The 57,671-nt window shown below is 51.8% G+C and carries 44 protein-coding genes and 1 tRNA gene (1 of these 45 running past the window's edge); 21 read left to right on the top strand and 24 right to left on the bottom strand.

Features of this window, described 5'->3' with window-relative positions:
* Positions 1–313: 313 nt before the first annotated feature.
* The 3 genes from BZG25_RS05295 to BZG25_RS05305 all read right to left on the bottom strand — a co-directional run bounded on the left by BZG25_RS05295 (position 314) and on the right by BZG25_RS05305 (position 2,301).
* A complete protein-coding gene (locus BZG25_RS05295) occupies positions 314–526 on the bottom strand; it encodes a hypothetical protein (protein ID WP_046074225.1) in 213 nt (70 codons plus the stop codon).
* Between the two features lie 72 nt (positions 527–598).
* Positions 599–2,056, bottom strand: coding sequence for a PLP-dependent aminotransferase family protein (locus BZG25_RS05300; protein ID WP_227486529.1), 1,458 nt, complete (start codon positions 2,054–2,056; stop codon positions 599–601).
* Positions 2,057–2,214: 158 nt separating this feature from the next.
* Positions 2,215–2,301: transfer RNA gene (locus BZG25_RS05305), tRNA-Leu, on the bottom strand.
* Between the two features lie 217 nt (positions 2,302–2,518).
* On the opposite strand from BZG25_RS05305, the gene BZG25_RS05310 reads away from it, so the two are divergent.
* From BZG25_RS05310 to BZG25_RS05345, 7 genes are all read left to right on the top strand, one after another.
* On the top strand, positions 2,519–3,010 hold the full coding sequence (locus BZG25_RS05310) for an RDD family protein (RefSeq protein WP_077578849.1): 492 nt from the start codon (positions 2,519–2,521) through the stop codon (positions 3,008–3,010).
* A 510-nt stretch (positions 3,011–3,520) separates the two neighbouring features.
* Positions 3,521–4,963 (top strand): YfcC family protein, encoded by a 1,443-nt coding sequence (locus BZG25_RS05315; RefSeq protein WP_046074226.1) that lies wholly within the window; start codon positions 3,521–3,523, stop codon positions 4,961–4,963.
* Between the two features lie 539 nt (positions 4,964–5,502).
* A complete protein-coding gene (gene arcA / locus BZG25_RS05325) occupies positions 5,503–6,723 on the top strand; it encodes an arginine deiminase (RefSeq protein ID WP_046074228.1) in 1,221 nt (406 codons plus the stop codon).
* 56 nt (positions 6,724–6,779) lie between these two features.
* Positions 6,780–7,742 (top strand): carbamate kinase, encoded by a 963-nt coding sequence (gene arcC, locus BZG25_RS05330; RefSeq protein ID WP_077606366.1) that lies wholly within the window; start codon positions 6,780–6,782, stop codon positions 7,740–7,742.
* 27 nt (positions 7,743–7,769) lie between these two features.
* Positions 7,770–8,774: an ornithine carbamoyltransferase gene (argF, locus tag BZG25_RS05335; protein WP_046074230.1), complete on the top strand. Its 1,005-nt coding sequence runs from the start codon at positions 7,770–7,772 to the stop codon at positions 8,772–8,774.
* Positions 8,775–8,949: 175 nt separating this feature from the next.
* Complete coding sequence (locus BZG25_RS05340) at positions 8,950–9,438, top strand: arginine repressor (RefSeq protein ID WP_077578772.1); 489 nt, start codon at positions 8,950–8,952, stop codon at positions 9,436–9,438.
* A gap of 68 nt (positions 9,439–9,506) precedes the next feature.
* Entirely contained in the window at positions 9,507–9,899 is a 393-nt protein-coding gene (locus tag BZG25_RS05345; RefSeq protein WP_069361728.1) for a RidA family protein, read from the top strand.
* A gap of 138 nt (positions 9,900–10,037) precedes the next feature.
* On the opposite strand, the gene idi is transcribed toward BZG25_RS05345, so the two are convergent.
* From idi to nudF, 8 genes are all read right to left on the bottom strand, one after another.
* The gene (idi, locus tag BZG25_RS05350) at positions 10,038–10,586 is read right to left on the bottom strand and encodes an isopentenyl-diphosphate Delta-isomerase (RefSeq protein ID WP_077638639.1); all 549 of its coding nucleotides are present in this window, start codon (positions 10,584–10,586) and stop codon (positions 10,038–10,040) included.
* A gap of 14 nt (positions 10,587–10,600) precedes the next feature.
* Positions 10,601–11,335 carry a 1-acylglycerol-3-phosphate O-acyltransferase gene (locus BZG25_RS05355; RefSeq protein ID WP_077638640.1) on the bottom strand — a complete coding sequence of 245 codons (735 nt, stop codon included), beginning with the start codon at positions 11,333–11,335 and terminating at the stop codon, positions 10,601–10,603.
* A gap of 97 nt (positions 11,336–11,432) precedes the next feature.
* The gene (gene parC, locus BZG25_RS05360; protein WP_077606367.1) at positions 11,433–13,682 is read right to left on the bottom strand and encodes a DNA topoisomerase IV subunit A; all 2,250 of its coding nucleotides are present in this window, start codon (positions 13,680–13,682) and stop codon (positions 11,433–11,435) included.
* Positions 13,683–13,707: 25 nt separating this feature from the next.
* A complete protein-coding gene (parE, locus tag BZG25_RS05365; RefSeq protein ID WP_077578850.1) occupies positions 13,708–15,600 on the bottom strand; it encodes a DNA topoisomerase IV subunit B in 1,893 nt (630 codons plus the stop codon).
* A 180-nt stretch (positions 15,601–15,780) separates the two neighbouring features.
* Entirely contained in the window at positions 15,781–16,359 is a 579-nt protein-coding gene (yqiA, locus tag BZG25_RS05370) for an esterase YqiA (RefSeq protein ID WP_077638641.1), read from the bottom strand.
* A gap of 2 nt (positions 16,360–16,361) precedes the next feature.
* Positions 16,362–17,186, bottom strand: a complete 825-nt coding sequence (cpdA, locus tag BZG25_RS05375) for a 3',5'-cyclic-AMP phosphodiesterase (RefSeq protein ID WP_077578776.1) — start codon at positions 17,184–17,186, stop codon at positions 16,362–16,364.
* A gap of 22 nt (positions 17,187–17,208) precedes the next feature.
* A complete protein-coding gene (locus BZG25_RS05380; protein ID WP_077459426.1) occupies positions 17,209–17,655 on the bottom strand; it encodes a DUF1249 family protein in 447 nt (148 codons plus the stop codon).
* A gap of 13 nt (positions 17,656–17,668) precedes the next feature.
* The gene (gene nudF / locus BZG25_RS05385; protein ID WP_046074238.1) at positions 17,669–18,307 is read right to left on the bottom strand and encodes an ADP-ribose diphosphatase; all 639 of its coding nucleotides are present in this window, start codon (positions 18,305–18,307) and stop codon (positions 17,669–17,671) included.
* A 273-nt stretch (positions 18,308–18,580) separates the two neighbouring features.
* Here nudF and tolC point away from each other — a divergent pair, with 273 nt between their 5' ends.
* Positions 18,581–19,894: an outer membrane channel protein TolC gene (gene tolC / locus BZG25_RS05390; RefSeq protein WP_077638642.1), complete on the top strand. Its 1,314-nt coding sequence runs from the start codon at positions 18,581–18,583 to the stop codon at positions 19,892–19,894.
* A 78-nt stretch (positions 19,895–19,972) separates the two neighbouring features.
* On the opposite strand, the gene hldE is transcribed toward tolC, so the two are convergent.
* The gene (hldE, locus tag BZG25_RS05395) at positions 19,973–21,400 is read right to left on the bottom strand and encodes a bifunctional D-glycero-beta-D-manno-heptose-7-phosphate kinase/D-glycero-beta-D-manno-heptose 1-phosphate adenylyltransferase HldE (RefSeq protein ID WP_077638643.1); all 1,428 of its coding nucleotides are present in this window, start codon (positions 21,398–21,400) and stop codon (positions 19,973–19,975) included.
* A gap of 195 nt (positions 21,401–21,595) precedes the next feature.
* On the opposite strand from hldE, the gene lpxL reads away from it, so the two are divergent.
* Complete coding sequence (lpxL, locus tag BZG25_RS05400) at positions 21,596–22,525, top strand: LpxL/LpxP family Kdo(2)-lipid IV(A) lauroyl/palmitoleoyl acyltransferase (RefSeq protein WP_077638644.1); 930 nt, start codon at positions 21,596–21,598, stop codon at positions 22,523–22,525.
* Positions 22,526–22,554: 29 nt separating this feature from the next.
* Here the strand turns inward: lpxL and glnE are convergent, their stop codons facing one another.
* The 3 genes from glnE to BZG25_RS05415 form a co-directional block, all read right to left on the bottom strand.
* The gene (gene glnE, locus BZG25_RS05405) at positions 22,555–25,428 is read right to left on the bottom strand and encodes a bifunctional [glutamate--ammonia ligase]-adenylyl-L-tyrosine phosphorylase/[glutamate--ammonia-ligase] adenylyltransferase (RefSeq protein WP_077638645.1); all 2,874 of its coding nucleotides are present in this window, start codon (positions 25,426–25,428) and stop codon (positions 22,555–22,557) included.
* Positions 25,429–25,525: 97 nt separating this feature from the next.
* Positions 25,526–27,127 (bottom strand): methyl-accepting chemotaxis protein, encoded by a 1,602-nt coding sequence (locus tag BZG25_RS05410; protein ID WP_077638646.1) that lies wholly within the window; start codon positions 27,125–27,127, stop codon positions 25,526–25,528.
* A gap of 341 nt (positions 27,128–27,468) precedes the next feature.
* Complete coding sequence (locus tag BZG25_RS05415; RefSeq protein WP_046074244.1) at positions 27,469–28,992, bottom strand: inorganic triphosphatase; 1,524 nt, start codon at positions 28,990–28,992, stop codon at positions 27,469–27,471.
* A 223-nt stretch (positions 28,993–29,215) separates the two neighbouring features.
* Between BZG25_RS05415 and BZG25_RS05420 the strand changes: the two genes are divergently transcribed.
* The 4 genes from BZG25_RS05420 (at position 29,216) to BZG25_RS05435 (ending at position 33,332) form a co-directional block, all read left to right on the top strand.
* On the top strand, positions 29,216–29,896 hold the full coding sequence (locus BZG25_RS05420; protein ID WP_046074245.1) for a TIGR00153 family protein: 681 nt from the start codon (positions 29,216–29,218) through the stop codon (positions 29,894–29,896).
* A gap of 28 nt (positions 29,897–29,924) precedes the next feature.
* Positions 29,925–31,181 carry an inorganic phosphate transporter gene (locus tag BZG25_RS05425; RefSeq protein ID WP_046074246.1) on the top strand — a complete coding sequence of 419 codons (1,257 nt, stop codon included), beginning with the start codon at positions 29,925–29,927 and terminating at the stop codon, positions 31,179–31,181.
* A gap of 110 nt (positions 31,182–31,291) precedes the next feature.
* Positions 31,292–31,924: a TIGR04211 family SH3 domain-containing protein gene (locus tag BZG25_RS05430; protein ID WP_152796022.1), complete on the top strand. Its 633-nt coding sequence runs from the start codon at positions 31,292–31,294 to the stop codon at positions 31,922–31,924.
* A 157-nt stretch (positions 31,925–32,081) separates the two neighbouring features.
* Positions 32,082–33,332, top strand: a complete 1,251-nt coding sequence (locus BZG25_RS05435; RefSeq protein ID WP_077638647.1) for a multifunctional CCA addition/repair protein — start codon at positions 32,082–32,084, stop codon at positions 33,330–33,332.
* Here the strand turns inward: BZG25_RS05435 and BZG25_RS05440 are convergent.
* The 4 genes from BZG25_RS05440 to BZG25_RS05455 all read right to left on the bottom strand — a co-directional run bounded on the left by BZG25_RS05440 (position 33,329) and on the right by BZG25_RS05455 (position 40,122).
* A complete protein-coding gene (locus BZG25_RS05440) occupies positions 33,329–36,394 on the bottom strand; it encodes an error-prone DNA polymerase (RefSeq protein ID WP_077638648.1) in 3,066 nt (1,021 codons plus the stop codon). The genes BZG25_RS05435 and BZG25_RS05440 overlap by 4 nt on opposite strands.
* A gap of 11 nt (positions 36,395–36,405) precedes the next feature.
* Positions 36,406–37,809 (bottom strand): DNA polymerase Y family protein, encoded by a 1,404-nt coding sequence (locus tag BZG25_RS05445; RefSeq protein WP_077638649.1) that lies wholly within the window; start codon positions 37,807–37,809, stop codon positions 36,406–36,408.
* The gene (gene imuA / locus BZG25_RS05450) at positions 37,809–38,501 is read right to left on the bottom strand and encodes a translesion DNA synthesis-associated protein ImuA (RefSeq protein ID WP_077638650.1); all 693 of its coding nucleotides are present in this window, start codon (positions 38,499–38,501) and stop codon (positions 37,809–37,811) included. Before imuA ends, BZG25_RS05445 begins: the two co-directional genes overlap by 1 nt.
* Before the next feature lie 229 nt (positions 38,502–38,730).
* On the bottom strand, positions 38,731–40,122 hold the full coding sequence (locus BZG25_RS05455; protein ID WP_198535206.1) for a diguanylate cyclase: 1,392 nt from the start codon (positions 40,120–40,122) through the stop codon (positions 38,731–38,733).
* A gap of 631 nt (positions 40,123–40,753) precedes the next feature.
* Between BZG25_RS05455 and pykF the strand changes: the two genes are divergently transcribed.
* The 5 genes from pykF to treC all read left to right on the top strand — a co-directional run bounded on the left by pykF (position 40,754) and on the right by treC (position 47,495).
* On the top strand, positions 40,754–42,166 hold the full coding sequence (gene pykF, locus BZG25_RS05460) for a pyruvate kinase PykF (protein WP_077638652.1): 1,413 nt from the start codon (positions 40,754–40,756) through the stop codon (positions 42,164–42,166).
* Positions 42,167–42,284: 118 nt separating this feature from the next.
* Positions 42,285–42,962 carry a hypothetical protein gene (locus BZG25_RS05465; RefSeq protein WP_077638653.1) on the top strand — a complete coding sequence of 226 codons (678 nt, stop codon included), beginning with the start codon at positions 42,285–42,287 and terminating at the stop codon, positions 42,960–42,962.
* A 283-nt stretch (positions 42,963–43,245) separates the two neighbouring features.
* The gene (gene treR, locus BZG25_RS05470) at positions 43,246–44,202 is read left to right on the top strand and encodes a trehalose operon repressor TreR (RefSeq protein ID WP_077638654.1); all 957 of its coding nucleotides are present in this window, start codon (positions 43,246–43,248) and stop codon (positions 44,200–44,202) included.
* A 151-nt stretch (positions 44,203–44,353) separates the two neighbouring features.
* On the top strand, positions 44,354–45,772 hold the full coding sequence (gene treB, locus BZG25_RS05475; protein WP_046074254.1) for a PTS trehalose transporter subunit IIBC: 1,419 nt from the start codon (positions 44,354–44,356) through the stop codon (positions 45,770–45,772).
* A 58-nt stretch (positions 45,773–45,830) separates the two neighbouring features.
* Positions 45,831–47,495, top strand: coding sequence for an alpha,alpha-phosphotrehalase (gene treC / locus BZG25_RS05480; protein ID WP_077638655.1), 1,665 nt, complete (start codon positions 45,831–45,833; stop codon positions 47,493–47,495).
* 60 nt (positions 47,496–47,555) lie between these two features.
* Here the strand turns inward: treC and ilvN are convergent, their stop codons facing one another.
* From ilvN to BZG25_RS05505, 5 genes are all read right to left on the bottom strand, one after another.
* The gene (gene ilvN / locus BZG25_RS05485; RefSeq protein ID WP_046074256.1) at positions 47,556–48,053 is read right to left on the bottom strand and encodes an acetolactate synthase small subunit; all 498 of its coding nucleotides are present in this window, start codon (positions 48,051–48,053) and stop codon (positions 47,556–47,558) included.
* On the bottom strand, positions 48,053–49,771 hold the full coding sequence (locus tag BZG25_RS05490) for an acetolactate synthase 3 large subunit (protein WP_077606375.1): 1,719 nt from the start codon (positions 49,769–49,771) through the stop codon (positions 48,053–48,055). Before BZG25_RS05490 ends, ilvN begins: the two co-directional genes overlap by 1 nt.
* 418 nt (positions 49,772–50,189) lie before the next feature.
* Positions 50,190–51,977, bottom strand: a complete 1,788-nt coding sequence (locus tag BZG25_RS05495; RefSeq protein WP_046074258.1) for a long-chain fatty acid--CoA ligase — start codon at positions 51,975–51,977, stop codon at positions 50,190–50,192.
* A 171-nt stretch (positions 51,978–52,148) separates the two neighbouring features.
* On the bottom strand, positions 52,149–53,276 hold the full coding sequence (locus BZG25_RS05500) for an MJ1255/VC2487 family glycosyltransferase (protein ID WP_077638657.1): 1,128 nt from the start codon (positions 53,274–53,276) through the stop codon (positions 52,149–52,151).
* Positions 53,276–53,812 carry a phosphatase PAP2 family protein gene (locus BZG25_RS05505; RefSeq protein WP_077638658.1) on the bottom strand — a complete coding sequence of 179 codons (537 nt, stop codon included), beginning with the start codon at positions 53,810–53,812 and terminating at the stop codon, positions 53,276–53,278. Before BZG25_RS05505 ends, BZG25_RS05500 begins: the two co-directional genes overlap by 1 nt.
* A gap of 524 nt (positions 53,813–54,336) precedes the next feature.
* On the opposite strand from BZG25_RS05505, the gene leuA reads away from it, so the two are divergent.
* The 3 genes in view from leuA to leuC are tightly spaced (at most 21 nt apart) and all read left to right on the top strand, a layout consistent with a single transcriptional unit that may run on beyond the window.
* Positions 54,337–55,899, top strand: coding sequence for a 2-isopropylmalate synthase (gene leuA / locus BZG25_RS05510; protein WP_077638659.1), 1,563 nt, complete (start codon positions 54,337–54,339; stop codon positions 55,897–55,899).
* Between the two features lie 2 nt (positions 55,900–55,901).
* Positions 55,902–56,996 carry a 3-isopropylmalate dehydrogenase gene (gene leuB / locus BZG25_RS05515; RefSeq protein WP_077638660.1) on the top strand — a complete coding sequence of 365 codons (1,095 nt, stop codon included), beginning with the start codon at positions 55,902–55,904 and terminating at the stop codon, positions 56,994–56,996.
* A gap of 21 nt (positions 56,997–57,017) precedes the next feature.
* Positions 57,018–57,671, top strand: partial view of a 3-isopropylmalate dehydratase large subunit gene (gene leuC, locus BZG25_RS05520; RefSeq protein WP_077638661.1) — the 5' portion only. The gene runs 768 nt beyond the window's last position; 654 of the gene's 1,422 nt are visible here — the first part of the coding sequence; the start codon lies at positions 57,018–57,020; its stop codon lies beyond the right edge, outside the window.

The following is a 57,671-nucleotide window of genomic DNA, read 5'->3' on the forward strand; positions in this document are numbered from 1 at the left end:
TCGTTTGGTCACTCAGTTCATCGAATAAATCTTTTTGTCTATTCTCAACGAGTGCCCACACAGATTGCATAGGTCAAATTGTTAAAGAGCGTGTTGACTGAGTGGTTGGCATTTCGTGACTTGCGTCTCGTTGCCCCGTCAACAGGAAGCGCAGTATAGAGATCTCAGTTTTTCCCGCAACCCCTAAACATAAAAAAAATGCGCCTTGCTACTCGTTTGTTCACAAAACAAACAAAAGTAGACAAAAGGCGCTTTTTTAGTCAGCAAGAACGGAAAGTGGCTGGTCTTCACCCGTTCTTATTTTCAATCACTCTTAGTGCGAATGCTGTTTTTCTTCCGCGCGTTCTTTAGCTCGGCAGTAACGTACAGAGCCCCACGCCATCAGCAGGAGTACAAAAGGTATCGCACCGGCTGTCCATTGTGCCCACGTATAATAGGCAAGTGTCTCTATGATGATGACATGGCCAAGGATCAATAAAGCCGCGCAGATTATCGCGACGACCATCATACTCAATTCTGATTTCATCCTTTTCCCCCTCAATGTTGTGTACGTGTTGAGTTTATCGAGGGAGACGCACGGTAGATTAGTACAGATAGTTCAGTATTCGGCTGTGACAGTTGAGTGCACAGATAAAGCTGAGATCGAGCTCGCAATCTGTGTGAGCCCCTCCAAGCTCTGACTATCATTGACCCCTTCGGCATTTTGCCTTCCCACAATCGAGACGTTCAGTCGAAAGCAGTGATTAAAGCGTCCGTCACTGGCAAATAGTGCACCCGGTGCGATTGTCACGCCATAAGGCCTGAGTGCTTGAAAGAGGTCGCGCGTATCGATGCCCTTATCGAGCATGATCCACAAAAAATAGCCGCCTGTAGGCTGACTCATCACCGTAGAGGGAGGTAAAAGTGCTTTTAGCCTTGTACGTATCACCTCATGGCGGGAAGACAATGTTTCGCGTAATCGCCGTAGGTGCGAGTCATACCCACCTTGCTTTAAATAATCGGCAATCGCCAATTGGTTAGGTGCGCCGACTGCCAAACTCGATACAGACTGGCGCTTCTCTATTTGCATCGCATAACAGCCTGCCGCTATCCAGCCAACCCGAAAACCCGGTGCGAGTTGTTTCGAAAACGAGCCACAGTGCAGCACACTACCCTGCGTATCGTAGGCTTTAAGCGGCATCGGCCTTGCCTCTGAGAAAAACAGCTCGCCATAGACATCATCCTCTATCAATGGCACTTGATACGCAGCGAGTATGCTGACCACATCTGGCCTGCGATGCGCTGGTATCGACGCGCCCGTGGGGTTATGGAAGTTGCTCATCAACCAACACGCACTGATCGAGTGGGACGCTAAGGCATGTTCCAGTGCATGGATATCGACCCCTGTTTCAGGATCAACCGCGACGGGAACGGCTTTAAGCTGTAAACGTTCGAGTGTCTGCAGCACCCCGTAGAACGCGGGGGCTTCAATAATCACCTTATCTCCTGGCTTCGTCACTGCCGCTAAAGACAGACTCAATGCCTCTATTGCCCCATTAGTAATAATGATTTCATCAATACTGACTTTAATTCCTTGGCGGAGATAACGCTGTGCAATCTGTCGACGTAGGCCGATATCGCCCGGCGGTAAAATCGTGAAGTGATCGGGATGAGAGGATTGACGCAGCACTCGCGCCATCGCGCGGCCAAGCGCTTGCATGGGAAATAACTGAGGATCAGGAAAAGCTGAACCAAATGGGTAGTACGCGCCTTTATGGCTAGCACTGATCACATCAAGCACATCCTGGTGGGTGTCGAGCCACTGAGATTGCGCTTGTGGTCGTGCCAATGCATCCACCGCGAGCTTGTTATAATGAGGCCGCACAAAAAAGCCAGAGCGCGGACGCGCCTCAACCCAACCATCGGCTTCTAATTGCTCATAAGCTCTCATTACCGTCATTGGGCTAACGTGTTGAAGCCGACTCATCTCCCTCACCGAAGGGATCCGATCACCGACTTGCCAAACACGCTGCTGAATTTGTGTTTCGATCCAGCTGGCAATGTCTCGATAACGCATTTGCACACTGCTACTCCCTGTTATTGCCCAGACGGCGATCATACCTTGGCAAGTAACAATTGGTGGGATGGAATGTAGCGGAGTGTGACCTGATCAGCGCTAATCCTTACCCACAACGAAAAAAGCCCCAGTCTTTTGACTGGGGCTTTTTTGGGATTTGGTGCCGAGAGAGGGACTTGAACCCTCACACCCGTTAAGGCGGCGGATTTTGAATCCGCTGCGTCTACCAATTCCGCCATCTCGGCAAGTGGGGGCAATTATACGTACCGACCTTTGGAGTGCAAGTAATAAAAATAAAAATCCGTTCGTTCGCACTATTTTTAACCAATTCAAGCCATTCAGCCACATTGGTGCTGAATTTGTCCCCAAAAGACATCGCAAAACCGAGGTATAAGCTTACTCACTGTCTGCCGGTCTATGCTAGGCTAGCACCGAATTGAGTACTGGGGTGTGAACAATCAAATGCAAACTTCTTCTATCGCTTGCCCAACCGCAGGCTTTTTCCGGCGTTTAGCCGCTTGGCTTTATGATCTCCTCGTCGTGGCGGCTTTGCTCATGCTCGCCGGAGGGGGAATGATGGCAATACTCGCCCTAGCACAAGTGCTAGGCATGTCGATTGCCCCTTACCAAGACATCAGTGATTTCTTAACCCATCACCCGATAGTCAATCCACTTTATACTGCGTATCTGGCCTGTGTCATCGGTGGTTTTTATGGCTACTTTTGGTGTAAAGCCGGACAAACGCTGGGCATGCGCGCGTGGCGGCTTAGGTTACAAAATACCGATGGCAGCAACATTCGTCCCACTCAAGCCATTATTCGTTTGGCCACTGCCTGCTTTGGCCTCGGGAATCTGGTTGTTCTTTTCGACATTAATAACCGTGCATTTCAAGACCACTTCGCCGAATGCGACATGATTGTGCTTCCCAAGCCCACTAAGAACAAAAAAGACTAATCACCTCTCTCGACTGGGCACCTGCTGCGTGCCCTCTCCTACCTATCGACTCACCGTTATAAATTGATATAAGACAATAAATGGGTTGATTTCTACCTATTCATCAATCCGTTATTTTTTAGGTTTTATTCATCACACGTAAAGCGACTGATTGACTAAATAATCAAAGCTCGCACATAAACTCATCATTAACTCAGCTTTCAGCACCGTAGAGGAAGCGAGCCCAACATCATTTAATCAATAAAAACCCAAGCCACACAAAAAGAGAAAGTAATAACTACGCATAAATAACAACACCACATTCAGTTTTATGGAGTTCACCTTTTTGGTGCTCCATTAACCACCTCTTCTTTTGTGAGATATCACTAAGAAGTGAAAAGGGAACCACTTTTACAATGAATGCAAAGCCATGTACCACGGCATAAAAATAATAAATAACGTGAAATTAACGGAATTACCTCAATACGTGTAGCGCACTATAGATGCTAATAAGAGGTATGAGGAGAAAGTATGAGTACTCACAGTGTTCCCGAAAAAAAAGGCTGGTTCTCGAACTTAAAGTTCCCGTCCGCCTATACCATTCTATTCATTCTTATCGCCGTCGTCGCCGCCCTGAGCTGGGTGGTGCCCGCCGGTCAGTATGAACGAGAGTATAATGAAGAGCTCGGTCGAGACGTTCCTATCTCAGGGACTTACGAACAGGTTGACAGTAACCCTCAAGGCATTGTCGATGTCCTGCTGGCTCCCATTGACGGTTTTTATAACCACCAAACGTATGAAGCGGCCGCCATTGATGTCTCGCTGTTCATTCTGATCATTGGTGGCTTTTTAGGGTTGGTCACCAAAACAGGTGCCATTGATGCGGGGATTGAACGCGTCACCAAGCGTCTAGAGGGACGCGAAGAGTGGATGATCCCCATTTTGATGGGCTTATTTGCCGCCGGGGGCACCATTTATGGCATGGCGGAAGAGTCCTTGCCTTTTTATACGCTACTTGTGCCTGTGATGATGGCTGCACGCTTTGACCCTGTAGTCGCAGCGGCGACGGTACTGCTTGGGGCAGGGATAGGTACGTTAGGCTCAACCATCAACCCGTTCGCCACTGTGATTGCAGCCAATGCCGCAGGGATCCCTTTCACTGATGGTATCCTCCTGCGTCTTGCGATCTTAGTCATTGGCTGGCTTATTTGTGTTGTCTATGTCATGCGCTATGCGCGCAAAGTACAAGCCGATCAGAGCCAATCGATCGTTTATGACCAGTATGAAAGTAATAAAAAACACTTCCTGGGCGAGCACGACGACAACCAAAGCCTTGATTTTACGGCCACACGCAAAGTGATACTGACTATCTTTGCCGGTGCCTTTGCCGTGATGATATATGGTGTTTCATCTCTTGATTGGTGGATGGCAGAGATCTCAGCCGTCTTCCTGGGGGCTGCCATCATCATTGGCCTGATTGCACGCATGAGCGAAGAGGAAATCACCACCAGCTTCATTGATGGGGCGAGAGACCTACTCGGTGTGGCGCTAATCATCGGCATTGCCCGCGGGATCGTGGTGATTATGGATAAAGGCATGATTACCGACACCATCCTCAATAGTGCCGAGAGTTTAGTCAGTGGTTTGTCGTCTTTCGTCTTTATTAACGTGATGTATTGGCTGGAAGTGTTACTGTCATTCTTGGTGCCTTCTTCATCTGGCTTGGCAGTGCTCACCATGCCAATTATGGCGCCATTGGCCGACTTTGCGAACGTTGGGCGAGAATTGGTAGTAACGGCCTATCAATCGGCTTCGGGGCTCGTCAATCTCGTTACACCTACCTCCGGCGTGGTGATGGGTGGCTTGGCCATTGCCCGCGTGCCTTATGCGAAATGGATAAAATGGGTCGCGCCGTTGCTTGGCATTCTTACCATTATGATCATGGCCATGCTTAGCCTTGGCGTCATGTTATAACATCAGACATCAACTAAGCGTAGAGCGCATTGCTATCAAGCAGTGCGCTTTTTTATTTCTCTCACGTCCCCTGCTATAACAGCACACTTCCCTACCCCGTTCACACCTCTATTACATTATTAACACAAAGCGATTTAATACCGATCGTCATCACAAATAGAAACAAAAATCGCTCGGCATTTGTTAAATATAAATACCACTAAAGATAATCATTCATTTAATGCGCATAAGGTGAAATAAAAATAAAACATAAAAGGCATAAAAAATACACATACCCTGCTAAAAACCTAGCATCATAAAAATAATATCGTTAAGCACGCAATAAAAGTGACTAAGTATTAAAAACCATTTTTTAATGCCGCCATAAATACCATTAACACAGAGTAAAAACCACGAAATGGAGGCAATGGTTTCAATGTGATCTAACTTCAAGTTCAACCGGCTCACCGCGTTAGAATAAATTTGTACCCAATAAAAAACCTGCACTTTTTATTTCCCTTCCGATAAAAAGCCAAGCAGAGATATACGGAGAAAGAAAGATGAACAACTTCTATGTCGGCTCTGAAATTGGTCAATTACGCACCGTGATGTTGCACCGCCCCGAGCGTGCTTTAACCCACCTCACCCCCTCGAACTGTCATGACTTACTTTTCGACGATGTTCTGTCAGTTGAACGTGCGGGTGAAGAGCATGACAAATTCGCTCAAACACTACGCGATCAGGGCGTTGAGGTGCTATTGCTGCAAAATCTGCTTGCCGAGACGCTGGATGTACCCGAAGCCAAAGCCTGGCTAATGAACCTTAAGATCTCGGACTATACCTTTGGTCCGTCATTTGCGAACGATATTCGCTGCTATCTCAATGATCTCCCTCACCACGAGCTCGCATCAATGTTCTTAGGAGGGCTGGCGTACTCCGAGCTACCGATTACCACGACCTCCATGTTACAAGCGATGCATGCCCCATCGGACTTTATCATTGACCCCCTGCCTAACCACTTATTCACACGTGATACCTCGTGCTGGTTATATGGTGGTGTGTCGATTAACCCCATGGCCAAACCGGCGCGTAAGCGTGAAACAAACCACTTGCGTGCGATCTACAAATGGCATCCTCGCTTTGCGAACGGCGACTTTATTACCTACTTTGGTGCACAAAACATCGACTACGACAATGCCACCATTGAAGGCGGCGATGTCACTGTCCTAGGGAAAGGCGTGGTATTGATTGGCATGTCTGAACGCACCACGCCACAAGGGGTGGAAAACCTCGCGTCCAGCCTGTTCAAACATGGACAAGCCAAGCAAGTAATTGCCATGGAGCTGCCAAAACATCGCTCTTGCATGCACCTAGATACCGTGATGACCCATATGCGTGAAGATACTTTCTCGGTGTACCCCGAAGTGATTCGCAAAGACATCAAATGCTGGAGTCTGACCGGTGACCGTAGCGGCCATCTCAATGTACGCGAAGAAGATTACTTCCTCACCGCCATCGAAAAAGCCCTCGATGTCGGCCCACTGAACCTGATCACTACCGGCGGCGATAGCTTCGAAGCGGAACGTGAACAGTGGAATGACGCCAACAATGTCTTGACCGTGCGCCCAGGTGTCGTCGTCGGCTACGAGCGTAACACTTATACCAATGAGAAATACGACAAAGCTGGGATCACTGTTCTATCCATTCCGGGTGATGAGCTGGGTCGCGGCCGCGGTGGCGCACGCTGCATGAGCTGCCCGATTCATCGTGATGGCATTTAATCCCCGAGCGGGCTGGGCACCTGGCTCAGCCCCCACCGACTGTAGAGAGTAAGACTATGAAAAAACCCACTGTCGTCGTGGCACTCGGAGGCAACGCCCTGCTTCGTCGAGGCGAACCTTTAGAAGCCGACATTCAACGTGCCAATATCGCCAAAGCGGCCAAAACCATTGCGGCTATCGGCGAACAATACAACGTGGTGCTCGTCCACGGTAATGGCCCTCAAGTTGGTTTACTGGCCCTGCAGGGGCTCGAATACAAATCCGTGACACCTTATCCTTTGGACGTGCTAGGTTCAGAAACCCAAGGCATGATTGGCTATATGCTGATGCAAGAGTTGCATAACTTAGCGCCAGACCAACACGTGTCTTGCATGCTGACCCAGATGACGGTCGATCCTAACGATCCTGCGTTTGCGAATCCCACCAAGCCAATAGGCCCGGTATATGACCAACAAGAGGCCGCCCAATTGGCCGAAAAGTATGGCTGGGATATTAAACCGGATGGCCAATATTATCGCCGTGTTGTGCCCAGCCCACAACCTACTGGGATTGTCGAAGACGACGCTATCGCGAGCCTCATCGACCAAGGGCACTTAGTGATTTGTACGGGAGGGGGCGGTATCCCTGTGATCCAAGAAGGGACCCAGCTAAAAGGCATCGAGGCTGTCATTGACAAAGACATGTCTGCCGCCTTCCTCGCCCGTCAAATCAATGCCGATGCGCTGCTTATTTTGACCGATGCCGAAGCGGTTTACCTCGATTATGGTGAGCCAAGTCAACGCGCACTTGCCGACACAACGCCCGATGATCTCAGCCAATATACCTTCGATGCTGGCTCTATGGGGCCAAAAATCGATGCCTCCTGCGAGTTTATTCGCCAAGGCGGCAAGCTAGTAGGTATTGGCGCCCTCGAAGATGGCCTTGCTATCTTGGCAGGCCAAGCTGGCACACGTATTCGTCCACACTCAGTCAATAACAACAATATTTCCCACGGCCAGCCTACCCCTGCACAGGCCTGAGACCAATAACAAAGAGGATTGCCCACTATGGCTTTTAATCTACGCAACCGTAACTTCCTAAAATTACTGGATTTCACTCCTCGTGAGATCCAACACTTTATCGATATGGCCATTGAGCTGAAAAAAGCGAAATACAATGGCTACGAAACGCCCCGTCTAAAAGGCAAAAACATCGCCCTTATCTTTGAAAAAGCGTCAACACGCACCCGCTGTGCCTTTGAAACCGCTGTTTTTGATCAAGGCGGCCAAGTGAGCTACATCGGCCCAACGGGGTCACAAATTGGCCATAAGGAGTCGATGAAGGACACCGCACGCGTATTGGGTCGGATGTATGACGGCATTGAATACCGCGGCTTTGGCCAAGACATTGTGGAAGAGCTGGGTGAGTTCGCAGGGGTACCTGTCTGGAATGGATTAACCACAGAGTTCCACCCCACCCAAATTTTAGCGGACTTGATGACCATGCTCGAGCATGGACGCGGCAAGCAACTGCACGAAATGCGCTTTGCTTACTTAGGCGATGCCCGAAACAACATGGGGAACTCTCTGATGGTGGGTGCCGCTAAAATGGGGATGGACATCCGCTTAGTGGCTCCGAAAGCATTCTGGCCAGAAGAAGAGCTAGTCGCACAGTGTCGTGCTATCGCCGAAAAAACCGGCGCACGCATTACGCTGACCGAAGAGGTACAAGAAGGCGTGAAAGATTGTGACTTCTTGTATACCGACGTCTGGGTGTCGATGGGTGAGTCTAAAGAAGCGTGGGATGAACGCGTTGCGCTCATGAAGCCCTATCAAGTCAATATGGATGTCGTGAAAGCCACTGGCAACCCGCACGTGAAATTCATGCACTGTCTTCCTGCCTTCCACAATAACGAAACCACAGTGGGGGCAGAAATCGAAGAAAAGTATGGGTTAAAAGGCCTAGAAGTCACAGAAGATGTGTTTGAGTCAGACTGCTCAATTGTGTTTGATGAAGCAGAAAACCGTCTCCACACCATCAAAGCGGTGATGGTCGCCACCCTTGGCGATTAACGCCACCTGAGCGAGGGCGCCGAGTGGCGCCCTACTTCTCAATATTGACACCACCCAGTGACACCCATCAAAGTTTCATTTAAAAGCAACTGATAGCATATGAGATTGAATCACGCATTATTAGCTTTATGCGCTGATATTGACGTGAAATGCCGTTTATTATAAGGGGTTGCCCGTGGTTAATGATGCAATTCTATCGGTAAAAACGACCACTCCGGAGGACGATATCCTCTCTGCGTGTCGACACCTGCTGCAAACGCAAAGCTTTACCACCCAAGATGCCGTTCGCCAGCAATTGGTTCAACTCGGCTATCTTGATGTCAGCCAGTCGACCGTTTCACGCCTATTATCCAAGCTCGGGGTCGCCAAAGTACCCAATGCGCATGGACAAAAAGTCTACGCACTCAGCGGAGATATGGAGCCTGTCTACGCGGTGTCTTCTGTCGGCTCACAAATCGATGACATCACCTGTAGCCAAGCCATGGTGGTAGTGAAAACCCACCCAGGCGGCGCCCAGTTGATCGCTCGCTTACTCGACTTGCACCGACATCCTTTGATCTTAGGAACGGTAGGCGGGAACGATACTGTCCTGGTCGCACCACGCCAGCTCAATGAGCTTGCCGCCTGCGAGCAAGTGGTTCGAGACCGCCTTGCCCCTGAGTAAACGGCTTTACGTGGCAAGCTAACCGTTGCAGACTATAGGTGTCGCTTTTTATAACAAAGGAACAGACAATGACCCAAGTACTGCAAACCGAGCAGGCGCCAGAAGCTATCGGTCCGTATTCGCAAGGCGTTGACCTTGGCAACATGGTGCTGACCTCAGGCCAAATCCCCGTCAACCCAGTGACTGGCCAGATCTCTCCTGAAATCACCGCACAAACACGTCAGTCTCTCGACAACGTCAAAGCGGTGGTAGAAGCTGCTGGGCTTAAAGTGAATGATATTGTTAAGCTCACCGTGTTTGTCAAAAACATGGAAGACTTTGCGGATGTCAACAAAGTGTATGGTGCGTTCTTTGATGAACACGGTGTGGAAAGCTACCCTGCTCGTTCATGCGTTGAGGTCGCACGCCTGCCCAAAGACGTTGATATCGAAATTGAAGCGATTGCGGTGCGCCAAGCCTAATTGGTAAGCGACGGCAACGAAAAGCTATTTCAGCGAAAAGCTAATTCCAGCGAAGAGCTACTTCCTGCGAAAAGCTAATGCAAAAGCGGCGCCTCCAGGCGCCGCTTTTTTTTGTCGTGATGGCATAGCGCACGCTTATCAACCGCGCGCCATCACATCGATACGTGATAAAACGTCAGCAAACCAAGCGGTGAAGCGCTCGGGGGCGTCCATCATCGCCTGCTTGACTTCATCTTCAGACCACCAGCGACAGTCTGCTACCTCATCCGGGTTAGGGATCATGTCGACATGGTTGACTTCACAGGCGATGACTTGATCCAATTCATGCTCTATCAACCCGTTATCCAACTCGGCACGGTATTCAAACCAAGGTCCCATGGTAAAATCAAGCGGGCGCGCTATCCCTAACTCTTCATACAGGCGCCGTTTTGCCGCCGCCGCAACCGGCTCATCTTGTTTGGGGTGCGAGCAGCATGTATTGGTCCACAATCCACCACTATGATACTTATCGAACGCGCGACGCTGTAGCAAGTACTCACGCTCACCCTGCTCATTGCAACGAAACAACATCACTGAGAAGGCCATGTGCAGCCATCCTTGCTGATGGGCCTCCAACTTTTCAGCGATCCCTTGAGGTTCACCGCTCGGTGAGACCAAAACCACATGGTGGCGCTGGGTTGAAGTCATAAACCTATCCTCAATTAGCGAACGCCTTGATTGCGCTCCGCCACTTCTGCATCAAGTTGTTCGAGCTTGCTTTTCATCACCTGGTGGCAATGCTTCGCGAGGTCACGGACATTGTCTTTATCGTAGCCTGTTGACGAAATTGGCGCCATCACTTCAACAATCACATGGCCGTTGTTCCAGCGGTTCGCTTTTAGGTGGTGCGTGGAGCTACATACTATGGGAATCAAGGGGACGTTCGCACCGATCGCCGCATGAAATGCGCCGGTTTTAAAGGGCAATAATCCGCGCCCGCGTGAACGTGTTCCTTCGGGAAATAACCATACGCTCAACTGTTTGGCTCGGATTTTCTCTGTGACCTGCGCAATGGTTCCCATGGCTTTACTGCGATTGGCACGATCAATCAATACATTGCCCGTGAGCCAATAGAGCTGACCAAAAATGGGGATCCATAACAGGCTTTTCTTACCCACGGTGACCGCGCCAGGCATCAACGCATTCGATAAGGTTACCATATCCCAATTGCTTTGGTGGTTGGCGATACACACGCTAGCGCCAGGCTCACGAGGTGCCTCTTCTGCGAAGCGCAGTTCAAGGCTAATCCCGAACAAACCAGAGAGGCGTCCAAACCACTTACTGATATGGTAGCAATTACGAGGGTTGCGAGGGCTTAACAAGCAATACAAACCACCAAAAACAAACAGCAAAACAGCGACAATCAATAAAGCCAGCAGTCGCACGACAAAAATCATTTCTCTCTCCAAAGAGCAGGCGTGAAAGGCGAGTCAGTATACCGATTCAGCGCAAAAATGCACCCACACCGCCCCTAGGTTCAGGGGCGGTAGCAACTTAGTGCTCGGGCAGGATTTCGATTTGATCGACGCGCTGGAGACCACGCGGCAGCATACTGCCTCGTCGACCTCGCTCGCCACGATAATGAGTGAGATCATCCGGTTTTAAGGTCAGTTTGCGCTTCCCTGCGTGCAAGGTCACCCCGGCATTGGCCGGCACCACATACAGTTGGCTTAACACCTCTTCACGTGACTTGGCACGTGCGCCAGGAATATTAATGATCTTATTCCCTTTCCCTTTACTCAGTTGCGGAAGCTCATGGACCGGGAACACCAACATGCGGCCTTCATTGGAAATCGCGACAATCAAATCGCTTTCCAAATCACCCACCTGGCGCGGTGGCATCACTTCGGCTTGATCTGGAACCGTCAATAAGGCTTTACCGCTGCGGTTTTTGGAGAGCATATCCGCTTGCTTGCACACAAAACCATAACCGGCGTCCGAGGCCACCAAGGTGAGCTGCCCCTCATCCGCCATTAATACATGACGAATAGACGAGCCTGGGGTGATATTAATTCGCCCGGTAATCGGCTCACCTTGGCTGCGCGCGGATGGCAAGGTGTGCGACTCTATGGCATAGCTGCGACCATCAGACCCCAGGAAAACCGCGGGTTGGTTACTTTTGCCCGGTGCCGCGTCGAGGAACTTATCGCCTGCTTTGTAATTAAGGCCAGTGGCATCCACATCATGCCCTTTGGCATGGCGGATCCACCCTTTATCTGAGAGCACCACAGTGATGGGTTCGCTGGGGACCAAATCACGCTCAGTTAACGCTTTGGCCTCCGCTCGCTCAACCAGCGGTGAACGACGGTCGTCCCCGTATTTTTCCGCATCCGCGAGGATTTCTTTTTTGATTAAGGTGTTTAAGCGACGATCTGAGCCGAGCAGCTTCTCTAGCTTATCGCGCTCTTTGCTCAATTCATCTTGCTCACCACGGATCTTGATTTCCTCAAGCTTGGCTAACTGGCGTAATTTGATCTCAAGGATCGCTTCTGCCTGTTTCTCGCTCAAACCAAAACGTGCAATCAGCTCGGCTTTAGGCTCATCCTCACTGCGGATGATCTCAATCACCTCGTCAATGTTTAGGTAAGCGGCCAGTAAGCCTTCTAGAATATGCAGGCGGGCGAGGACTTTTTCTAACCGGTGCTCAAGGCGGCGTCTCACCGTCTGGCGGCGGAACGTTAACCACTCAGATAAGATGCCATGTAACCCCTTAACTTGTGGGCGTCCATCCAGGCCAATCATATTAAGGTTAACGCGGTAGTTCTTCTCTAGATCGGTCGAGGCGAACAAGTGATCCATCAGTTGATCACAATCGACACGGTTAGAGCGCGGCACAATCACAATCCGAGTGGGGTTTTCATGATCCGACTCATCACGCAGATCGTCTACCATCGGCAGCTTTTTCGCCCGCATTTGATTGGCGATTTGCTCTAGCAGCTTAGCGCCCGATACTTGATGAGGCAGCGCAGTAATCACAATTTCATTGCTTTCTTTATGCCAAAGCGCGCGCATTTTGATAGAGCCCCGTCCGCTAGCATAGAGCTTTTTCAAATCTGACTTCGGCGTGATCACTTCCGCTTCGGTAGGGTAGTCAGGTCCCTGTACATGCTCCAGTACACCGTCTAAGTCCAAGCTCGGCTTATCGATCATTGCGGCCAAGGCGTTGGCAAGCTCACGCGCATTGTGTGGCGGAATATCCGTTGCCATCCCTACCGCAATACCGGTGATCCCATTGAGGAGAATATGCGGTAAGCGTGCCGGCAGGGTTTTAGGCTCTTTCATGGTGCCATCAAAATTAGGCCCCCATTCAACCGTCCCTTGCCCGAGTTCTTGCAGCAACACTTCAGAGAAACGCGATAAGCGTGATTCCGTGTAACGCATCGCCGCAAACGATTTAGGATCGTCAGGCGCGCCCCAGTTACCCTGACCATCCACCAGCGGATAACGATAGGAAAACGGCTGAGCCATCAATACCATGGCCTCGTAACACGCCGAGTCGCCATGAGGATGGTATTTACCCAGTACATCCCCGACAGTACGCGCCGATTTTTTATATTTTGCCGTGGCGGATAGCCCCAGCTCTGACATCGCGTAAATGATCCGGCGCTGCACTGGCTTTAAGCCATCGCCGATAAACGGCAGTGCGCGATCCATGATGACGTACATCGAGTAATTGAGGTATGCGTCCTCAGTGAACTGGCGCAGAGCAAGTTGCTCTACCCCATCATAAGTCACCTCTGTCATGCGAATAAGATCCCGTTATAGTGATTTAGATATCGATAAGCTCGGCCATATCGCCTTTTTGCTGCAGCCAATGGCGGCGATCCTCTGCCCGTTTTTTACCCAGCAGCATATCCATCAGTTGCTGCGTCTGCTCATCATCATCAATAGTGAGCTGAACCAGGCGACGAGTATTGGGATCCATGGTGGTTTCACGCAGCTGTAACGGGTTCATTTCCCCCAAACCTTTAAAGCGTTGCACATTGATTTTGCCGCGTTTATTGCTCAAACGCTCAAGGATCCCTGCTTTTTCATCTTCATCCAAGGCATAAAAGACCTCCTTGCCACAATCGATGCGGTAAAGTGGCGGCATTGCCACATACACATGACCAGCCTGAACCAAGGCTCTAAAGTGTTGCATAAAGAGTGCACATAGCAAGGTCGCAATATGTAAGCCATCGGAGTCCGCATCGGCGAGGATGCAGATTTTATCGTAACGAAGATTACCCAAGTCCCCAGAATCAGGGTCAATACCCAACGCCACAGAGATATCATGTACTTCTTGGGAGGCCAATACTTGGTCTGCGGAGACTTCCCATGTATTGAGGATCTTGCCTCGAAGCGGCATCACCGCTTGAAATTCGCGATCCCGAGCCTGCTTAGCTGAGCCACCCGCTGAGTCCCCCTCGACCAAAAATAGCTCGGTACGACTTGAATCTTGCATCGCACAGTCAGTCAGTTTGCCAGGCAGCGCTGGGCCTGATGCCACTTTCTTACGCACCACCTTCTTCGCGGCACGCATGCGGCGATGGGCACTGGCAATACACACTTCCGCCAAACGCTCAGCAAGGTGTGGGCGCTCGTTCAGCCACAGGCTAAAGGCATCTTTGACCACCCCAGACACAAACGCCGCACATTGGCGAGAGGACAAGCGCTCTTTGGTTTGCCCCGCAAACTGTGGGTCTTGAATCTTAACCGACAGCACGTACGCACAGCGCTCCCAAATATCATCGGCGGTCAGCTTTACGCCGCGAGGGAGAAGGTTACGGAACTCACAGAATTCGCGCATCGCTTCCAGCATCCCTTGGCGCAAGCCATTTACATGCGTGCCACCTTGTGCCGTTGGGATCAGGTTGACATAGCTTTCTGTCGTTAGCTCGCCCCCTTCTGGCAACCAAATAACCGCCCAATCCGCGGCTTCGGTCTGGCCACTGAATTCGCCGATAAAAGGTGTTTCCGGCAGAACTTCATAGCCTTTGACACTGTCAGCGAGGTAGTCTTTCAACCCATCCTGGTAACACCAGGATGTGGTCTCATCGGTGTTTTTATCAGTGAGATTGACCGTCAGTCCCGGGCACAGCACTGCCTTGGCTTTTAAGATGGTTTTAAGACGGGCCAGTGAAAACTTGTCAGAATCAAAAAATTGGCCATCTGGCCAAAAGTGAACGCGCGTGCCACGGTTGCGACGACCACAGGTGCCCGTCACGGTTAAATCTTGTACTTTGTCGCCGTTTTCAAAGGCAATATCATACACTTGACCATCGCGCTTAACGGTAATCTCTACCCGATGAGACAGCGCATTCACTACGGAGATACCCACCCCGTGTAAACCACCGCTAAATTGGTAGCTTTTGTTGGAGAACTTACCGCCCGCATGCAGTTTGCATAGAATCAGCTCAACCCCAGAGACGCCCTCTTCGGGGTGAATATCAACCGGCATACCACGACCATCATCAATCACTTCCAGTGATTGGTCGGCATGGAGAATCACATCAATCTTGCTGGCATGGCCGGCTAACGCTTCATCGACACTGTTATCGATGACTTCCTGCCCAAGATGGTTAGGGCGACTGGTATCTGTGTACATACCGGGGCGTCGGCGCACGGGCTCGAGCCCATTGAGGACTTCTATCGATCCTGCGTTATAGTTTTGTTCTGTCATAATCGATTGGCTTAATAAATGTGATGACATGGTCAGCAAGGGGGATCCGCTTGTCAAGCGCGGCGCCAGATTGCCACAAGTTTCTGTGAGCTGCTATCCGTCTGCTGTGACGTAGCGGCTAAGATAGCACGAGCTTGCGTCTGTGTGCCTCTGTTTCAATGCCTCTAGCCTGATGGCGCGCTAGATACCAAGAAATTGGAGAATATCCCCACAGTAACGTTCAAAGCCGACAAAGCTATGATCGCCTCCCGGCTCAACCGTTTGTTGACTGGCACTGAATTTTGCCACTGCTTGGCGATAGTCCAGCACTTCATCACCTTCCTGTTGCAATAACCAAAATTGCTCAGGATGAGATAAGACCGGCACATCAATCTCATGCAAGGCGTTGATATCGGCAGCCTCGAGGGTGTAGCGTTCTTGGGTGTAAGGATTAACCTGTTCCCCAACATAATCTTGCAAGAGTTCGTAAGGGCGAACCGCGGGGTTAACCAGTACAGCGGGCAGTTGATAACGCTCACTCAGCCAGGTGGCTAAAAAGCCTCCTAAAGAACTTCCCACCAAACCCAACTGATGGGTTTCGCTAAAGCGCGTGATCAGTTCATTCAGTAACTGCACGGTGGGCTCAGGGTGACTGGGCAGTTGTGGCACCAACACCTCAATATCAGGACGATGCTGGGCGCAATAGTCTTGCATCTGTCTCGCCTTTAACGATTGCGGCGAGCTGTTGAAGCCATGAAGATAAAGCAACGCTGATGGCATGATTAATATCCGCTGGAGTCGAAGTCTGGCCGAAAGTGCTGACCGGTTACACGCGCCACTTGCGTTTCTACGCGCCCGTCGGCATACAGCTCAAGCCAGCGCCAACCTGGATTTTGGTTATCGAGCGCAAAGTCGTGTGAGTCTGGCATAAACTGGATACAGGTGGAGGGCGCCGCCATCACACGCGCACCTTGATAACGCACATCCAAGGCCTGATGAATATGCCCACACACCACAATTTTCGCTTGAGGATGACGCGCCATCACTTGCCAGAATGCCTCTCGGTTTGCCAATTTATGCTGATCCAACCAAGTGCTTCCTGCATCCAACGGATGATGGTGCAGCAACACCAATGCATGGCGCTCAGGATGCGCGCTTAAGTGTGTATCCAAAAGGTTCAGTTGCGCTTGTGATAATTCGCCGTGCGGTACACCAGCCACCTGACTGTCGAGCAGCACCATTTGCCAATGCTCCCCCAACAGAACTTGCGAGCAAGAACGAAGGGTATTTGACTGTAATACCGCGCTCATTTCTGGCTGATAATCATGATTACCCGGTAGCCAAAAGCAAGGCTGTGACCACCGGGCGATACCGTCGACAAAACGGCGATACGATAAAGCGGAGTGATCTTGAGACAGATCCCCCGTGGCAATAATGGCGTCGAAAGTCGGGTCAGTGGCACTGATGGCATCCAGCACCGCATGGTAGCTGCGAAGCGTATTAATACCCAGCAAGCTACCCTGCTCACTCGCGAACAGGTGTGTGTCGGTGATTTGCAAAAGACGAATACAATCGCCGTCGGCGTTATCTATCTGGCAAGACTGCAACGTTGAAAATACCTTTGCTGGTTTAGTTTAACGATGATTTATACATAGGATCAGACGCCACCACGCCACGGCGTAGGCAGTGGCCAAGCCAATCCGATAAAAATGCATTAACCTGATGTTTTTCGTCGCGCTGATGCATGCGCGGATTCGGGTAATCATAACGTGGTTTTAAGCGTGAAATCTGCTGCGTGGTACACACTTCCGCGACCCGTGCATCGTGATACAAGCGCACTGTCAGGTTAGCACGTAAGTAATCCGGCGCGGCGCCTGGGCTCAACTGAGCAATATCCAGTAAGGTGGTATAGCGGGTTGACTCACGCACGACCAAAGCATATTCCTGCCCTTGGATATCGTATCGACACACCTGTCCCACCTCGTCACGCTTGGGCATCAAACGGACAAGTTTGGCGTAGTTGGTTTCATACAAGCGCATCATCGCTGGTAAGTCGACACGATATTCTGTTTTCACACACACCTACTGTCTATTTACTGTTTTGTTCATTATAGCTTTGACGCAAGCGACTGGCATTGAGTTCCAACCATTGCAACGCAATGATTGAGGCGGCGTTTTCAATCTCACCATCAACCACCTTTTGATAGGCGTGTTGGCGAGATAATCGATGCACCAAAATGTCTTCATTTTCACTGTCGAGGCCGTGCACGCCTTCCGCTTCCGAGGCATCAACAATTGCGACAAACACATCCAACTGTTCAGAACAGCCACCAGAGCTGGATAAATAACGGGTAACACGCTCCATTTGATGCAGTAATAGCCCCGCTTCTTCCCGCGCTTCACGGTGGGCAACCTGCTCGGGGGATTGGTCTTTGTCTATCATCCCAGCCACAATTTCGAGTTGCCATGGTGTCGCGCCTGCTGCCATCGCCCCCACGCGGATTTGCTCAAGCATCACCACTTCATCACGTACGGGATCATAGGGTAAAACAGCCACCGCATGGCCACGTTCAAACAACTCCCGCACCACAGAGCCACTCCAGCCGCCTTCAAACAAGCGATGACGAAACTGATAGCGCTGAATGGAAAAGAAACCTTGATAAAGCGAAGAAATATCCTCGATCACAATATCGTCGCGATCGAATTGTCCAGGCGGATAGTCTGACATGCGGGCTCCTTATCCTCGATGACACGAGCTGACGAATTGAAATGCTGAGTCACGCCTATACCCACTGGCCTGTGCCGAGCGGCAACGCGCGTCTTTCTAGCAAACCATAAACTTAACTTTTTTGATAAAAGTTACAACTATTTTTCAGTCCCATTTGCAAATTGGATAGTTTACACTCAATGTCCTAACAAATTGTCAGTTTCACGCAAGCATAATTGCGGTAAGCTAGTGACCGTCTATTTATCTAATCGCACAGATTCAGGGATTCCATCTATGAAAAAATTGCTCCCTTTGGCGTTAAGCTTGGCACTCGGCAGCGTAAGCAGTGCAGCCCTTGCCGATGATCTCGCCCAAATTTATCAACAAGCGAAGCAAAGCGATCCCACTCTTAATCAAGCGGCCGCCGAGCGCGACGCAGCGTTTTCTGCTGTGGATGCCACTCGTGGCACCTTGCTACCACAAATAGCATTAAATGCGGGATACGCCATTACCCGCAATGACAGCGACGATCAGCGTGACGTCGACACCACCAGCGCCGATATCAGCTTAAGCCAACAGGTTTTCAAACGTGATAGCTGGGTCAACCTGGATATCAGTGAAATGCAGGCGCGCCAGCTAGATGCGACCTATGCGGCGCAGCAGCAAGGATTAATGCTGCGCGTGGCACAAGCCTATTTTGACGTCTTGCGCGCCATGGACAAGCTTGAGTTTATTCAGGCAGAAAAAGCGGCCGTGGGCCGTCAGCTTGAGCAAACCAAGCAACGTTTTGAAGTGGGCCTTTCGGCGATTACCGATGTGCATGACGCCCAAGCGCAATACGATGCCGTACTGGCCGATGAAATTTTGGCCGAAAATGCGCTCACCAACAGCTATGAGGGCTTGCGTGAGATCACCGGCCAAGCCCCACATGACTTGCGTGTGCTCGACACTGACCGCTTTAGTGCCAGTAACCCGCAGCAGCAACCGGCAGCACTGGTCAAAGTCGCCGAAGAGAAAAATCTCGAGTTACTCGCCAACCGCATTGCCCGTGATACCGCCAAAGAGCAGATTAAGCTGGCCAAAACCGGTCACCTGCCCACGCTGACCTTCAGCGCACAATACGGGATGACGGATAGCGATAATCAGCACAGCGATGTTTATTCCTCTGATTACAACCAAGGCACTGCCAGCCTCGATTTTAGCTTGCCACTGTTCACCGGCGGCAGCACCTCGGCCAATGTGGAAAAGGCGCAGCATGAGTATGTGGCCGCGTCACAAAGTCTTGAAGCCAAATACCGCAGCACGGTAAAAGATGTGCGCGCTTTCTATAACGACATCAATGCCTCAATTGGTGCGCTGCGTGCCTATGAGCAAACCGTAGTCTCTGCACGCTCAGCGCTAGAAGCCACTGAAGCAGGTTTTGAAGTGGGTACTCGTACCATTGTCGATGTGTTGGATGCTACGCGTCGCCTTTACGATGCCAACCGCAACCTCTCCAATGCGCGCTACGACTATATTCTAAGCCGTTTACGTTTACACCAAGCCATGGGCACCTTGTCTGAGCAAGACTTGCTCGATATTAACCAAGGGCTGGTTAAGCAAGAGTGATTCACGCTTGAGGCTTTAGTATGCAAAAAGGTGCCGACGGGCACCTTTTTTATTGTCATGAGTTGAAAGGGCAAGGCGCTATTGACCACGTCGAATCGACTCAATGATTTCTGTGGTAGAACAGCCATCTTCAAAATTAAGCACTTTGACCTCTCCTCCGTTGGAGAGCACCGCCTCGGCACCAGCAATCTCGTTGACCTGATAATCACCGCCTTTAACGAGCAAATCGGGCAAGACTTCGCCAATCAGGCGCGCAGGCGTTTCTTCTCCAAAAGGAACCACCCAATCGACCGCGCCCAGCCCTGCCAGCACCGCCATCCGTCGATCGGTTGGATTGACCGGACGGCCAGGCCCTTTCAGCGCTTGGACTGATGCATCCGTGTTGACGGCAACAATAAGTCGATCGCCCAGTTTGGCTGCTTCATTGAGGTACGCCACATGGCCTGCGTGCAAAATATCAAAGCAGCCATTGGTCATCACCACTTTCTCACCTCGCCCTTGGGCGACGTGCACCGCATCAATCAACTGCGCTTCGGTTGTTACGCCAAAACCAGACTCGTGCGAGCCATGTACCGCTTCGGTAAGCTCGATAGTAGAGAGGGTTGAGGTACCCAACTTACCCACTACCACGCCGGCCGCAGCGTTAGCCAGCGCACAGGCTTGCTCTATCGGTTTGCCCGCGGCCAATGATGCCGCCAATACCGATATCACGGTATCCCCCGCCCCTGTGACGTCGTACACTTCTTTGGCAAGCGTTGGCAAGTTCAGCGGCGCGGCATCAGGGCGCAGCAATGTCATCCCATGTTCACTGCGGGTGACCAGCAACGCACCAAGCTCGTATTGCTTGATCAACGCCAGGCCTTTTTCTTCCAAGCTTTGATCGTCCGTCACAGTGCCTGCCACCGCTTCAAACTCTGCCATATTTGGCGTCAGTAAGCTCGCCCCTCGATATCGCTCAAAATCCGTGCCTTTAGGGTCAACCAAGGTGGTGACACCCGCTTGTTTGGCGGCCTGAATCAATGTTTGCACCTCGGCTAATGCCCCTTTGGCATAGTCCGATAAGATCATCGCCTGCGCCTTGGGCAGTGCCGCCTCGACTTTAGCCAGCATGGGTGCCACATCCACACCCGCAAAACCCTCTTCAAAATCCAGACGAATCAACTGCTGGTTACGGCTCATTACCCGAAGCTTAGTAATAGTGGGATGCGAGTCTAGCGCCACAAAATCACAGTTAACATTTAACGAGTCGAGGGTTTGTGTGAGCGCATCAGCCTGTTCATCCTTCCCGGTCAGACCAATCAGCTGGGTATGCCCACCTAAGGCTGCGATATTCATCGCCACGTTCGCTGCGCCACCTGGGCGCTCTTCCGTTTGATTGATCTTCACTACAGGCACGGGCGCTTCTGGAGAAATGCGTCCCGTCGGTCCATACCAATAGCGATCGAGCATCACATCGCCGACGACCAGAACATTGGCTTGGCTATAATCAGGAAGGCTGAGTTTCATCTGGATCTCCGAATACTGTCGTTACCGAGCGATAGTAGCATAGCCATAGGCTAAATGGGGGGCTCACAGGCGTATGCTGCGCACAATCTCAACACTCACCGCACACACTCGCGCAGGACAGCGCCAAGAATTTACTCTACAATAGCGCGGGCCTCACGGCTCTTTCTGGTTTGGTTTTCATGAGTCATTAACGCTATGAGCGATTTTTCAGCCCCCACTTTTAGCATTGGGTTTCTTCACCCTCGCTATCTTCATACCTGGCTCGGCGTCGGGTTAATGTATCTGGCTAGCTGGCTGCCTTATCGCGTCCAATTTTATATGGGCCGCAGCTTGGGTCACTTGATGCATACACTAATGAAACGCCGCGTTAAAATTGCCGATCGTAACCTAGCGCTGTGCTTTCCAGAGATGACGCCCGCTAACCGCGCTGCGATGGTGAAAGAAAATTTTGCCAACGCCGGCCTTGCCTTGTTCGAGACTGGTATGGCGTGGTTTTGGCCCAAATGGCGAATCAACAAGCATGTCACCATTGAAGGATTAGACACCCTGCTTGAGCTTGAACAACAAGGCAAAGGGGTGCTTTTAATTGCCGTGCACTCTCTAAATTTAGAGATTGGCGCGCGCGGCTTAAGCGAACAAACGCCTGGCGTGGGGGTGTATCGCCCCAATACCAACCCTGTGTATGACTGGTTTCAGTTCCGTGGCCGGATGAAGCGTAATATTGGCGTCGATCGCAAAGACGTTAAGTCGATGATCCATTACCTCAAAGAGGGTCATCGCATGTGGTATGCACCCGATCACGATTATGGTCGCCGCCGCTCCACATTCGCACCACTGTTTGCGGTCAAACAAGCTTGTACCACCACAGGCACCAGTTTGCTGACCCATGCCGGCCACGCCACCGTGGTACCATTTTCTGTGGTGAGAGAACGGCGGCTTGGCCAATACCGCGTTAAAATTGACCCACCAATAGCCGATTTCCCTAAAGAAGCGCATGCCGCAGCGGTGATCACTAACCAAGCGGTTGAACGACTGATCCTACGCGCTCCAGAGCAATATATGTGGTTGCATCGGCGTTTTAAAACCCGCCCAGAGGGTGAGTCTTCCTTATACGAGGGAATCTAGCCCTATATAGGCCGCCAATCGCGGCCTCATTATTGCGCCTTACGCTGCGAGTCTGCTTGCCCATCAAACCACTGTTGCCAGGCTTGCTGCACGATTTCACGCTCATCGATAAAGGCATCAGCCTCCACCTGCCCACTTTCACCAGCTAGGTGGCTACGGTGGAGCGCATTGCGCATCCGCGTATAGGCCGACTTTAATCCCGCCGCCTGCGTCAGTGGCATCACTCTCAGCTCTCCGGCTTGCTCAAAAATACGCGCGTTATCGCTATATCGGGTAAGCGCCGGTTGACTGGCACTGTTGCCGAGCACTAAGTATTGCGCCAAGAACTCGATATCAGTGATCCCACCGGCGTCTTGTTTGATGGAGAAGGTATCTTTTTGTCCTGTCGCTTTATGCTGACGCATTTTTTCACGCATGCCACTGACTTGCTCTCGCAGCGTATCGATGTCTCGTGGCGTGGTGAGAATGCGATGACGGACCTGGGTAAAGCCGGACTCTAGCTTAGGATCACCATATATCATGCGTGCACGCACCAGTGCCTGGTGCTCCCATGTCCACGCCTCTTTTTGTTGGTAATCAGCATAAGCTTCGAGCGTGCTCACCAGCATCCCGGAGGTGCCGGAAGGGCGAAGGCGTGTGTCAATGTCATAGAGCACCCCAGAGGGAGTACGCGTAGAGAAAAGATGGACGATACGCTGAGCAAGACGCAGATAAAACTGCCGACCATCAATCACTTTACGACCGTCAGTCTCAATATCCGCGGGGCAGTCATGGAGAAAAACCACATCGAGGTCAGAATTATAACCCAGCTCCCATCCGCCTAACTTGCCGTAACCAATCACCGCAAAACCTCGGCCCTCGCGCTCGCCCAAGTGTGTCGGTTGGCCATATTTTTCCACCATTTGGTGCCACGCCTGATTGACCACCGCCTCCACAATCGCTTCGGCCAAGTAAGTCAAGTGATCACTGACGCGCATCACAGGTAGCACACCGGCGATATCCGCCGCGGCAATTTTTAATAACTGAACTTGCTTAAACTGACGCACCGCCTCCATTTGTTGCTCCATATCCTCAACGGGGATACGAGCAAGATAATCGCGTAATTCGCTGCGATAGGCATCCGGCGCCAAGGGTTGGTACAAATGGGTTAAATCAAGCAGCTCATCCAGTAGCAAAGGGTAGCGCGCCAACTTTTCTGCCACCATCGGGCTGGCCGTACAAAGTCGTAACAGCTGATCAATCGCCCCGGGGTGCTCATCCAACAGCTCTAAGTAGGTGGTGCGCGTCGAGATATTGAGTAACAGGTGGGTGATATGTGGCAGCACCTGCTGTGGTTGCGGTAACGTCAGTAGCTTACTTAACATGACGGGCATCAAACGGTTGAGCACCTCACGTCCTCGAGGGCCCACAGTGCGCTTAGCCAGCTCTTGTTTAAACGCTAATAACTGCTCAGCAATATTGGTGTCCGGTAAATCTAAGCCTGCTAAGATCAAGTGGGCGTTTTCTACATCGCGCGCCATCGCCCATAGATCGTGATACTCAGTATCGACGTCCGTGTCTGTTTCTTGCTCATCTTCGCCAATCAAGCCGGAAAACACCTGATTAACCGCTTGCATATGCTGGGTGATGTCGGCCTGTAAGCGCGTCCAGTCATTGACCCCCATGGCGTGACAAAGCCGCTCACGATCAAGGTCGTTATCGGGCAGGGTCTGCGTTTGGTTGTCATCAATGGCTTGTAGGAGGTTTTCAACGCGACGCAAATAGCAATACGCGGCCTTTAATTGGCTCACCTCAGCGGTAGGCAATAATTCCAGTTCCGCAATCGCATCTAAGGTGTCGAGCAAGCCGCGCTGACGCAAACTGGGCTCTCGGCCGCCACGAATAAGCTGAAACGACTGAGCAATAAATTCAATCTCACGAATCCCCCCCGCACCAAGCTTAATATTATCCGTTAAGCCACGCCGACGTACCTCTCGTTGGATTAACTGTTTCATCCGCCGCAACGCTTGAATGGCACTAAAATCGATGTAACGACGGAAGACAAACGGGCGTAGCATCTGCCGTAGCGTTTGATAGCAGTCATACTGATCTTTCCCCATGACGCGCGCTTTCACCATCGCATAGCGCTCCCAATCACGCCCTTGTTCTTGGTAGTAATCTTCGAGTGCGGAAAAGCTCATCACTAAAGGGCCACTATCCCCAAAGGGACGAAGACGCATATCAACCCGATAACAAAAACCGTCCACCGTGGGTTGATCAAGCGCTTTGATCAAGCGCTGCCCTAGCCGGGTAAAGAACTGGGCATTGGCGATGCTTTTTCTCGCGCCCTGGGTTTCTCCCGCCTCAGGGTAAGTAAAGATCAGGTCGATGTCTGAAGAGAAGTTGAGCTCGCCACCACCAAGTTTGCCCATGCCCAAAATCAGCATCGGCTGCGGCTCCCCCTCGGGGCTCATGGGTGTGCCCCAGTCGTGACAGCCGCGCTGATAGAGCCATTGATAAGCTGATAATATTTGCGCTTCCGCAAGGGCTGATAGATGCTGTAAACCTTGCTCAACCGGCCAATGATTGTGGATTTCCTGCCACGCAATCCATACGAGCTCACGCTGGCGGTGCTGACGGAGTTGACGGTGAAACTCGCTCTCATCCGTCACCGCTTCCAACGCCTGACTCAACTCAGCTTGGTATGTCTGCTCACGCGAGGCTTGCTGGCGATGCTGATACAGCCAGTCGAGAAGTCCAGAGGTTTGGGTTAATGCCTTGGCGACAAACTCGCTACACGCTAAAGCCTGCTCGAGTTGCTCACGCGCCGTGCCTTGCCACTGCGGCACGGCCTCCGGGGCAAATTCATTTAATCGTATCCAGTGCTGATGCAAGCAAGCGGCAAGAGAGTCAGAGAGTACCATGGGCAGTCCTTTTGCTATCGTCCTGTATCGACACTAACAAAAACGGCTCACCGATGCAGCGAGCCGTTGTTGATTACGGATAAAACCTCAAACGTGGTTAGACTTTAAAGGCCTCAATTTTATCTTTGAGTGATTGTGCACTTTGTTCAACCATCTCTGCCGTTTCATGCAGCTCAGACGCCACTGTCACCGATGCCTGGACCAAATCTTTAACATTGGTGAGGTTTTGGTTCATCTCACCGGCTACTGACGCTTGTTGTTCCGCCGATGAGGCGATTTGGAAGTTCATGTCATTAAGCGATTGGATTTGCGTGACGATTTGCTCAAGCTCTCCGCCAGCCTGGCTCACTGACTCGACGCCTGTCTTGGCCTCGGAAACACTGCGATCCATCAAACCCACCGCTTTTTGCGCACTTTGCTGCAACTGGGTGATCATATCTTGAATTTCCACCGTGGCTTCTTGGGTGTGTTGCGCCAGCTTGCGTACTTCATCCGCCACCACCGCAAAACCACGCCCCGTATCGCCCGCGCGTGCGGCTTCTATCGCGGCATTGAGTGCCAGTAGATTGGTTTGCTCTGAAATTCCTTGAATAGTGACCACGACAGTACCGATTTTCTCCACCTGGGCATCGACCTGCCCCACGACCTGGGATGACTCGCTGATGTCATTGGACAGCTCATTGATGGTTTTGATGGTACTGCTCACGTGCTCTTGACCACTGTTCGCCTGTTGGCTAGAGGTTTCGGTCGCTTTGGCCGCCTCTCGAGTATGCTCAGCGACGGTTTGCACGGTCGCACTCATCTCACTCATCGCCGAGGCAAGCTGATCCATCTCAGAGAATTGCTCTTGCGATGACTCTTTGGTTTCCGACATGCTGATCGTCATAATCTCAGCCAGAGAAGAAAGATCATCCGACGCTTGGCGCTGCGCGTTAATCACATCCACCAATTGCTGACGCGATCTTTCCAGCTCACGCGCTAAATCACCAAACTCGTCCCGGCTATTCATCTCAATCGGTTCACTGAGATCACGGTTGGCGAGCGCCCGAATTCTATCGGTAAGATAATTAATTTGCCGCAGCATAATATTGGAGCCGCCCAGCAAAATAACCATGAAAGAGACAATCATCAGCGCGGTTTGCCACGCGACCTGAATCATATAATCTTGGTAATACGCCTGCGCCTCAGACGTCGGTTGTGATGCCACAAGCCACCAATCACTGCCGCCTACGGGCACGGCATAGCCATGACGGCCACCGTCATAAACGGTATAGCTAAACGCGCCTGACTGATTGAGAAACAAGTCAGCGACATCGGTTCCGGTGCTGTCATCCGGCACGCGCAAAGCGTCAAACTGGCGCATTGAAGGGTGAGACCAGACTTGGCGAGTGGTGCCATTGACCAAATATAAATACGCCCCTTCGCTGAATTCGGCGTTCATGGTATCCACCGCCTCTCGCATCAAGCGTTCCCCATCAGGCTGATCGATGAGGGCACCTGTCATTGCCGCGCTGGATCGCGCTAATTCTTGGGTCTGATTCAGGGTGAACTCAATCACGGACTGGCGAAACGTGTTCGCATCCCACATCTGCTTACCGACCAGAATAATGGTACTAAAGACCATGAGAATCACGAGTTTTGGGATCAAGCGCAGATTGGTAACGGGTTTTTCCCACGCATAAAAGGTATGTTTAGCCATAATCCTGAAAGCTCCATGTCCGTTATTAAGCCAACTGACTGCCAAACGGGCGATTATTAATACTGAGTGATGTTATATCGGCAAACGTCACCCTCACTGAATCCTTGTTTACCGTATTTGTGAAATTTGCCCATAAACAATGCCCATAATGATAAGTTAATCAAATTATCATCACGCACCTTGCCTGTTTATAACGTAAAAAAGTGCCAAATATATTGATCCTAGAGGCGGTTTTATCGAATCTCCTCAGACATTGAAACTGGATACTCAAGCAAGGTAACCGCATAAAGGCACACATAAAAAAAGCAACCTCCAGGCTGCTTTTTATCACTCTCGTTCGCTTACTCTTGCCAATAAGGAGTAAGACGCAATCCCGTTTGACGGCTTTGCGTCATCGCATGAAACAGTGACTCTTCTTTACGTGCCAACCACTTCTCTGCTTGTTTTTTATCCTCTTCATCGTCAATCTCGACCACTCGCTCACGCACCGGCTCGAGCAAGCGAAGCTCTTCAATGCCTTGCAACATATCGAGCCAAGGCAAGCGGAAGGCTTTACGCCGACTTTTGTCATACAAAGAGGCCAAGCAAGTGCCTAGCAACAAATTGCGTTGCAAGCGAGGGTATTGGTCAAAGTAGTCGTGCCGCGTCAGTGGTTTAGTTTCATCAAATGCGTCAAGCAACTCGTGCCAAGACTCTGGCAGTGCTTTGTCGGCCAAACGTTGAATCGGTTGGGCAAGCTTATCCGCCGCTTTATCATCTAAAAACGGTTGCCAACCTTTCGAGAGGATCCAGCGACTTAAATCGAGCAGTAAATTGCAATACCGCGATGTATGTAGCAGCGCGACAATGTCCTCTCGTTCAGGCAACCTCGCTTGTTCGACCTTCAAGCTTTTCACCAAGGTTTTTCGCGCGTTTAATTTACGCAGATATTGGCCTTTGTCTTCACACAGTCGGGCATTCGTCCGAGCATCATCGAGCCACGCCAGTTCACCCTCAAACCATTGCAGCTCTTGACGGAGTAAACTGCTTGCTCGGCGCGGCACCACACTGCCGAATAAGACAAACGCCTGTCGGATCAACAAGACGGCATAGCGAATTTCTTGTAACGCCTCAAGGGACTCACGCTCAATGTAGATTTGCTCGTGATAATGCCAGTGATTCAACGCATGCTCGAGGATCCGAATCAGGGCTTTTTCTTGGCTATCATCAGCGCCGAGTTTAACGATGGATAAGGCTTTAACCGGATCACCCTGATAGCCGGTTGCCAGGCGGTAGCCACGCGCCGCCTTGCTCAAATTTCCGAGGCGTAAGCCACCTTCATCCGCCAGGCTGCGTGCCAGCGAGAACAAGGCGTCGGTTTGTCCGGAAATCAGCTCCAGCTCCACCTCAGAAATCACATCCTTGTCGCCAGCTTCGGTAGAGACCTCGCCTTGATCGCTCGCCAATTCGATTTGGCTACCGTCATCCGTTGCTAACAGCCATTGCTGACGCACAAAATCGGTGGAAAACAACGGCTGGAGAGCTTGGCTCAGTGCATCAACATCCAGATCATCGGGCCATGCATCGACTGGGATCAAAGAAAGATCAGGTTCAGGTCCGTTAAGCTCGGCGTTGTATTCTGGGCGCTGATGCAGCCCAGCCACGACCCGACCTGCCGTTTTGAGGGTTTGAATGTACACACCATCAAAACGACGTACCCGCAAACCGATATCGTGTTTACGTAGGGTAAAATCTGGCGTATCGAAGTAGATGTTTCCCAGCTCACGCTGGCTTTGCTGTAGCTGTTTTACACTGACAATTTTATCGCGAATGCGATGAGAAAAGTCAGAAGAGACAAAAAATTTGAGCTCTATCTCAGTGTCCATACGGTTACCTATAGCCAATTGCCTGACAAGGATATGAACAATTGATCCTGTCGGCAAGCGCTATCACTACCAGGCTTGATCACGCGCACTGAGGCAGAGATCACAAAAGCTATTTCTTTAGCCTATGTTCTGCGCTACCATCGCCGCTCCGATATACCATCGTTGAACTTTTCGCCTCTCTTTTTTGCCCTCTGGGCTCGAGGCAACCAGGTAGATTACGGCTATGCCAGTCAATACAATTGTTGGGCTATTTGCAAAAAGCCCTATTAAACCACTGCAGCGTCACGTAAATCGTGTAAACGATTGTTGTGAGTTACTGATCCCCTTCTTTCATGCTTGCGAGCAACAAGATTGGGATAAGGCAAATCAACTCCGTCAGCAAATCTCAGATATTGAGAAAGATGCTGATACCCTAAAGCGCAATATCCGGCTTAAGTTACCACGAGGTCTCTTTATGCCCGTCGATCGCACGGACATGCTCGAGCTCCTCACCCAGCAAGACAAGCTGGCAAACTTAGCCAAAGATATTGCCGGCCGCGTGATAGGCCGTCAGCTTCGTATGCCCCCCTCAATGAATGATGCCTTTATCGCCTATGTGCAGCGATGCTTAGACGCTGCCGCGCAAGCACGCCGCGTGATCAACGAGCTTGAAGAGCTACTTGAGACTGGCTTTAAAGGGCGCGAAGTCACCTTAGTCGCCGAAATGATTCATCAGTTGGATGTGATTGAAGACGATACCGATTCTATGCAAATCCAACTTCGCCAAGCATTAATGGCCGTTGAGCAGGAGTACAATCCTGTTGACGTCATGTTCTTGTACAAAATCCTCGAGTGGGTCGGTGAAATTGCTGACCAGGCGCAACGTGTGGGTGCGCGCTTAGAGGTCATGCTTTCCCGTTCCTAACCGAGTGATGTAACAACAAGGTATTACAATGGAAATCCTGATGAATCACGGGACCATACTGATCATGGTCGCCGCGGCTTTTGGTTTTTTAATGGCGATTGGTATTGGTGCCAATGACGTCGCGAACGCGATGGGCACGTCTGTGGGCTCAAAAGCACTCACCGTGAAGCAAGCCATTATTGTGGCGATGATTTTTGAATTCGCCGGCGCGTATTTAGCCGGTGGTGAGGTCACAGACACCATTCGCAAAGGTGTGATTGACACCAGTTTTTATGCTGACCAACCGTTGGAATTAGTCTTTGGCATGATGTCCGCGCTACTGGCGGCTGGCTCTTGGCTATTACTTGCCTCATTCATGGGTTGGCCCGTCTCCACCACCCACTCTATCATTGGTGCGATTATTGGTTTTGCCTGCCTATCGGTTGGCGCAGATGCAGTCGATTGGCATACGGTGCAAGGCATCGTTGGCAGTTGGATTATCACCCCTTTTATCTCTGGCTTGTTCGCTTACTTTATATTCTTAAGTGCACAACGACTGATTTTTGATACCGACCGCCCTGTGCTTAATGCCAAACGTTTCGTGCCGCTTTATATGTTTCTCACCGCGTTTATTATCGCGATGGTCACCATCAAAAAAGGTCTCAAACATGTTGGCCTCCACCTGACAACCCTAGAGTCCGTGAGCGCCTCCATCGTGCTCTCTGCCATGGTAATGTTTTTTGGCGTTTATTACATTTCTAGAAAGTATCGCGGCGATGAAAATCAAGGATTTCAGGGGGTTGAGCGGATATTTAGCCTATTGATGGTGGTCACCGCCTGTGCGATGGCCTTCGCACATGGTTCGAATGACGTGGCCAATGCCATTGGTCCGCTATCGGCTATTGTGGCCACGGTACAAAACCTCGGTGCTGTAGCGGAAAAAGCACAAATCGCCTGGTGGATTTTACCGATGGGTGGCGCGGGGATTGTACTCGGCCTTGCCACCATGGGACACAGAGTCATGGCGACCGTGGGCTCGGGCATTACTGAGCTTACCCCAAGTCGTGGTTTTGCCGCGCAACTGGCGACCGCAAGTACGGTTGTGCTCGCCTCTGGCACTGGCCTCCCTATTTCAACCACACAAACCTTAGTCGGCGGCGTTTTGGGCGTTGGCTTTGCCCGCGGTATTGCCGCACTCAACTTGGGTGTGGTGCGTAATATTGTTGCCTCATGGCTGATCACCTTACCCGCGGGGGCCTTGTTGGCTGTGATCTTTTACCAAGTGATGACCTCGCTATTTGCGTAACAAGCGCCGGTGATGTCAAATCACAGTCAAAAAAAGGGGGGCATGGCTCCCCTTTCTTTTACGCCTATGGCACTATGCCCAGCAAAGCCGATGTGTCCCACACTGAAATTATGCAAAGGACCCCAGACGTGAAACACCTGTATTCTGCTCTCGTATTGCTGTTCGTTCTCGTTGCCGCGCCTCGAGCGATGGCAGAAAACTATATTTCTGATGATTTGTTCACTTATATGCACTCAGGCCCGGGCACACAATATCGTATTATCGGCAGTGTCGATGCGGGTGATAAAGTCACTGTGCTAAAACGCAATCGCGATGAGGGCTATACCCAAGTAGTTGATAGCCGTGGCCGTAAAGGCTGGGTAAAAAGTGACTACGTGACCACACAACCTGGCTTAAAAGAACGCGTGCCGGCGCTAGAATCAGAGCTGAAAAAGGTGAAGTCCGCGCTGGCCAGTGCAAAAGATGATGCTAAAGCACAACAAAAAGGCTTGGCTGAATCCCTTAAACAACGCAACGCGCAGATCGAGAAGCTGGAAGCACACAGCAGCGAACTCAATAAAAAACTGATTGATGCGCAAAGCGAAATCCGTGCTTTACGCGCCAAAATAGATACCCAAAAAGATGATCTTCTGATGCGTTGGTTCACCTACGGTGGCATGGTAGCCGGCGGTGGCTTACTGTTTGGCTTGGTGCTGCCACATCTTATCCCACGTAAAAAACGTCGCCGCGACGGCTGGGCATAATCGTGAATGAAAGGCTGCATTGGCAGCCTTTTTTATTGCGATCCTGATAGCGGCCTTTTAAGCACACGGTGGGCGTGCTGCTAGGCTCTATGTATACTTAAACCCATTCGCGACACAAACGTGATTGTGTCTTCTCTTTGTCATTAAGGAGTTTGGTGTGGAACATTATCTTGTCGGCGGTGCTGTACGTGATGCGCTATTAGGCTTGCCGGTCACAGATAAAGACTGGGTAGTGGTCGGTGCCACCGTCAAACAAATGCAAGCAGCCGGCTACCAGCAAGTCGGCCAAGATTTCCCCGTCTTTTTACACCCCACCACACACGAAGAACACGCCCTCGCCCGCACTGAACGAAAATCAGGCCAGGGCTACACCGGGTTTATTTGCGACTTCTCGCCAGATATCTCACTGGAAGCGGACCTTCAGCGCCGCGATCTCACCATCAACGCCATCGCCCAAGATGAAGAGGGCAGCTTGATTGACCCGTATGGCGGTCAGCAAGATTTACATAACCGCATTCTACGCCATGTCTCGCCCGCCTTTAGCGAAGACCCATTACGGGTACTGCGCGTGGCACGATTTGCCGCCCGTTTTGCGCCACTCGGCTTTACCATTGCCGATGATACCTTAGCGCTGATGAAAACGGTGGTCGCCAAGGGCGAGCTCGCCCACCTCACCCCTGAGCGGGTTTGGCGCGAGTGGGAAAAAGCACTCGGCAGTGATTGTCCCGATGTGTTTCTTGCTGTGCTGCGCGATTGTGGTGCCCTTGCCGTGGTGCTCCCTGAAATCGACGCCTTGTACGGCGTGCCGAATCCGGCCAACTGGCACCCTGAAATCGATACCGGCATCCACACGGAAATGGTCAGCCGTTATGCCGCCTCATTGACCGATGACAAAAGCATCCGCTTTGCCGCACAAGTCCATGATCTCGGTAAAGCCCTCACCCCTGTCTCCATCTTGCCCGGCCATCGCGGCCACGGTGATCGCGGACTGCCCGTTATCAAAGAGCTGTGCGAGCGACTACGTATCCCCAACGCCTATCGGGATTTGGCCTTGGTGGTCAGTGCGCACCACTCCAAGATTCATAAGTGCGATCAACTCAGCCCTGAGCATTGGGTAGCGCTGTTTAATCAGATCGATGCGTGGCGCAAACCCGAGCGGGTCGAGCAATTGGCCTTGGCGTGTTTGGCCGATGTGCGTGGCCGCAAGGGACGTGAAATTTATTACTATCCACAAGCCGACGCCTTACGCGAGCGCTTTGCTTGCGCGCAACAGGTAGAGGTTAAGCCAATTGTCGACGCCGGCTTTAAAGGGGCGGCGATTCGTGATGAGCTGCATCGTCAGCGTATTCAAGCGGTAGCCGCGTGTCCGGCGCCCGCCTGCCCCGATGCGGTTAGCGCGTCGCGTTAACGGAATTCACGCGCGGCCACCGACAAGGTGGTGAGCGTTGGGGTCAGGTCAATCAACTTACCGGCAATCACGTGCACCACCTCGCCCTGTCGCTCGACAATGCCATGCACTTTCAACACCTTGGCTTGCATAAAAGCACGGGATTGCGCCCGTGCCGTCCCCGCCCAAACCACCACATTGATATTGCCCGTATCGTCTTCCAAGGTGACAAAGGTTACGCCACTGGCGGTGCCGGGGGACTGCTTGCCCGTCACCACACCCGCTACCGCCACCCAGCTTTGTGGCGCACACTGTGATAACTCAACACCACGGGTAAAACGCCCCAATGTACCGGCTTGCGCCATCAAACGAATGGGATGATCAGTGAGCGACAGCCCCATGGCCGCGTAATCTTCAATCACGTTCTGCCATTGGGAAGGCGAGTGAGGCAACGCAACCTCATCGTCACTGGCCGCCAGTAGCGGCAGTTGCCGCTGCTGATCCATCAGTGCCCAGCGCGCCTGATAGCGATTGCCAGCCAGCGTCGCCAATGCACCGCTACTGGCTAGGGCTTGATAGGCATCGCGGTCAAGGTTAATTTCTTGCAGTGACGACAAAGACGCAAAGCCTGCCTCCGGGCGATGGGCCAGCAATCGGTCTATTGCCGCCGCACTCAACCCTTTGACTAATCGCAATCCTAGCCGCACGCCCCACTGATCGCCGATCTTTTCTAAACAATGATCCGCCCTCGAGTGTTGCACACAAACCGGCCACACAGGCACTTGGTGGCGCGTGGCGTCTTGCATCAATTGTGACGGTGAGTAAAACCCCATCGGCTGGCTATTGAGCAAGCCGGTATAAAACGCGGCGGGATAATAATGCTTTAGCCACGCTGATACATAGGCCAAAACCGCAAACGAAGCCGAGTGGCTCTCAGGAAAGCCATAATCACCAAACCCACAGATTTGCCGGTAAAGCTGCTCGGCAAAGTCGGCGCGATAGCCTCGCGCGGTCATCCCAGCGATCAATTTGTCGCGAAACGGCGCCAGTCCGCCTTTTTTCTTCCAAGCGGCCATCGCGCGGCGCAGCTGATCCGCTTCCCCACCGGAAAAGCCGGCCGCTACCATCGCCAGTTTGATCACCTGCTCTTGAAAAATGGGCACCCCGAGCGTACGCGCCAGCACTTGCTCAACCGCTTTGGACGGGTAGCTCACTGCTTCTTTCCCGTCGCGTCGCTGTAAATACGGATGCACCATGTCGCCTTGAATCGGCCCCGGGCGGACAATGGCAATTTGAATCACCAAATCATAATAACAAGCCGGTTTGAGCCGCGGCAGCATACTCATTTGTGCCCGTGACTCAATTTGAAACACTCCCACGGTATCGGCTTTCTGAATACGCGCAAACACCGCCGGATCGTCGCCTTGTTGGGTGATCGCCGCCAAACTCAAGCGAGGGCCACCGGTTTGGGCAATCAAATCAAAGGTACGCCGAATCGCAGTGAGCATGCCCAGCGCCAGTACGTCGACTTTCATCAGATGCAGTGTTTCCAGATCGTCTTTATCCCACTGGATCACCGTCCGCTCTGCCATCGCCGCATTTTCCACCGGCACCAACTCATACAAAGGCCCATCCGCAATCACAAAGCCGCCGACATGCTGAGAAAGGTGGCGCGGAAAACCGATCAATGTCTGAGTCAGCGACAGCCATTGTTGGCTTTTCGCGCTTTTAGGATCGAGGCCCAAGTGCTGAAGTTGCTGCGTCCAAGGCTGGGTTTTATCGCGCCGATTGAGATTTTGAATAAAAAAATCAATCTGGCTAGCGGGGATCGACAACGCTTTGCCCACATCGCGCAATGCACTTTTCAGCCGATAACGGATCACGGTTGCCGCTAAGGCGGTCCGCTCTCGGCCATATTTTTGATACAAATACTGGATCACTTCTTCGCGGCGCTGGTGCTCAAAGTCCACATCAATATCCGGCGGCTCGTCGCGCTCTTTGCTAATAAAGCGCTCAAACAGCACATCGACTTTGCATGGATCCACCGCGGTGATCCCTAAGCAATAACACACTACCGAGTTCGCCGCCGATCCGCGCCCTTGGTATAAGATCCCACGCGATTGGGCAAAGCGCACCAGATCGTAAATGGTCAAAAAGTAATACGGATAATCCAGCGCCTCGATAAGCGCCAGCTCTTTTTCAATGATGGCTCCCACGTCACAGGGCACGCCCTTAGGGAAGCGCTGCTGTGCGCCTTGCTTGACCGCCTCACGCAGATAGGCCATCGCAGGCTCGCCAGTCGGCACCACTTCTTTGGGGTAGCTGTATTTCAAGCTCGCCAAGGAAAACTGACACTGAGCGGCAATGTGGGCACTTTCCGCCAGCCACTCAGGGGGGAATAGAGAGCGTAGTTTAGACAGCGGGCGTAAGGCGCGCTCTGCATTGGGTAATAACGTCCTTCCCAATTCAGCGACAGGCTGGCGATGCCGAATCGCCGTTAAGGTATGATGTAACGCCAGCCGCTCAGGGTGATGCATCAACACATCACCACACGCGGTCACGCGAAGCTCATACTGGCTTGCCAGCATGCGACAGTGTGCCAGATACGGATGGTCGTTATCCGCTAGATCGCGCCGCACGGCCAGATACAAGCGCTCGCCATGATAACGTAACAGCCATTTTGCCCAGTGATGATCACTCTCCGCGCCACTGGGTAGCCATAGCACCAAGCCATGACGCACCGACATCAAGTCCCACTCGCTCAGCTGGTAGTCGCCTTTGTGACTGCGCCGCCGCGCATTGGTGATAATCCGACACAGCTCTTGGTAAGCCGCTTGGGTGGGACACAGTAGAACAACATCTAACGCCTGCAGGCGAAAGCGACTGCCAATGATCAGCGAAAGCTGCGGATAATCACGCTGGGCTTGATACGCACGCACCACCCCTGCGACCGAGCATTCATCGGTGATCGCGAGCGCTTGATAGCCCAATGTTGCCGCTTGCGCTACCAGCTCTTCCGGGTGTGAGGCGCCCTCAAGAAAGGTGAAATTGCTGCAACATACCAGCTCGGCATACGTACTCATCGCTTCACCGTCTAACTAAACCAGCCGTGTAAAAACCAAGTTTGCTCTGGCGTGCGAAACACCCACAGCCATTGTTGCTGGGCGTTTTGGGCAATAAAGTAATCGCGCTGGATAGGCACGCCTTCCCACCAGCCCGTGACAATCCGCTCCGGCCCTTCACGCAAGGTGACCTTACCAATCAGTGGCGTGGGTTGCGGCAACAATAAGCTTGGACGTGGGCGCGTGGGTGCCGAGGCCGTCGGCGTGGCGCTATGGTGATGAGGGACATGTTGGCTGGCCGCCTCGGGACGGTGATGATCTACATACGCCAACCGCATGACCGCTTCCTCTCCTAGTCGGGCTGCCAGGGTCGCGACCAACTCATCACGGTTTTGCTCGCCTTGCTGCGCGCTAAAGAGATCGGTTTGTCCGGGCTGGTGGCAATCAATTTGCGAAGCCGTCACACTCACTGCCGTCACTGGCTGGCTCACTTGCCATGACGCCAGCCGTAAACGCACCAAAGCCATCCAGCGCTCGACGTCTTTCTCGCCATGCGCGGCCATCACCGGCAGGGTTTCTTCACATCCATCACGCAAGCTAAAGCCCAACGTCAGCGCGGGGGTGCAGGCACTACGCTGCTCAAGAAAGCGGCACAGTGCCGAGACGAGATTCTCGATAATGGGCAATAAATGGGCTTGCTCACTAAGCTCAAATAATAAAACCCGTTGCTGAAAAAATTGCAGCGGTGGCTGAAAATAACGCAGCGTCGTCGGCTTATCGCCACTCAATTCAGCAAGATAATCCACCACAGAGCGCGGAAAACGTCGCGTCAGCGAAGCGGTGGGCAAGGCGATAAGCTCACCTAACTGAGAGAGGCCCAGACGCGTAAACTGGGTTTTCACCGTCTCCGGTAAAGGGGCTGCGGTCAACGGCACTTGCTGCAAAGCCGCCTGTAAGTGCTCAGGATCGGTACTGATCTTGCCCGCGTGTCCATACGCCATAAGCTCGGCGGCACGCGGCGTTTCGCCCACCCCGGCCTGATAACGGATACCACTTTCAGCCAGCGTTTGAGTCACCGCCTGCCATAGCGGGGGAAACCCCTGATATAGCGCCAACATCGGTGACACGTGTAGCCATAAACCTTTAGGGGGATTAAGGCTGATTTCTGCGACCAGCGGATAAAGCTGTGTGGCGAGCTGCTCAAGCGCGGACTGCTCTTTCACCGCGCAATAAGGGTAGACCGCGAGCTGATGACAAATAAGCGCCGCTGCCCCTAATCCCATGCCGGTATTCAAACCGTGCGTGCTAGCCGCCACAGAAAGCTGCACTAAACGGCCTTCTTGCTCGCTGACCAGCCCCACTGCTTGCACCGATGACGGCGCATAAAGGCTATCTAACAACAAGCTTGGGCAATGCAGATACAGCCACAATGACATCACGCTTGCTCCCGCTGTTGCCGTGAAGGAAAGGCAAGCAAATTCTCTGCATTACTCGGCCTGGTCACCAACGCGGGCCATTGCGTGCGCCAATCGAGGGTAAACGGGGCCGGTGGCCATTGGCCGCGACAATAGCGCACCGTGACCATTACGCCACATGCGGAAGGCGCCAGTGCCACGCTTAAATCGACCGGCAAGGTCAATGAGTACGTCTGCTGGCGGCGCAACAGCACCACCGCACATTGGCCATGTTCGGCCGCCAGTTTTAGGCGCTTCACTTGTCCAACCGTGAGCGAAGATGGCCATAACACTACCGCCTGACACGCACCACTGCGCGCGGCTTGCTCGGCGGCCCACAGCGTATCTTGATCGCTTTTGGGGGACACCAACAAGGTGTTGTCTGTGGAGTAGCCTTGCTGATGTAGCATCGCTGCGTTGAGTCCAACCGGTGGTCGGATCCACACCACCTGCTGGCCGCTAGCGTGATACAACGCCGGTAACACCAGCCGCAACTCACCGACGCCATAGTCACTGATGATATCCGTCACACCTGGAGACGGAAGCCCGCCAAGGCGCTGATCAAAGACAGTGTAACCGGTCGCTTTTTTATCGGGTAATTCCGCCATTAACGGGCGCTGACTGGCGCGCCATAGGCCGTGTTGTTGGGCTAATTGGTCGAGTGTTTTCATCATTAAAATACCTGTATATATATACAGTATATTTAATGATAAAAACGCTGCAAGGAAAGAAAACAAAAAAGTAGAAAAGAGGAGGATGGTGCATCAAAGAGAAAAAGACACGCGTGACACCGCAGCAGCTTCGGGACGGATGAGGTGCAATCATTAGCCATTGCGGCTAGGGAATAAGTAGGCGCTTTCCCCAGCGTAAAGTATTACCCACTTTACCCGACAGTAAACGGTATTATATTTCGACGATGGGGGTATTAACGGATTGCGAAGAAGCGAGCATCACTTGATTGCGGCCACGGTCTTTCGCGCGATACATGAGAAGATCAGCGGCATGGATCAACGCATCTAGCTCTAGCTGCTTTATCTCCTCCACCACATCACTGGAAACAATGGCACCAATGCTCACAGTGACACGAATATCGGCGCCGCCAAATTCAAACACCGTGTCCGCAATATCGCAGCGAATGTGGTTAGCCATTTCAATTAAGGCATCTAAATCTTGGGTCGGGCATAAGATGCAAAACTCTTCTCCGCCTAAACGCGCAGCGGCCCCTTTTTTAACACATCGCTTTAAATAGCTCGCCAGATGTACCAGCACCTTATCGCCTTGCATATGTCCATAGGTATCATTGACCTGCTTGAAATGGTCAAGGTCAATCAAAATTAATCCTACTTCCTGCTGGCGGCTCAGCTTGGGTTTTAAGCGGGTAAAGTAGGTTTCGAGCCCACGGCGATTTAATAACTGCGTCAAAGGATCGGTGTTAGCAAACTCTCGCAAACGTGCATTCGCTCGGCGTAATGCGACCGTGCGTTTATACACCATGCGTTTCAGAATAAAGATATAGGTCACCGCGCCTAACAGCACCGACAACACGATACTGGGAATAAGCCAAGCCGGGTAAGCCTCGACGCGCTCGGTATTGATCCACTTTTGCTTGATGCGTAACAGCTCTTCCGCCGGTATGTTACTCATTCCCTCGCGAACTTGCGCGAGCAAGGCTTGGTTGCCTTTGGGCACCGCCGCATAAATCGGGCGTGTGTAAAGGATTTGCTCTGCGACAAACGTCAATGGCTTATCAAAGGTGAGCATATAAAAATTAGCGACTTGGCTATCCGCCACTAGCGCATCAATCTCACCACTGAAAGCGGCGTCAAATAACCGCTCATTATTGGCGTAAGTCTGTTGTTCAACGTCCGGATAATGCTCGGTGAGATAGCTTGACTCATAACTGCCTGCAACAACACCGACTGCCTTACCGCCGACAAGCGTATCTGTTTTGGTGCCGCGCGCTTCATTGCGGATGTATAACGAACCATCAATATTAAAAATAGGCGCAACAAAATCGAGGTAGTCCTCGCGTTCGGTGGACTTCAATAACCCCGCATGAACACGGTTACCGCCTTCTTTCATATAAGCGAGCGTGTCGGCCCAATCGAGTAACACAAATTGTACGGGCTCATGATTATATTGGCCGTAGGCTTGCCAGAAGTCGACCAACAAGCCTTTTGGTTGGCCATCATCAGACAAGTAGCTGTAAGGCTTCCAGACCGAAGAATGAGTGGCGACTAAAATGTCTTTTTCTTCTGACAGATAGGCGTCGTCAGCCCATGCAAACGTACTCACATACGTGCAGGCCAGGAGCAGCATCCCTGTCAAAAGTCGAAAAGTGCGCGCAAACATTATTAGACAGTCCATTCAAAGAGTCTTGATGGTAGATAAATTCTAAGGGAACGCAAAAGACTTAATAAAAAAGCATGATCCAGTTCAAATTGGAAGCTAGATCACATCAGAAAGCATGCAAATGGCCACTGATGGCCGATAAAAGCAGCAAAAAGGAATACGTCGTATGGTAAAGGTGGAAACATCAACAGAAAGCGTAATCATGATAAAAATATCTTGATTCACCAGTGTGCTGTCATCGGGTTGTAATGATTTAAATCGTCAGCTGTGGTAAATTTACGCGCCCCAAAGGAAGGGAAGACTCATGAGACAGAGCACTATTGAGTGCTTTATTGTCAATGAAGCCTTTATTGCCCGTGATCAACACAGATCACCGCAGACAATCTATACTCACGATCGATAAACAGTGACGTCACCACAGCAACCCTGGCTGCGGTAACGTCATTGCAAAATGCAAAAAATTCGCTTTCACAGCCACTTAAGTAGTAAAAGTGCGTGGTAAAATTACACTTTTCGGTGTGTTGTGAGAAAGCATCAGGCTTATGTTTCAATTTTTGACCGGAGAAATGTGTCGATGAAAAAGACCAAAATCGTATGTACGATTGGCCCAAAAACCGAATCTGAAGAGATGCTTACTCAGCTTGTTGAAGCTGGCATGAATGTCATGCGCCTTAACTTCTCACATGGTGATTACCAAGAGCATGGTACGCGTATCGCCAACTTGCGTAATGTGATGAAGCAAACCGGCAAACAAGCCGCTATCTTGCTGGATACCAAAGGTCCTGAGATCCGTACGGTAAAACTGGAAGGTGGCGACGATGTGCTACTGGAAGCCGGTCAAACCTTTACATTCACTACAGATACCTCTGTTGTGGGCAATAAAGAACGCGTCGCCGTGACCTACGCTGGTCTGCCGCAAGATTTAAAAGCGGGTGATACAGTACTGGTTGATGATGGCCTACTTGAGATGGAAGTACTAGAAACGACTGAAAAAGAAGTGGTTTGTAAAGTACTCAACAACGGTGAGCTCGGCGAAAACAAAGGCGTTAACCTGCCAGGCGTTTCTGTCAGCTTGCCTGCGCTGGCTGAAAAAGATAAATCGGATCTGAAATTTGGTTGCGAGCAAGGCGTTGATTTTGTTGCTGCCTCATTTATTCGTAAGAAAGAAGACGTAGAAGAAATCCGCGAGCTATTGGCGCAAAACGGCGGTAGCGACATCAAGATCATCTCTAAAATTGAGAACCAAGAAGGTGTCGACAACTTTGACGCTATCTTGGAAGCATCTGACGGCATCATGGTTGCTCGTGGTGACCTCGGTGTAGAGATCCCCGTTGAAGAAGTGATCTTCGCGCAGAAGATGATGATCGAAAAATGTAACCGTGCACGCAAGATGGTTATCACGGCGACACAAATGCTCGATTCGATGATCAAAAACCCACGCCCAACCCGCGCAGAAGCAGGTGACGTGGCCAACGCCATCATGGACGGCACCGATGCGGTGATGCTGTCAGGTGAATCAGCGAAAGGGAAGTATCCATTAGAAGCGGTGAGCATTATGGCACAAATCTGTGAGCGCACAGACCGTCAAATGTCTCCAGCCTTAGGCTCTCGCCTTGATAGCGACCGCCTACGTATCACCGAAGCGGTCTGTAAAGGCGCGGTCGATACCTCTCAAAAGCTCAGTGCCCCGTTGATTGTGGTTGCGACTGAAGCAGGTAAGTCAGCGCGCTCAGTGCGTAAGTACTTCCCAACCGCGAACATTGTTGCGGTCACCACTAACCCGAAAACAGCCGCTCACTTGTGTCTGACCAAAGGGGTGACACCTGTGATGATCGAAAGCATCGATAGCACCGATGAGTTCTACCGTCGTGGTAAAACCATCGCGCTAGAGTCAGGCTTAGCGAACAAAGGCGATATCGTGGTCATGGTCTCAGGCGCACTCGTGCCGTCTGGTACCACCAACACCGCCTCAGTGCACGTTCTGTAATAAGACGTTTACTGCAGACCTAAGCGGTTTTTACAAACCATCACGCCCCGACTCGTTCGGGGCGTTTTTTTATCACCCGTTCAGTGGCATGATAAAAGAAGGCACAGCAGGAAGCGCAATGAAACCAACCAAAGCACAAGAAGCCATGGCGCATATTTGGGCAGCAGTATTAACCCGCCAGCTCACATTAACACCGAATGCGCACGGCAATTATTCACTCACCGTCGCCACCTTATGCGAACAACTTGGTTTAACCACAGCAACGGCACGTGATGGCTTGCATTTACTCGCCATGGCGGGACGCATCAGCTACCAACCCCAACTCGGATACCAGTTAATGCCCTTAAGTCAGGCAGACTGGCAACCTCTCGCGTCTGGCATACAGGCAATGGTTGGCGCTTTCATGGATAGGCTGCCACCTCGGTTGGATGAGCCGACCTCATTGACCCTACTGGGTTTACTGCACAGCCTACAGAATCTGCCAGCCAAGGATTATCGTGACGTCGCGGCCGTGGCGCACTGGCATCAGCAGCTTCATTACACGCTCTTTGCCGGGATCAACCCGTATCTCGCAGACGCAATACAGCCGCTTGTCGCCCAGCATTTACGCTACCTCACTCATCCTGATATCGGCTTTGAATTTGCAACCAGTTGGCAGCGCTTAATGCCAGTATTGCGCGGGCTTGTCTCTGCGCGACCGCAAGCTCACAGCCGCGCTTATCAACACTATTGGCTGGGGCTAAATACTGTGGTCGGAGACAGGATCGGCACCTTTACCAGTGGACAATTTCTTTGAAGTGGGTTTTTATCAATACCGCTAACGGTACCAAATAGATGGCACTAAACTTGACGGCCATCACCGCCAAGGTCAGGGTGGTAACGCGTACTAGGCACTTATTGATTGTTTGTAGTAATGGGTGACTCATCATCATTTCAGTCTAAAGCGGGAAGTCTGTTCAAAAATCAGGCAATAGTTTACAAATTAATCAATAAATCGCAAGCGCCAATCACGCCTGTTATCATCACCCCCCAACAGGCGGCGACTAAGCTGCTGATTTAGTGTGACTGCAGAGAGCAAGATGACAAAAGCATTGACCATTTTGGATATCGCCCGCTTAGCCGGGGTGGGAAAATCAACCGTATCTCGTGTGCTAAACGATGATCCACGGGTCAAAGACAGCACACGCGAGAAAGTACAAGCCGTGATCGATCAGCATGGCTTTATGCCCTCTAAATCCGCACGTGCGATGCGTGCACAACGCAGTGGCGTCGTGGGGGTGATCGTGGCGAAACTCAGCTCCAATTCAGAAAACACTGCACTGACTGGCCTGCTCAATACCTTGTATGCCAAGGGGTATGACGCTGCCATTATGGAGAGCCAGTTCTCACAACAAAAAGCACAAGCTCACCTCGATGTGCTGAAACGCCGTAATGTCGACGGTATTATCTTTTTTGGTTTTTCTGGCTGTGATCTCAACGCGCTAGCGCCATTCGCCCCTAACTGTGTTGTGCTAGCCGTCGATAGTGATCAATACGTTAGCGTCAGCTACGACAACCAAGGCGCGGTCGCACAAGTGATGGATCACTTTTATCATCAAGGGTGTCGACATATTGCTTTCTTAGGGATTGATGAGCGAGATGAAACCACAGGTCTCGCCCGCTCTGATGCCTACCAGCATTTTTGCCAAACCCACCAGATCTCACCACGACTACACCGCTGTGAGATGAGCTTACATGCCGCCTACAACGCCACAGATAGCCTCATCAATACACAGACCGATGCCATTGTTTGTGCGTCCGATACCCTCGCTCTAGGGGTCGCGAAACGCCTACAAACACTTGGGCGAGAAGACATCGCTATTGGCGGCATTGGCAATCACGACATGCTACGCTTTATGTTTCCACGCGCCGTCAGTGTGGAGCTAGGTTACCACCAAGCAGGGCAACATGCGGCCGACTTGCTACTCAAGCAGCTGGATGACGACGATCCCGTGGTTAGCCACTGGACACAACCTTGCCACCTGGTGACACCCTAACCTTCAACCAACACCAAAAATCAGGCAGTTACAAATTTCTGTGTGATGGTTTTCAAACAATGGGAACGATTCCACTGATAATTGGATTAGTACGATCCATAATCAGTGGGAACGTTACCAATGAATACCCTACAGCAATACAGGATTGCTTATGAGCCAGATAGATAAAAAAGCCATTGACCAATTGGTCACGCATATTGGCGGCAAAGACAACATCGCCACCGTTAGCCACTGCCTCACCCGTTTACGATTCGTGCTAAACGATCCGGAAAAAGCGGACGTGGCCGCGATTGAAGCGCTCCCCATGGTCAAAGGCTGCTTTACCAGCGCCGGTCAATTTCAGGTGGTGATCGGCACCAATGTCGACCAAGTGTACGCCCTACTAGAAGAACAAACCGGGGTGGAAGGCCAGTCAAAAGACGAGGCCAAACAAGCCGCGCGCCAAAATATGAGCCTGACTGAGCGTGCCATCTCACACCTCGCGGAAATTTTTGTTCCCCTTTTACCCGCGATTATCACCGGTGGTCTAATCCTCGGCTTCCGTAATGTGATCGGCGATATCCGCATGTTCGATGGCAAAACCCTGACCGAAATCAGTGAGTTTTGGGCCACCGCTCACGGCTTCTTATGGCTGCTTGGCGAAGCCATCTTCCACTTCCTGCCTGTCGGCGTATGTTGGGCGACGGTGAGGAAAATGGGCGGCACACCCATTTTGGGTATCGTGCTAGGTATTACCCTAGTATCGCCACAGTTGATGAACGCTTACCTTATCGGTAAAGAGATGCCTGAAGTGTGGGACTTTGGCTGGTTCTCAATTGAAAAAGTCGGCTACCAAGCACAGGTGATCCCAGCCATGTTTGCAGGGATGGCTTTGGCATTTATTGAAACCCAGTTAAAACGTATTATTCCAGATTACCTTTATCTTGTGGTGGTGCCGTTTGTCGCGCTGCTCACCTCAGTGGTACTGGCGCACACCCTTATCGGTCCCTTTGGGCGTGAAATCGGCAACGGCGTCGCCTTCTTGGCTCGCACGGCGATGACCGGTGATTTCGCCTTTATCGGTGCAGCGCTATTTGGCTTCCTCTATGCACCTTTAGTGATTACCGGTGTTCACCACACCACCAACGCGGTGGACTTGCAGCTGATGCAGGAAATGGGCGGCACGCCTATTTGGCCGCTGATTGCCCTGTCCAACATTGCACAAGCCTCGGCGGTGGTTGGCATTATTTGGGTCAGCAAGAAAGAAAACGAACGTGAAATCTCTGTGCCCGCGGCGATTTCCGCCTACCTTGGCGTGACAGAGCCGGCCATGTACGGGATTAACCTACGTTACAAATTCCCAATGCTGTGCGCGATGGTTGGCTCAGCGCTGGCCGCCATTGTGTGTGGTCTTTCCGGTGTGATGGCCAACGGTATTGGTGTCGGGGGCCTACCAGGCATCTTATCTATCCAGCCACAATTCTGGGGTGTTTACGCAGTCGCGATGTTAATCGCCATCTTGGTGCCAATCGCACTCACCGCCTTTATGTATCGCCGCCAGGCCAGCAAAGGCAAATTGGCGGTCGTCTAATTCCCATTCCGTCCGCGGGGAGTACGCTCCCCGCTTTTTTAGCGTTAAGAGAGACATTATGCACGCACATCCCTGGTGGAAAACGGCCACCATCTATCAGATTTACCCGAAAAGCTTCCGTGATACCACACAAACAGGGACAGGTGATCTGCCGGGCATTATCGAAAAACTGGACTATTTTTCGACCTTGGGCATCGATGCATTATGGCTAACCCCCATTTATGTATCACCACAAGTCGATAACGGCTACGACATTGCCGATTATTATGCGATTGACCCCAGCCTAGGCACCATGGACGACTTCGACACCCTGCTCGCCGAGGCGCATAAGCGCGATATCCGCATCATCATGGATATTGTGATTAACCACACCTCGACCGAGCACCCCTGGTTCCAATCCGCGCTGACTGGTAAAGACAGTCCCTATCGCGATTACTACATCTGGAAAGATCCGGTTAACGACGGTGTTCCTAACAACTGGCAATCAAAATTTGGTGGTAGCGCGTGGCAATGGCACGAACCCACCGGCCAGTATTACCTCCACCTATTCGCCACCGAACAGGCCGATCTTAACTGGGAAAATCCTGAGGTGCGGGCAGCCGTCAAAGACGTAATGGCCTTTTGGGCCGAGAAAGGCGTGGATGGTTTTCGCCTCGATGTGATCAATTTGATCTCCAAAGATCAGTCCTTTCCCAACGATCATCAAGGCGATGGTCGTCGTTTTTATACCGATGGTCCCCGCGTCCACGAGTACTTGCAAGAGATCAGCCGGGATATTTTTCAGCATTACGGCAGCGTCACCGTGGGCGAGATGTCTTCAACCACTCTGGAGCACTGTCAGCAATACTCTGCGCCGGATGGCAAAGAGCTCTCCATGGTGTTTAACTTCCACCACTTAAAAGTCGATTATCCGGGCGGCGAGAAGTGGCGACTGGCGCCGTTTGACTTCTTGGCCCTAAAACAGCTTTTCCGCACTTGGCAACACGGCCTGCATAATCAAGGTTGGGGCGCACTGTTTTGGTGTAACCACGACCAGCCGCGTGTGGTCAGCCGCTTTGGTGATGACCGCCAGTATCGGGTCGCGTCCGCTAAAATGCTTGCCACTGCGATTCATATGCAGCAAGGCACGCCTTACGTGTATCAAGGGGAAGAAATTGGCATGACCAACCCTGGCTATCAGCGTATCGATGACTATCAAGACGTTGAGAGTCGCAACATGCACCGTCTGCTTTGCGACCAAGGCATGCCAGAAGGGGAAGTGCTGGCCATTCTGGCGGCACGCTCGCGCGATAATTCACGCACGCCTATGCAGTGGGACAGTTCAGAAAACGCCGGTTTTACCACAGGTACACCGTGGCTAACGCCTGCGCCTAACTATGTTGACGTCAATGTCGACACCGCACTGGCGGATAAAGACTCGGTGTTCTATCACTACAAAAAGCTGATTTCCCTGCGTAAAACCTTACCCGTGATCCGTGAAGGCGATTATCAGGACTTGTTGCCTGATCACCCACAACTGCTCGCCTATCGTCGCGACAGTGGCGACAGCCAACTGGTGGTGGTGTGTAATTTTTATGCCGAACCGGTCACGGCGACCTTGCCTCTCGCCCCTGCCCCGACCGCAGACTTGGTGAGCCATAATTACCCAGAAGCCAAGCCTTTAATGCCAGAAATGCAACTGGCACCCTATGAAGCCTTGGTGTATTTGATTCATCCCGCTTAACCCACACAAAAATGGCACGCCTTGGCGTGCCATTTTTCTTACAACGGCCAGTGGCTTTGGTTACTGACGCAACGCTCGCTCGCCGCGTGCGATGCCAACCACACCGCTACGTGCCACCTCAATGATCTCAGTGATCTCACCGACCGCGCGGATAAAGGCATCTAACTTGTCACTGTCACCCGTCAACTGCACGGTGTAGAGCGAGTGCGTCACATCCACAATCTGACCGCGGAAAATATCGGCGGTGCGTTTTACCTCCGCGCGGGCAAAGCCGCTGGCTTTCACCTTCACCAACGCCAGCTCGCGCTCAATATGATCGCTCTCGGTCACATTGCTTACTTTCAGCACATCAATCAGCTTGTGCAGGTGCTTTTCTATTTGCTCGCGGTCCGCGTCGCTTACCACCGAGGTGGTGATATTCAAGCGCGATAAGGTTGCGTCATCCGTCGGTGACACCGTGAGTGATTCAATGTTGTAGCCACGCTGAGAGAATAAGCCCACCACGCGCGACAAGGCACCTGGTTCGTTTTCCATTAAAACCGATACAATACTGCGCATTAGGTTCTCTCCGTTTTGCTCAACCACATTTCATTCATCGCCCCACCGCGTACCTGCATCGGATAAACGTGCTCGGTTTCATCAACATTGATATCGACAAAGACTAAGCGATCTTTCATCGCTAAGGCTGCCTCTAAGCCCGCTTCCAGCTCGGACGGATGATTGATGCGCATCCCCACATGACCATAAGCCTCAGTGATCGCAGCAAAGTCCGGCACCGAGTCCATATAAGAGTGCGAATGGCGGCCTTGATAAATCATGTCCTGCCATTGTTTGACCATCCCGAGGAAACGGTTGTTGAGGTTGACGATCACCACCGGAATGTCGTATTGCAATGCCGTCGACAGCTCCTGAATGTTCATTTGAATACTGCCATCACCGGTGACACACACCACCTGCGCGTCCGGCAGCGCAAACTTCACCCCCATGGCGGCGGGTAGCCCAAAGCCCATGGTGCCCAAGCCGCCGGAGTTAATCCAACGACGTGGTTTATCAAACGGATAATAGAGTGCCGCAAACATTTGATGCTGGCCGACGTCTGAGGTCACATACGCCTCGCCATGGGTGAGGCGATACAAGGTTTCAATCACTTGCTGGGGTTTAATCCGCTCAGGATCAGCGACATATTGCAAGCATTGGCGCTCACGCCAAATCTGAATATTGTGCCACCAGGTGCTGATCGCATCGCTGTCGTTATTGCCACCTTGCTCCACCAGCAATTTGAGCATGCTATTTAATACCGCGTCCGCCGAGCCGACGATGGGAATATCTGCGGCCACGGTTTTAGAAATGCTGGAAGGATCCACATCAATGTGCATGATGGTGGCATCGGGGCAGTATTTTTCTAGATTGTTGGTGGTACGATCGTCAAAACGAACACCAATACCAAAAATCAGATCGGCTTGGTGCATCGCCATGTTCGCTTCGTAGGTGCCATGCATGCCCAGCATCCCTAGCGCGTGATCATGGGTGCCGGGAAACGCCCCCAGCCCCATCAAGGTGCTAACGACGGGGATGTTTAGACTTTCTGACAACTGGCGAATTTGCTCGCCGCAGTCGGCCATGATGGCCCCACCACCGACGTATAGCACCGGCTTTTTCGCTGCCAGTAGCGCTTTTAAGCCACGTTTGATCTGACCTTTGTGCCCTGACGTGGTCGGGTTGTAAGAGCGCATACGCACACTATCAGGGTACTGATACGGATGCTTTTGCGCCGGATTCAGCATGTCTTTGGGGATATCCACCACCACAGGGCCGGGACGTCCTGTCGCGGCAAGATAAAAAGCTTTTTTTACAATATTGGGAATATCTTCGGCGCGCTGGACTAAAAAGCTGTGTTTGACCACCGGGCGGGAGATCCCCACCATGTCACACTCTTGGAAGGCATCATTACCAATCAGGCCGCTCATGACTTGGCCAGAAAACACCACCATGGGGATCGAGTCCATATACGCGGTGGCAATGCCGGTAATGGCATTGGTTGCCCCTGGGCCTGACGTGACCAGAACCACGCCCACTTCCCCCGTGGCACGCGCATAACCATCGGCCATGTGTACCGCGGCTTGTTCGTGGCGCACCAACACATGGTCGATATCACTTTTTTCGTGTAATGCGTCGTAAATATCCAGTACCGACCCGCCTGGATAGCCAAAAATATGTTTTACGCCTTGATCGATCATGGAGCGCACGATCATCTCGGCACCGGATAACATTTCCACTCTACGCCTCCCTGTTTGCATAGTTAGGACTTACTTTTAGCCTAATCCTGCCCCTTACTCTTGGATGTACTGGTGGTCACTCACCACGCGGACATCTGAACCAAATACTGGCGGTAAGGCGGCGTTAGATTGTCACTTGGCCTGCTTCGGATGAAGCTGCAATCAATGTAACGTTTTATTTGCAAAACTGTCTATTAGCTAATCAGTATTTACATTTTTAATCTAAATGTTGAGTGAATGTTGCTGGTTTACGCTGACCACGGGGGAGGAAATTGGAAACATCCACTATAAAATCGACACTTTGCCAGATTTGCTATTCAGGCGTGGGGAGGAAAAAGGGGGAAAAGGCATACAAATAACGAAAACAAAGGAAGATTCTCAGCCATGAGAAACCTTCCCCCGCTTTGATGCACCAGGACTAACGTTGATACATGGTGTCAATGTGATGTTGGTAACGTGAAAGGATCACTTTGCGGCGCAGTTTCATGGTCGGCGTGAGCTCGCCACTGTGCATGCAAAAGCCCTGTGGCAACAAGGTAAAGCGTTTGACTTGCTCAAATTTGGCCAATTCATGTTGTAAGCTCTGCAAACGCTTTTCAAACAAGGCTACCACATCGGCGTGTTTTAGCAGCTCTTTGCGATTTTGATATTCGATATTGGCCGCCCGCGCCCACTCTTCTAAGGCATCGAAGCAAGGCACAATCAAGGCCGATACAAAATGACGCGCCTCGGCCACCACCGCAATCTGATCGATAAAATGATCGCGCACCAAAGCGCCTTCCACCCGCTGTGGTGCGATGTACTTACCGCCTGAGGTTTTCATCAACTCTTTGATTCGGTCAGTGATAAATACGTTGCCCTTGGCATCAAGATACCCCGCATCGCCGGTTTTCAAAAAGCCATCCTCGGTAAAGGTGGCGGCAGTCGCATCAGGCTGATTAAAGTAACCCCGCATTACCATCGGCCCACGGACTTGAATTTCATCGTCCGTCCCAATTCGCACTTCTGCCCCTGGCATCGGATGGCCAATCGATTGGGGATCAAAGCGGGTATCGTCCCAGCAAGAAACCGTGGCGGTGGTTTCGGTCATGCCATAACCGAGCTTGACGTTAATGCCTATTGCGTGGAAAAACGCGCCGATATCAGGATCAAGACGCGCCCCACCGCACGGCATCAAACGCATCTTGCCACCTAGTAGCGCACGTAATTTGCTGAGCACCAGCTTGTCGGCCAACGCCAATTGCCATTGCTGACACCAAGACGGAGACTGGCCGGTGCGTAATTGCGCAGCATGACGCTCACCTTGGCGCAGTGCCCATCGGAATAAATGCGGTTTAACACCGGTGGCCCGACTGAGTTTGTCGTGGATAGCACCATGGATTTTTTCATAAAAACGCGGTACCGCACACATTACCGTCGGTTTGACCTCGGCCAATGCATCACGCACCTGAAGCGGGTTGGAGAGATAGCAATTGACCGCCCCGCGGTGAAGGACGTAATAGCTCCATGCGCGCTCAAACACATGAGAAAGCGGCAAAAAGGCCAAAGAGACATCATCGGGGCTTAATGCCAATACTTGATCGTGCACATCCAACTGCGCCGCCACATTGGCATAATCCAGCATCACCCCTTTCGGATCGCCCGTAGTGCCGGAGGTATAAATCAAGGTGGTCAGATCGTCCATGCATCGTGCGTCAATGCGCGCGTCTAACTCGGCTTGATAGCCGCGATCGTCTTGCAATAGCCAGCTGGCCCAATCCCACACCTTGGGATGCGCGGGAACCGCCGTCTCTTGACTTAGGGCAACCACCCCTTTGACATTGGGGCAGTGTTTAAGGGCAGTAACCGCGCTCTCCAGTTGTTCGTCACCGGCAAAAATCCACTGCACGTCTGCATCATTGATAATGTGTGCGGCTTGCTGGGCGGTGCTAGTTGCGTAAATCGGCACAGGTACGGCGCGAATTTGCAACGCGGCATAGTCCAACATTGCCCATTTTTCGCTGTTCGGCGCAAAAATGGCGACGGTTTGCTGCACCTGACAGCCAGCGCTGAGTAAGCAGCGTGACAGCTGATCGATGCGTTCGCCTAGCTGGCGCCAACTAATGCTTATCCATTGCGTGTCTTGTTGGAAGCGGATTGCTTCGCGTTCATTTTGGGCGGCAATCTGCTCGCGAATGCGCGTGACGATATGGTTTTGGGTGTTCACGGAGTCTCTCTTGGCTCGCCGTTTGGCGAACACATGTACGCTCAATAATGACAGCGAGTTTACCGAGCGCACCATCAAACTCAAGAGAAATTGAGTGAATGCTCTAGCAAAAATGTAAAAACGTGATTCAGCCTTGTGGAAGCAGCTTATCGGCGCGCGCCGCACATCGCGCTACCGAATCAAGCGTTGCAACCTGAGTGGGTGTGGATCCATGCGCATTGATGAGCGATTAAAGTCCAAAATCGATTCCTCAACCGTTTCTGGATAGTCAACCTGAGCCCATAGATGGTGAAACAGGCTACGTGTCTGACTTAACTCTCCTTTTACCAGCCACTCCGCCAATGCTTGAGCAACATCTGGGTACCCAATCGCGCCCACCGCCGGTGCCTGCAGCCATTCACGTACCGCGCTCGCATTCAAGCTATCCATACTGTGTGCTAGCCCAAGCTGAGAAAGTGTTGCGACATTACTCAACTGTTCAAACTGACCAGACAATGGCTTTAAAAGGAGCTTTTTCCCTAAACTTAATGCCTCCGATGGAAGCTCAAATCCCCCATTTGCGATCACGCCCTGGCACTGATGCAGCGCCGTGTGAAAGCTTTCTTTGCCTAAGGGCATTAGCGTAAGGTTTTCACGTTGGTAGGGGGCATTAACCTCGGGGTGAAAGCAGATAAAAGGCTGGCTAAAGCGCAACAGCAGCTCACTGACTGCAGATAAAGATTCAAAGGGGAGATACACCAGCACCGCCCTCTCCGAAGTGGACGATGCCACCGCTTTATCCACCGGAGTGGTATCAATAATTGGGGGTAAAATCGGTTGGTTAAAGTGATACCAATGCAAGCCAATGGCATAGTCGGTTGGCGCAAAATAACGCATGATAATGCGATTGATCAGCGTTTCCCCATGTTTGGGCACCGCGTGAGAAAACGCCGCTTGGTGGCTGATGGCCACCGATGGCACCCCTTGCCGGCGCGCCGCCCACGCACTGATGGGTTCAAAATCAGAGATAACCTTATCGTAGCCTGATACATCAAGCTGGCGAATATCGCGTCGTAGCTGTGTAAAACGATTGTGTCGCGCGGTGGCTAACATATCAATTTTGCCATCACGGCTGACAAAGCTCATGCCGGTGAACGTGCGAAAGTCACCAAATGGCGCCATATCAAAATAACGCTCGGCTGGCCGCCCAGAAAAAACAAAATCGACCTCGACATCGTATCCGGCCAAGGCACGAGCCATGGCGCGGGCTCGCGATATATGCCCGTTACCGGTTCCCTGAACACCGTATAAAAGCTTCATTAAATACCTGTTATTCCGTAAAGATCGAAAGTGATACTGTGTGCCAACGTCGCGCACAGCAGCCCTAACCCAGCGCCAACCACGATATCGCTCACAAAGTGCACGCCCAGTAACACGCGCGAAATACCGATTAGGCTGGCCCAGATGAACACCAAAAGGGTTAACGAAGGAAAAAAGGTGCTCAGCAATGAGGCCATGAGAAAAGCCGCGGCCGTGTGGCCTGATGGCATACTGTAAAGATCGGAAGGCGTGATAAAGGCAGGTAACTGCGAAGGACGTGCGCGCCGAAAGCTGCGTTTAAGCACCCAATAGATCGGGAGTTCGATGGCAAAAGCCATCAATCCTGTGAGCAAAAACCAGAGCCCGACCGCCTCATGAAGCCACCATGCAGTAAAGCCAATCACCAGATAGAGTGGCCCGTCACCTGAACGGGAAACGGCACGGGCTATTTTCGCTGTGCCAGCGCTAAAGCGGTGAGATAAACACAGTGTCGACACCGTGTGGTCGAAGCGTTGAATCGCGGTAAAGCTTCTCATCCTGCCTCCCAATGCGGCGAGCTGATGGTTAAACTCTAGTCAGCCGGTATGACAGGTCGGTGACGTTATTGGGTCATCTCGATGAATTTACGTCGCCGCTTGAGCTCAGGTACGTTGGGACAAGTAAAAATAATGAAGACTGGACAAAGCCGCGCCAGAGCGCAGCACAAAAATCTAACTTTTAGTTTTAAAACCAGTTTAATTAACCAGTTTTTTACCTTTATATTGCGCAGAAAACGGGTTTTGTTTTTTTCAGATTGACGCTTTCCCCATCGCTCTGTTATTTCTGGTAACAGAATATTTACTGACGGACATCAGCATGACACTGTTTCACCTACGCCTCATCCTCCTCCTTATCGTGACCCAGTCGCGCGGGTAGGTTTTGGGCAGAAAACAGTGAATGCCAAATCTCAAAAACCCGCGCCAGACGCGGGTTTTTTTGTATCTAACGTCGCCAAAATAACATCAAGCGCCAATTAAAGAGCCCTTCAAAGCGGCCAAGCAAACACAACAGGGAGTCACCCATGAGCGAGAACAGCCAAGTCATTCTGTTTGATACCACATTACGCGACGGCGAGCAGGCGCTGTCAGCAAGTTTAACCGTCAAAGAGAAATTGCAGATCGCCCAAGCCTTGGACCGCTTGAAGATAGACATTATTGAAGCCGGTTTTCCGGTCTCCTCACCGGGCGATTTTGAATCCGTGCGCACCATTGCCGAGCACATGCAACATGCACGTGTCTGTGCCTTGTCTCGCGCGGTTCCTAAAGACATAGATGTGGCCGCCGAATCCCTCAAAGCCGCTGACGCCTTTCGTATCCACACTTTTTTGTCCACCTCAACCATCCATGTCAAAGATAAGCTTCGCCGCAGCTACGATGACGTGGTCGAGATGGGGGTACGCGCCGTTAAGCATGCACGCCAATACACGGACGATGTGGAGTTTTCCTGCGAAGATGCCGGGCGCACCCCGATAGATAATCTGTGCCGTATGGTCGAAGCGGCGATTGATGCCGGTGCGACCACCGTCAATATCCCAGATACGGTGGGTTACACAGTGCCGAGTGAATTCGGCAATATCATTGCGACCTTGTTTAACCGCGTGCCGAATATCGACAAAGCCGTGATCTCTGTCCATTGTCATGATGACTTAGGGATGTCGGTCGCCAACTCTATTGCCGCGGTTCAAGCCGGCGCTCGCCAAGTGGAAGGCACTATCAATGGCATCGGTGAACGTGCGGGGAACTGCGCGCTGGAAGAGATTGCGATGATCTTGAAAACCCGCGCTGACTTGTTAGGCGTAAAAACAGGATTGAACCACACCGAAATTGCCCGCACCAGCAAGTTAGTTAGTCAGCTTTGCAACATGCCAATCCAACCCAATAAAGCCGTGGTCGGTGCCAATGCCTTTAGCCACTCCTCCGGCATCCACCAAGATGGCATGCTGAAAAACAAACACACCTACGAAATCATGACCCCAGAGTCGATTGGTTTGGGCAAAAAGGCGCTTAATCTGACCAGCCGTTCCGGCCGTGCCGCGGTGAAAAGCCACATGGATAACCTTGGCTACGACCAACAAGATTACGATTTAGACACCTTGTATCAATCTTTCTTGCAGCTGGCAGATCGTAAAGGTCAGGTGTTCGATTACGACTTAGAAGCCTTGATGTTCTTCAACAACCTCAAAGAAGAGGACGACTTCTACAAGCTGAACTATTTAGGCGTGCAATCGGGCAGCCTAATGGCGACCACCAGCATCAAGTTGCAATGTGGCGACGAAGAGAAACGCGAGGCGGCGATTGGTAACGGCCCCGTCGATGCCCTTTATCAGTGCATCTATCGGATTACCGGCTATGACATTGAACTGGATAAATTCGATCTGACCGCCAAAGGGGAAGGAGAAGATGGTCTCGGCCAAGCCGACATCATTGCTAACTACAAGGGCCGTAAATATCACGGCACCGGGGTGTCGACCGACATTATCGAAGCCTCAGGTGAAGCGCTACTGCATGTGATCAATGCCATTTATCGCGCCGACAAAATCGCCCAGATTAAGGAACAATCCCACTTAAAACAGGAGACAGTATAACCATGGCCAGCGCACATCAGATTGCTATTTTGCCCGGTGACGGTATCGGCCCCGAAGTCATGACGCAAGCCGAGAAGGTGCTTGATGCGGTTAGCGAGCGATTCTCACTCACCTTGGATCGCCACCACTATCCTGTGGGCGGTGCCGCGATTGATGCCCATGGCTCGCCGCTGCCCGCGCAGACCTTGGCTGGGTGTGAAAAAGCCGATGCGATTTTATTTGGTTCAGTGGGCGGCCCAAAGTGGGAGCATTTACCGCCAACCGAGCAACCGGAGCGCGGTGCCTTGCTGCCATTGCGCAAACACTTTGGGCTGTTTTGTAACTTGCGTCCGGCACAAATCCACACTGGTCTCGAAGGCTTTTGCCCGCTGCGCGCCGACATTGCCGACAAAGGCTTTAACATCGTGGTGGTGCGAGAGCTAACCGGTGGGATTTACTTTGGTGAGCCCAAAGGACGTGAAGGTGAAGGCCGCGAGGAAAAAGCGTTTGATACGGAAGTTTATCATCGCTATGAAATTGAGCGTATCGCCCGCATTGCCTTCCAATCGGCTCAGTTGCGTAATAAGCAAGTGTGCTCAATCGATAAAGCCAATGTGTTGCAAAGCTCAATGCTATGGCGTGAAGTGGTGGAAGAGGTGGCCAAAGACTATCCGGATGTCCACTTGAGCCATATGTATATCGACAACGCCACCATGCAGCTGATTAAAGACCCGTCGCAATTTGATGTGATGCTGTGCTCGAATATTTTCGGTGACATCATCTCCGATGAGTGCGCAATGATCACCGGCTCAATGGGCATGCTGCCATCTGCGAGCTTGAACGCGAGTAAATTTGGTTTGTATGAGCCCGCCGGCGGCTCTGCCCCCGATATTGCGGGTAAAAATATCGCCAACCCAGTGGCGCAAATTCTCTCCGCCGCGCTAATGTTACGCTACTCGTTAGGCGAAGAAGACGCGGCCTGTGCGATTGAGCATGCGGTCAGCCAAGCACTGGCGGCCGGTGAGCTGACCGCTGATCTGGCGGGCAACCATCCTGCCCTCAGTACCGAACAAATGGGCGATCGTATCGCCGCCTATATCCGCCAAGGCGCAGAATAATTACCCGTAAGGATACGAGCTATGTCGAATGCAAACACCCAGCAAGGCGCCAAGACCTTGTACGAAAAAATTCATCAAGCCCATATTGTCACCGAGCAGCCCGGCGAAGCGCCGCTGCTGTATATCGACCGCCACTTGGTGCACGAAGTGACCTCACCACAAGCCTTTGATGGTCTGCGGGAAAAAGGCCGTCCGGTGCGCCAAGTGAGTAAAACCTTCGCCACCATGGATCACAATGTCTCCACCGAAACCAAAGACATTAATGCGTCAGGGGAAATGGCGCGTATCCAAATGGAAACACTGGCCAAAAACTGCGAAGAGTTCGGTGTCACTCTGTATGACTTGGATCACCCTTACCAAGGCATTGTGCATGTGATGGGCCCCGAGCTTGGTATTACCCTGCCCGGCACCACCATCGTCTGTGGTGACTCCCACACCGCAACCCACGGCGCTTTTGGTGCACTGGCCTTTGGCATTGGTACCTCAGAAGTCGAGCACGTGCTGGCCACCCAAACGCTCAAGCAATCCCGCGCCCGCACGATGAAAATTGAAGTCACGGGCAAAACCGCCCCCGGGATCACTGCCAAAGATATTGTCCTAGCCATTATTGGCAAGGTCGGTCATGCCGGCGGCACCGGGCATGTGGTGGAGTTTTGCGGGGACGCTATCACCGAC

This window comes from Salinivibrio sp. ML198, assembly GCF_001996015.1.
GTDB classification, from domain to species: Bacteria; Pseudomonadota; Gammaproteobacteria; order Enterobacterales; family Vibrionaceae; genus Salinivibrio; species Salinivibrio siamensis.

Excerpts from the sequence above, each read along its gene's own strand:
- BZG25_RS05295 (WP_046074225.1), bottom strand. The coding sequence starts at position 526 with ATGAAATCAGAATTGAGTATGATGGTCGTCGCGATAATCTGCGCGGCT.
- BZG25_RS05300 (WP_227486529.1), bottom strand. The coding sequence starts at position 2,056 with ATGCGTTATCGAGACATTGCCAGCTGGATCGAAACACAAATTCAGCAG.
- BZG25_RS05310 (WP_077578849.1), top strand. The coding sequence starts at position 2,519 with ATGCAAACTTCTTCTATCGCTTGCCCAACCGCAGGCTTTTTCCGGCGT.
- BZG25_RS05315 (WP_046074226.1), top strand. The coding sequence starts at position 3,521 with ATGAGTACTCACAGTGTTCCCGAAAAAAAAGGCTGGTTCTCGAACTTA.
- arcA (WP_046074228.1), top strand. The coding sequence starts at position 5,503 with ATGAACAACTTCTATGTCGGCTCTGAAATTGGTCAATTACGCACCGTG.
- arcC (WP_077606366.1), top strand. The coding sequence starts at position 6,780 with ATGAAAAAACCCACTGTCGTCGTGGCACTCGGAGGCAACGCCCTGCTT.
- argF (WP_046074230.1), top strand. The coding sequence starts at position 7,770 with ATGGCTTTTAATCTACGCAACCGTAACTTCCTAAAATTACTGGATTTC.
- BZG25_RS05345 (WP_069361728.1), top strand. The coding sequence starts at position 9,507 with ATGACCCAAGTACTGCAAACCGAGCAGGCGCCAGAAGCTATCGGTCCG.
- idi (WP_077638639.1), bottom strand. The coding sequence starts at position 10,586 with ATGACTTCAACCCAGCGCCACCATGTGGTTTTGGTCTCACCGAGCGGT.
- BZG25_RS05355 (WP_077638640.1), bottom strand. The coding sequence starts at position 11,335 with ATGATTTTTGTCGTGCGACTGCTGGCTTTATTGATTGTCGCTGTTTTG.
- parC (WP_077606367.1), bottom strand. The coding sequence starts at position 13,682 with ATGACAGAGGTGACTTATGATGGGGTAGAGCAACTTGCTCTGCGCCAG.
- parE (WP_077578850.1), bottom strand. The coding sequence starts at position 15,600 with ATGACAGAACAAAACTATAACGCAGGATCGATAGAAGTCCTCAATGGG.
- yqiA (WP_077638641.1), bottom strand. The coding sequence starts at position 16,359 with ATGCCATCAGCGTTGCTTTATCTTCATGGCTTCAACAGCTCGCCGCAA.
- nudF (WP_046074238.1), bottom strand. The coding sequence starts at position 18,307 with ATGTCAGACTATCCGCCTGGACAATTCGATCGCGACGATATTGTGATC.
- tolC (WP_077638642.1), top strand. The coding sequence starts at position 18,581 with ATGAAAAAATTGCTCCCTTTGGCGTTAAGCTTGGCACTCGGCAGCGTA.
- hldE (WP_077638643.1), bottom strand. The coding sequence starts at position 21,400 with ATGAAACTCAGCCTTCCTGATTATAGCCAAGCCAATGTTCTGGTCGTC.
- lpxL (WP_077638644.1), top strand. The coding sequence starts at position 21,596 with ATGAGCGATTTTTCAGCCCCCACTTTTAGCATTGGGTTTCTTCACCCT.
- glnE (WP_077638645.1), bottom strand. The coding sequence starts at position 25,428 with ATGGTACTCTCTGACTCTCTTGCCGCTTGCTTGCATCAGCACTGGATA.
- BZG25_RS05410 (WP_077638646.1), bottom strand. The coding sequence starts at position 27,127 with ATGGCTAAACATACCTTTTATGCGTGGGAAAAACCCGTTACCAATCTG.
- BZG25_RS05415 (WP_046074244.1), bottom strand. The coding sequence starts at position 28,992 with ATGGACACTGAGATAGAGCTCAAATTTTTTGTCTCTTCTGACTTTTCT.
- BZG25_RS05420 (WP_046074245.1), top strand. The coding sequence starts at position 29,216 with ATGCCAGTCAATACAATTGTTGGGCTATTTGCAAAAAGCCCTATTAAA.
- BZG25_RS05425 (WP_046074246.1), top strand. The coding sequence starts at position 29,925 with ATGGAAATCCTGATGAATCACGGGACCATACTGATCATGGTCGCCGCG.
- BZG25_RS05430 (WP_152796022.1), top strand. The coding sequence starts at position 31,292 with ATGCAAAGGACCCCAGACGTGAAACACCTGTATTCTGCTCTCGTATTG.
- BZG25_RS05440 (WP_077638648.1), bottom strand. The coding sequence starts at position 36,394 with ATGAGTACGTATGCCGAGCTGGTATGTTGCAGCAATTTCACCTTTCTT.
- BZG25_RS05445 (WP_077638649.1), bottom strand. The coding sequence starts at position 37,809 with ATGTCATTGTGGCTGTATCTGCATTGCCCAAGCTTGTTGTTAGATAGC.
- imuA (WP_077638650.1), bottom strand. The coding sequence starts at position 38,501 with ATGATGAAAACACTCGACCAATTAGCCCAACAACACGGCCTATGGCGC.
- pykF (WP_077638652.1), top strand. The coding sequence starts at position 40,754 with ATGAAAAAGACCAAAATCGTATGTACGATTGGCCCAAAAACCGAATCT.
- BZG25_RS05465 (WP_077638653.1), top strand. The coding sequence starts at position 42,285 with ATGAAACCAACCAAAGCACAAGAAGCCATGGCGCATATTTGGGCAGCA.
- treR (WP_077638654.1), top strand. The coding sequence starts at position 43,246 with ATGACAAAAGCATTGACCATTTTGGATATCGCCCGCTTAGCCGGGGTG.
- treB (WP_046074254.1), top strand. The coding sequence starts at position 44,354 with ATGAGCCAGATAGATAAAAAAGCCATTGACCAATTGGTCACGCATATT.
- treC (WP_077638655.1), top strand. The coding sequence starts at position 45,831 with ATGCACGCACATCCCTGGTGGAAAACGGCCACCATCTATCAGATTTAC.
- ilvN (WP_046074256.1), bottom strand. The coding sequence starts at position 48,053 with ATGCGCAGTATTGTATCGGTTTTAATGGAAAACGAACCAGGTGCCTTG.
- BZG25_RS05500 (WP_077638657.1), bottom strand. The coding sequence starts at position 53,276 with ATGAAGCTTTTATACGGTGTTCAGGGAACCGGTAACGGGCATATATCG.
- BZG25_RS05505 (WP_077638658.1), bottom strand. The coding sequence starts at position 53,812 with ATGAGAAGCTTTACCGCGATTCAACGCTTCGACCACACGGTGTCGACA.
- leuA (WP_077638659.1), top strand. The coding sequence starts at position 54,337 with ATGAGCGAGAACAGCCAAGTCATTCTGTTTGATACCACATTACGCGAC.
- leuB (WP_077638660.1), top strand. The coding sequence starts at position 55,902 with ATGGCCAGCGCACATCAGATTGCTATTTTGCCCGGTGACGGTATCGGC.